Here is a 54,831-nt window from a genome sequence, read left to right as displayed (position 1 = left end):
ACCTCGGCACCGCGACCGCCAAGGGCTATGGCTTCTGGCCGACGATCACCCGCGTCAGCGACGACAAGATCAAGGTCGTCTACCACTGGCCCAAGGAGGGCGAGGGCACCGCGAACGCGAGCGGCACCACCGTCGCCTACTTCGCGTGGGACGACGTCGACCACACCGTCCGTATGACCGGCAGCACCCCGCCCGAGAACTGATCGAGCACCGGGCAGACTTCGCTGCGGTTGGGTAGTCGCCGACACGGCCCAACCGCAACGAACTCTGCCCAGCGAACGAACCCGTCACTGCGGCAGGCGCAGGACGCCCCTGTGGGACACTGGCGGGCATGGCCGCAGCCACGCGAGGACGTCGCAAATTTCTGCGCCACCCCAGCCAGGTCGTGGCCCTCGCGTTCGCCGCCGCCATCCTCGTCGGGGCGGTGCTGCTCTCGCTACCCATCGCGACGCACGACCCGGGGCGCGCCCCCTTCGTCACGTCGCTGTTCACCGCGACGAGCGCCATCTGCGTCACCGGCCTGTCGACGGTGGACACCCCGAACTACTGGACCCCGTTCGGCCAGGTCGTCATCCTCGTCCTCGTCCAGATCGGCGGCTTCGGCGTCATGACGCTGGCGTCGCTGCTCGGCCTCGTTCTCGCGCGCAAGGTGGGGCTGCGCACGCGCGTCACGACGGCGCAGGAGACGAAGAGTCAGGCGATCGGTGACCTGCGCAGCCTCCTGCTCGGTGTCCTGCGCGTCACCGTCGTCATCGAGTCGGTGACGACGATCGCGCTCGTTCTTCGATGGTGGCTCGGCTACGGCGAAAGTTTCGGGCGCGCCGCGTACCTCGGTGTCTTCCATGCCGTTTCGGCGTTCAACAACGCCGGTTTTGCGCTCTTCAGCGACAGCCTCATGTCGTACGCCACCGACCCGCTCATCGTCGGTCCCATCTCCATCGCCGTGACGCTCGGCGGCATCGGCTTCCCCGTCATCATGGAGCTGCTGCGCCAGCACAAGCCCCACCGCTGGAGCCTCCACACCAAGATCACGCTGCTCATGACGAGCGTTCTGTTCGTCGGCGGTGCCATCCTGCTCACGGCGCTCGAGTGGAACAACCCTCAGACGCTCGGCACCCACCACGGCTTCGACAAGCTGCTCGTCGGCCTCTTCCACTCCGTCGCGCCGCGCAGCAGCGGCTTCAACACGTGGGACAACGGCGCCATCGAGGACGGCACCCTCATCGCCACGATCGCGCTCATGTTCATCGGTGGCGGCTCGGCCGGCACCGCCGGTGGCATCAAGGTGACGACCTTCTTCCTCCTGCTCATCGCGATCATCGCCGAGGTGCGCGGTGAGGAGGACGCGACGGCGTTCGACCGCCGCATCGACTCGCGCGCCATGCGTCAGGCCCTCACCGTCGCGCTCATCGGTATCGCCGCGATCATCTCCGGCACGATCGCGCTGACGCAGATGACACACCTGCCGCTGCGTGATGCAATGTTCGAAACGACGTCGGCGTACGCCACCGTGGGCCTGTCCACCGGGGTGACGCCGGAACTGCCACCGTCGGCTCAGATCCTCGTCTCGGGCCTCATGTTCTTCGGCCGACTCGGGCCGATCACCCTCGTCTCCGCCCTCGCCATCCGCGAGAGTTCCCGCCGCTACAAGCTTCCGGAAGGCAGGCCCATCATTGGCTAGGAAGAACCTCTCCGACGGCGTCGTCGTCATCGGCCTCGGCCGTTTCGGCAAGTCGCTCGCCCTCGAACTCGAGCGCGAGGGCATCGAGGTGCTCGGCATCGACGCCTCCGACAAGCTCGTACAGCAGCTCGCCAACCGCCTCACGCACGTCGTGCAAGCCGACTCCACCGACGACAAGGCCCTGCGTCAGCTTTCGGTTCACGAGTTCAGCCGCGCCGTCATCGCAATCGGCACCGACCTCGAATCGAGCGTCCTCACCGCCTCGATCCTGCTCGAAATGGGCATCTCGAACGTGTGGGCGAAGGCCGTCAGCCAGTCGCACGCGCGCATCCTGAGGCAGCTCGGCGTCCACCACGTCGTGCGCCCGGAACACGACATGGGCCAGCGCGTCGCGCACCTCGTGCGCGGGCGGATGCTCGACTACATCGAGTTCGACGACGGCTACGCGCTCATCAAGACGCAGCCGCCCGCTGCGGTTCTCGGCAAGCCCCTCGGCGAGACGCGCGTGCGTTCGTACTACAACGTCACCGTCGTCGGCGTGAAGCGTGCGGGCCAAAGCTTCACCTACGCAACGCCGGAGACCGTTCTCGAGGAGGGCGACATCGTCATCGTCTCGGGCGAACGTGACGCCGTGGAGAACTTCAGCGACGAAACCTGACGTGGCACAGTGGAATTGCACTGAATCCCACGCGATCTCAAGGAGTGTCGATGGCTGAGAAGAAGGAAGACCCGGGCCCGTCGGTCAAGGACGACGAGATGTACGAGGCCCTGCGTCGAGAGGGCAACAGCAAGGAGAAGTCGGCACGCATCGCCAACGCGGCCGCCAACTCCTCGCGCAGCGAGGTCGGCGAGAAGGGCGGCGAAGCGGGCAGCTACGACGACTGGAGCGTTGACGAGTTGCACAAGCGGGCCGCCGAACTCGACATCGAGGGCCGCAGCTCGATGACGAAGGACGAACTCATCGAAGCTCTGCGCTCGCACTGACCGGGCTGATGGGCCCTGATCAACTCACAGGGAACCGACGGCCGGTGAACCACGTCTCAGCTGTGAAGGGGCACTCGCGCCCTGCTGCACCTGGGAGGGAACACCATGCGCACCACCGCAGTCGCCGCTCTGACGCTCACCGCCGCGCTCGCCCTCGGGGCATGCCAGGACGAGGTCACCTCTGCGTCACCGTCGAGCACGGCGTCGTCCAGCGCGAGCAACACCACGGAGGGCCCGTCCTCCGCGTCGAACCCTCCCCCCACGACGCGTGCTTGGAGCAAGACGCCGACGTCCGGCGCAACGGCTGCGAACGCTTCGGGTCGTGAGGCGATCACGAGCTTCGACTTCAAGAACGCCACGTGGAGGACGGCGGACGGTTCGCGCGTCACGATGAAGAACGGCCGGGCACGCACGGCAGGAAGCGACGGCTCGACGCGCACCTACAGCGTGTCACCGCACTACCAGCTCTGGACGCACACTCCGCTGTTCTACGACCTCGACGACAACGGCTACGAAGACGCGATCGTCGTGCTCGAGGAGGCGGAGGGCAACGGCTACAGCGACACCCCCATCGTCTGGCTGGGTGGGCCGAGCGGACCGCGTCAGCTCACGACATCCGCCCTGCCGAGCGCTCAGCGATGCGGCACCTACATCAAGAGCATCAAGGTCGTCGACGGAGGAACGATCGTCGTCGAAGGCGCCGAGCGCAGCGAGAACCAGGTGTGCGCAGAGCTGCCGAACAAGCCGTTCACGCGCACCTTCTCGGTGAAGGGCAACCGGGTGGTCGAGCAGATCGTCGAGTGACGATCAGCGCGGCTGCACGGCTCCCGGGTAACGCCAGTTGAAGACGACTGCCTCGTCGTCGAGGCACGAACCCGGCGCAGCGCCCTGGCCGACCATCTCATCGGGATTGTGCGAGCACGTGTAGCTGCCGACCTTCGAGGATGCGCCCTTGGCCCCCTCGGCTGTCGCTTCGTAGGTGGCCAAGGCCTTCTTCGCGTCGGCGCACGTGATGCCGCGACGGTCGTAGATGCGGCTTCCCCCGGCGTAGCAGTCGCCGGCGCGGGGGCCGGACAGCTGCTCGGCCGGATACGACGTCGACGGCGCCTTGCTCTTGAGGTCGATGCCGCCGTCACCGATGGGCTCGTCGCCGCCGGGCGACGACTTCTGCGACGATTCCGACGGCTTGGGCGACGACGTTGCACTCACGGCTGACGAGGTTGAACTGCTCGTCTCGGACTGCGACGACTCGTCTCCCCCCGAGCATCCTGCGAGCATGACGACTCCGGTGAGGAGCATCGGCACGGTACGTGCCCACGACATCTGGTCTCCTGACGGTCGGTGGTGGCATCTCATCGTGTCACGCAGGGGCGCAGGGGCGTTTCACGTGAAACTCTCGTGTCGGATGACCACGAGAAGGATCCGACGAGCGAGGAGGCAGCATGCCGGAGGGCGACACCATCGTCTGGACCGCTCGACGCCTCGACGCTTCCCTGAGTGGAAAGGTCCTCACACGCACCGACTTTCGTGTGCCGAGCCTCGCGACAACGGATCTGGCGGGGCGGGAGTCGCTTCCCGTTGCGACGTACGGCAAGCACCTGTTTCACCGCTTGTCCGGCGGCGTGACGATCCATTCGCATCTCAAGATGGAGGGCCGGTGGTCGACGCTCGTCGCACCCCATGCCGCTCCTCCGCGCGAGGCGAAGCGTCTCGAGACCCAGGTGCGGCGGGCCGAGCGCGGCCACACGACGCGGGCGTTGCTCTACGTCTCCGACGCACTCGCGGTGGCCTCGAAACTCGGCCTGCTCGACGTCATCCCGACGAGCGAGGAGCAGGCGATCATCGGCCGTCTCGGGCCCGACATCCTGGCCGAGAGCTGGCCGGAGACCGGGCTGGATGCCGCCCTCGACAACCTGAGAGGCCAGCCCCAGCGCCTCCTCGGTGAGGCGTTGCTCGACCAGCGCAACCTTGCCGGGCTGGGTACCTTCTGGATCAGCGAGATGCTCTTCGTCCACGGCGTGCTGCCCTGGCTCACAGTCGCCGAGGTGCCCGAGGAGACGCTGCGCGCGGTGCTCGACGACGCCCGCCGACTCATGCTCGCGAGCGCCACCACGGGTGTCCAGAGTTCGACGGGTCGCGCCGGTGATGGCGAAACGAAACGCGTCCACGCCCGCTCCGGGCTGCCGTGCGTGCGCTGCACGGACACGGTGCGCGTCGCGATGATCGGTGAAGCCGGCCGTGAACGAACACTGTTCAGCTGCCCGACGTGTCAGGGCGGCTACGCACCGAACGACGATCGCCGTCCGCAACGCCCCCTCGTCGAGCGTCCCGCCGGTGGTCGCCGGAGGGTGTGAGTACCACCCTCTCGGGTCTGCCTGCTGTTCATCCGCGGTGCGTAACGTCGAGGGTGAACTGGCGCGCGTCGGCTCGCGGGGCCGCCCCGCACGCATCCACGCGCCTCGCACCGCATCTCTCGAGGAGTGAACGATGGCCGATCAGTACACCTTCACCAACCCCGTCACGCAGTACACGAACGAGAACTTCAGCGACCGTCAGCAGGGCTGGCCCGGCCTCGACACGAAGATGACGCCGAAGGCCGACCACGGTGAGGACACCTACCGCGGCAGCGGCCGCCTGGAGGGCCGCAAGGCGCTCATCACGGGCGGCGACTCCGGTATCGGCCGCGCCGTTGCCATTGCGTACGCGCGCGAGGGCGTCGACGTGGCGATCAACTACCACCCCGAGGAGCAGAAGGACGCCGAGAGCGTCCGCAAGCTCATCGAGGACGCCGGCCGCAAGGCCGTCCTACTGCCGTGCGACCTTATGGACGAGGACGCCACGCGCCGCATGGTGAACGACGCCGTCGAGAAGCTCGGCGGCCTCGACATCCTCGTCAACAACGGGTCGCGTCAGCAGTACTGCGACGACATCGCCGACCTCACGAGCGCCGACTTCGACGCCACGTTCAAGACGAACGTGTACGCGATGTTCTGGATCACCCAGGAAGCCCTGCCGCACATGCCGGCCGGTTCGACGATCATCAACACGAGCTCGATCCAGGCCTACAAGCCGAGCGATCACCTGCTCGACTACGCGACGACGAAGGCCGCGATCAACACGTTCAGCAAGGGCCTCGCACAGCAGCTCGCGCCGAAGGGCATCCGCGTCAACGTCGTGGCGCCCGGCCCGTTCTGGACGCCGCTGCAGGTCTCGGGCGGCCAGCCGAAGGAGGCGCTGCCGGAGTTCGGGCAGAGCACGCCGATGGGTCGTTCGGGGCAGCCGGCCGAGGTGGCGGGCGCCTACGTCTACCTGGCGTCGGCCGAATCGGGCTACGTGACGGGCGAAACGCTCAACATCAACGGGGGCATGGTCAGCCCCTGATCCGCGTGGTCGGCGAGAACCGTTCGCCGAGATGATTCCCCGTGGGCGCTGTTGGTAGCGCCCACGGGGAATCGTTGTATCGGGAGCTTTCGCTGCACGCTCAGGAGCGGGAAACAGGCGTGTCGGAGGCGCCGTCCGCGGATTCCTCCGGTTCGTCGTCCTTCGTGAACGCGGTCGCGGGCAGCCACGCGGACGAGAGGAGGCACACCCAGGCGAGACCCCAGCAGATCATGCCGCCGACGCCGGTGGTCAGCGCTTCGGGAAGGAGGCGATTCCGGGCACCGAACCACACGAGGGGTGGCACGAGAAGAAGGACGGCGAGGACGCCGTGCAGCACGCGCTTCGTCACGATAGCCCCCCTCGACAGCTTCTCTGTCATCAAACCCTCGCACCCTCGGAGAGCGCAGACGGCGAATTCGACCGTCGGATCCACGGGATTCCGGGGTTGTCGGCTCCCTCTCCTACTCTGGTTTCAACGCCGCACGACGACGGCGTCGCAGGCCGTGCGGCCTGCTCCCCAGCAGTGAGAAGAGCCCGTCATGTCCGCGCCGAGCGCCCCCACGCCGTCCCTGCGGCGCGGTTTCGCCGTCGTGGACGTCGAGACGAGCGGCCTCGACCCGACGAAGCACCGCGTCATCGAGGTGGCTGTCACGCAACTCAGCCCTGCGGGCTTCGTCGAGAGCGAGTGGAGCACCCTCGTCCGGGCGCGAGGCGGCACCGGGCCGGTGCACATCCACGGCCTCACCGATCACGACCTGCGTGACGCGCCCACCTTCGCGGAGGTGGCCGGCACGCTGCGCGGCCTGCTCGAGGGGCGCATCCTCGTCGCGCACAACGCGGTGTTCGACTGGACGTTCCTCGCCCACGAGGCCGCGCGTGCCCACACGTCACTGCCGGTCGAGGAACGCCTGTGCACCGTGACGCTCGCGCGTCAGCTCGGCATCCCGAGCCGCAATCTGCGCCTCGGCACGCTCGCCGAACACTGGGGCATTCCCGTGACGCAGGCCCACCGCGCGGCCGACGACGTCCACGTCCTCGTCGACGTGCTGCGCCAGTGCCTCGACGAGGCCGGTCGTCAGCGTTCACCGCTGCCGCTCGAACAGTGCCTGCCAGCCGCTCGATGGTGGCGCCTCGCGGGTGTTGCCCACCGGTGGAAACGTCGCGTCCGGCGTGCCAAGCGCGCCACCACCCGCGCCCTTCGCCGCCGCTGAGCACCGCGCGGAATCTCCGGCCTCCCGGGCGGGTGTTCATTTATCGCTCTGACTAGAATTAGGGCATGCCGGATTCCTCGCGGGAAGTCGCGTACGTCGCCGCGGACATGGTCGTCCTCACCCTTCGTCAGGGTGTGCTGCATGTCGTGCTCGTCCGGCGGGCCGCCACAACCGAGCACGGCAAGTGGGCTCTGCCCGGTGGCTTCATGAAGCGCGGCGAATCCGCCGAGGAAACGGCCTACCGGGAGCTCCGCGAAGAGGTCGGCATCAAGCGCAGCGAGGTCGTCCTCGAGCAGCTCAAGACGTACTCGCTCCCGAGTCGCGACCCCCGCCCGCACCGCGTCATCAGCGTCGCGTGGGTGGTACTCGGCGCTCACCTGCCCGAGGTGCACGCCGCAACGGACGCCCTCGAGGCGCAGTGGGTTCCGGTCGAGGAGGCGCTCGAGATGCCGCTTGCCTTCGATCACGCCGAGATCCTCGCCGACGGCATCGAACGCGCTCGCTCCAAGCTCGAATACACCCGCCTCGCAACGGCATTCCTCGACGGCGAGTTCACGATGTCGGAGCTGCGCGGCGTCTACGAGGCCGTCTGGGGCGGCGCCCTCGAGCCCGCCAACTTCCACCGCAAGGTGTTGAGCGTCGACGGTTTCGTCGAGGCCACCGGCGAGAGCCGCAGTGGGCGCGGACGTCCGGCGAAGCTCTACCGCGCCGGCAGCGCCCGCACCATCTACCCGCCGCTCACCCGCGCGTCGGTGCGTGGGGATCGCTGAGCGCAGCCGTCAGAATCGGCGTCACTCCTGCGCGTCGACCCCGCCGGACTCCGCACTGCGGCGCGCGATGACGACGACGTCCGCGTGGTGATGCGCGCCGCGGCCCTCCGTCACGTGGCGCTCGGCCGTGTAACGCTCGACCTGCCAGCCGTGCGGCAATGCAGCGACGATGTCGTCGGGCGCGACATAGTCGTCCGGATCGAAGCCGCGTTCGAGAGCGGCCTCGCGGTCGATCCCGTCATGCGCGACGACGAGGAGCACGCCTCCGGGTGCCACGAGCGCGGGAAGCGAGAGCTCTATCGCCTTTTCTTCGGTCTTACGAAGAGCGGGGTAGAAAGCGCTCACAAGGTTGAAGAGACCCGGTGCGAGGCCCGCTTTGAGCAAGCCGGAGTGAACCCACTCGATGTTGCCGGCGACCTTCTCTCCCCTGGCTTCCGCCGCGTGACGCCCACGAGCGAGAGCGCCCTCGGCGACGTCGAGCGCCGTCACGCGCCAGCCGCGCTCGGCGAGCCACACGGCGTCGCCGCCCTCGCCGCAGCCCACGTCGAGCGCGCGCCCGACGGGAAGATCGGCAAGCTTGCCCTCCATCGCGGCGACGAGCGCAACGTTCGCGTTGCCGCTCCAGACCTGCTCCTCGCCGTAGATCTCGTCCCAGTTCTGGTCGTCGGCGCCGTGAGTGTGCGTGGTGTTCATAGCTCCATCCTCACTCAATCGCCGTCTCTGACCACATCTGCAGTCATCCCTAGAAACCCCTAGCGGAGGCGAGCGTGTGGCCGAGCACAGCTGACGCAGTTCGCTGCGCCTGGCGCAGTTCGAGCTGACTCAAACTGCGTCAGCCACGCCGAACTGCGCCAACCGTCAACAGTCCGGGCGGCCCGAACGATTCGGCAGGCAACAGCCCACCCCATAGGCTGAAACCAATGAAATCGCCGATTCTCGACTACCTCAACGAGCTGCTTGACACCTGCGCCCCGGATGCGTCGGCCAAGAATGCCGACTACATCCCGGAGCTCGCGCGCGTCAGCCCGGACACCTTCGCCATCGCGTTCGCGACGATCGACGGCAAGATCTACGCCGCCGGCGACGACAGGTTCGAGTTCACGATCCAGTCCATCAGCAAGCCGTTCATCTACGCCATGGCGATCGAGCAGCGCGGCCTCGCCGAGGTCATGGAACGCATCGGCGTGGAGCCCTCCGGTGAAGCGTTCAACGAGCTCTCGCTCGAGGCCGGCAGCAAGCGCCCGTTGAACCCGATGATCAACGCAGGCGCCATCACGGCGCACTCCCTCATCTGCGAGCCAGACGACTCGAAGGAAACCCGGGTCGCGCGCGTCCTGGAGGGACTTTCGGCGTTTGCCGGGCACGCCCTGCGCATCGACACCGAGGTGGCGGAATCCGAGTGGAGCGCCGCACACCGCAACATGGCCATCGGCCACATGCTGCGCAGCTACGACATCCTGCCCGAGGATCCGGACGTCATCGTGCGCGGTTACGTCGAGCAGTGCGCCGTCGTCGTGACGACTCGCGACCTCGCGATCATGGCGACGACGCTCGCCAACGGCGGTCTGCACCCGGTGACGGGCGAGCAGGTCGTCAGCCAGCGCACAGCCCGCCACGTCATGTCGGTGATGCTCTCGTGCGGCATGTACGACGCCGCAGGCGACTGGCTCACCGCCGTCGGCATCCCGGCGAAGAGCGGTGTCGGCGGCGGCATCCTCGGCGCGCTGCCGGGGCAGGTCGGGCTCGCGACGTTCTCGCCGCCGCTCGACCCGCACGGCACCTCGGCGCGCGGCGTCGACGTGTTCGAGCGCCTCAGCGAGGACATGGACATGCACCTCATGGACGTCCCGCCGCCTGCGCGATCGGTCGTGCGCCGCTCGGAGGTCGTCGAACTCCTCGACGGCGTCGAAGCCCACGTCTACGACCTGCAGGGCGACATCCGCTTCGCGGGTGCCGAGCGCGTCGTCCGGCTCGTCGTCGACGAGCCGCCCAAGCCGGAGATCGTCGTGTTCGACCTCGTCGACGTTCACGCACTCGACGAGCCGGCGATCCGCATGCTCTGGGAGTCGGTGCGTCGCCTGGATTCCGAGGGCCACGAAGTGTGGTTCGCCGGTTTCGACAACGCCGAGCTGACGCGCGGGCGCCTCGACACCGACGGCTACAACGTCGGACGCGGCGTCCACGTCGGCATGGCGGAGGGCCTCGACGACGTCGCCGCTCAGATTCGCGCTCGGTAGACCGGCGCATGGACGAATACCTCGGCGACCGCGAGCTGACCTTCGGTCTGCGGGCCCGCGAAGCGTCGGACCTTCCGGTGCTAGCCGACATCCTCACCAGGCAACAAGCGTCGAGCCGGTACCCGTTCCGGTGGCCGCTTCCCATGCCAGATGTCGACTTCGTCGCACGCAGCAGCGATGAGAACGCGTGGGTCGCTCACGAGGGCCCGCGCCTCCTCGGCCACGTCGCGGTCGGCATCGTGAGCGAGGACGACTTCGGTGAGATCTTCCGGGACGGGCTGGGGATCGAGGTAGATCGATTGCGCTCTGTCACAACCTTATTCACCAGCATTGAGGCCCGTAGCCTCGGTGTCGGACGTGCGTTGCTGGCCCACGCGGAGGCCGACATCGTCGATCGTGGCCTCGTCCCGGTGCTCGATGTCCTCCCCGTTCACGCCGCTGCTTCCGCGATGTACGCGCGGCGCGGTTGGCGCACCGTGACCACCGCCACTGCTGTGGACGCGATCAAGGGAAGGTTTCACGTGGAACACATCGCGCCCGAGGGGTCGATCGCCGCGCAGATCGACGACCTGAGTCCTGCCGCCCGACGTCGCTATTGGCTTCGTCAGGTGCTCAATGCCGCGGTGCTGCCCGGTTTCGCCGCCGTCCTTGTGCTCACGCAGACCTTCGACCTGACGTTCTTCGTCGTCGCCTGCCTCATCGGTGCCCTCAATTTCTTCATGGCGATGAGCCAACGTCGACCGATCCTCGGTGGGCATCGTGACGGCCTCGTCCCGCTCGTGCTCGGGCTCGACTTCCGTCGCCGTCGCACCGTCCGCCGGGCCGTGCGCACCGCCAACCCGAGCGCCGACCCAGTGCTCCAGTACGTCGAACTTACCGAGGCGCGACGCCTCGCCCTGCAGTACAAGACGAGCGTGTGGGCGCTCGGCGTCTCCCTCGTCGTCCTGCTCATCCTTGCGGCCGTGCACTTCGCGGACGGAAGCAACGCCACGGTGTTCGTGCTCGCGGCCTTGGCGGTGTTCGCCGTTGTCGCAGGAACGTGGAGCATGCTCAGCTCACGGGGCGCCCAGCGCTACCTCGAGCGTCTCGGCTACGACCCCCAGAGCCTGCTGCCGCGCGATGAACCCTCTTCGGCCCGCTGACCGACAGCGTCACGTGCTGCGTCGCGCCATGAAGTCTTGGCGTGACGCGGCGTCGTGCTTCTCGAGCGCGGAGCGCAGGGCCGTGCGGGGCATCGTCGCGGCGTGACGCTCGAGGAACGCGTCGAGCATCTCCCGGTCGCGCAAGCCCGCCTCGCGCAGCATCCACCCCACCGCCTTGTGCATGAGGTCGTGCTCGTCGTCGACGAGAAGCTCGGCGAGCCTGAAGGTCTGGCGCAACTCCCCCGCACGGATCATGCCGAGCGTCGTCACCATCGCGAATCGCCTGCGCCACAGCGACGGTGACGCGGCGAGATCGTCGAGCACCCGATCCTGCTCGGCCTCCGCCTTGTCGAGCAGCCACCGCCCGAGCGTGTGCGGGGCGACGGTGTCGACAAGGTCCCAGTTGTCGAGGTTCTCGATCCGCGCGAGCACCAGCTCAATGACCTTGTCACGTTTTTCTGGCGGAGTCTTGGCCGGTTTGTAGAGCTCCACGACAAGGACAGCGCCGAGCAGTCGAGCCTCGTGGATCGAGTGCTGAAGCAGCGCGTCGAGGTCGTCCAATTCGACGCTGCGTCGCACGTCCCTGGCGAGCGCCCGGACCTGCGGCACCCGCACACCGACGAACTCGTCACCCTCGGCGTACCCGCCCGGAAACGCCTGCAGATAGCGAGCTTTCGCCACCGCGTCATCGGAGTCGCCGAGGCTGCGCAGCCGCTCGACGAGTTCGTCCGCCAGGGCGGTCATGGGTGCGCTCATGAGCGCAGGCTACTCAGGTACACGCCGCGCCCTCGCGCACCAAGACGTCAGCGCCGCGCCAGGTACCCGTTGATGTGACGCTGGATCCACGACGGGCTGACGGCCGTCGCGAGCATCGACACCGTCGTGTTCGCACCGACCGGCCGGTGGATCGAGCGGACGGCGTCGAACATCCGCGGGCGATTGACGGCCTTCCACACAGCCGCCGCGACGTCGTCCGGTCCGAGCCGCACGCCCATGCGGTTCACGGTGCCGATGTCCATGTTCTCGGTCATCGCGGTCGCGACGAACAGCGGCCAGATGGCCTGGACGCGGATGCCGTCACGTGACCACTCGAGGTCGAGCGCTTCACTCAACCCGCGCACACCGAACTTCGTCGCGGAGTACCCGGCGAGCTCGGCCTGACCGTAGAGCGCCGACGCCGACGCGAGGTTGACGACCTGGGGCGAATTGCCGCGGCGCAGATACGGATACGCCGTGTGGCAGCCCGTCATCACGCCCTTGAGGTTGACGTCGACCGCAGCCATGTGCGCACCGAGCGGCACGTCGACGAAGTAACCCGGCGATACGATGCCGGCGTTGTTGACGAGCAGGTCGAGCCCGCCGTCGCCGCAGAACTCACCGAGCACGCGCTGCCAGCCTGCGGGGTCGACGACGTCGAGTTCGTAGACGACGACGTTCGCACCGAGTTCGCTCGCGAGCGCCTCGACGGCGGCGAGGTCGATGTCACAGGCGGCCACTCGCCATGCGGCCGTGGCGAACCGGCGGGTGATCGACCGGCCGATGCCGGCGCCCGCGCCGGTGACGAGCATCGTCTTCGGCCCAGACGACGAGCGTCCCAGCTTCATCGCGCACTGGCCTCGGCGCCGTCGGAGGTCGGCGTCGCTGCCACCGGCTCACCACGGCGCGAGTACCGCATGTCCGTCGTGACGGGCGGGTTCTTCATCTCGCGGGCTTCGGCGAGGTAGTCCTGGCGCATCGTCCACGGCGGCGTCTTCGCCTTGCGCGGCATGAGGGCGGCGCCGCGCTGCAGGTAGCCGGATTCCATCTCGAGCAGAGGTGCTCGCTCGAGGCCGGGGGGCGCCGTGGGCGTCGCGATGTCCGATCCGGTGGTGCGCATGTGCTCGACAACGCGCGCGATGAAGCGGTTGGACAGATCGCTGCGCAGCCCCCACGACGCGTTGATGTAGCCCACGCACATGCCGACGTTCGGAACACCTTCGAGCATGCAGCCGCGGTAGGCGAGGCGCTCGGAGAGGTCGACCTTGTCGCCGTCGACGAACACCTCGGCGCCGCCGAGCATCTCGAGGGAGAGGCCGGTGGCCGTCACGATGATGTCGGCGTCGATGAACGTGCCCGACGTGGTGCGGATGCCACCGGCCTCGACGCGCTCGATGGTGTCGGTGACGACGTGGGCGCCGTCCTTCTTGATCACCTTGAACAGGTCGGCGTCGGGCACGAGGCACAGGCGCTGATCCCACGGGTTGTACGGCGCGGTGAAGTTGTCCACGTGACTCGTGCCGGCGCTCATACGCACACCGGCACGCAGTGCTCGGGTGGTGAGTTTCGGGGCGCGACGGGCGAACTGGTAGGAGCCCCACTGGAGGAAGACGTTCTTGTTGCGCAGGATCGCGTGACGACGCTCGTCGCTCACTCGTCCGCGCAGGAGGCGGTTGAGAGGGTCGCGGCCGGGCTGGCCGAGCACGAAGCTCGGGGTGCGTTGCAGCATCGTCACGTCGGCGCCGGCGTCTGCGAGCGCCGGCACAAGGGTGATGGCGGTGGCACCCGAGCCGATGACGGTGATGCGCTTGCCCGTGACGTCGAGATCGGCCGGCCAGAACTGGGGGTGGATGACCGTGCCACCGAAGTCGTCGATACCCGGGATGTCGGCCTTGTACGGCTCGTCGTAGGAGTAGTAGCCGCTGCAGGCGTAGACGAAGCGGGTACGCACCTCCTGCTCGCCGTCGGCGGTGCGGACGGTGAGCGTCCACAGGGCGTCCTCGCTCGACCAGTCGGCGCGCACGACCTCGTGCTCGTAGCGGATGTGCTCGTCGATGCCGTACTTCGTCGCGGTGTGCTTGATGTAGCCGAGGATGTCGCTGCCCGCAGCGATGGCGCGCTCGTGCTGCCACGGTTCGAAGGGGTAGGCGAGCGTGTACATGTCGGAGTCGGAACGGATGCCGGGGTAACGGAACAGATCCCAGGTGCCGCCGAGCGAGGGGCGACGTTCGAGGATCGCGTACTTGAGGTCGGGCATGCGCTCACTGAGGCGGTAACCCGCGCCGATTCCGGAGAGGCCAGCGCCGATGACGACGACGTCGAGCACCTCGGGGGTGGTTTCGTTGGTCATGGCGTTTCCTTCCGTCCGACGTGACCCACGCCACGCTACCGACCGGTTCGGACTCGTCGGTGGAGTTTGAGCGAACTCACGGACGTTCGTCCCGAACCGGTGCACGACGCGAAATATCCGACGTCGATGGCTCGTTCCGGCCAATGACGGCAGAACATCAGCGCGCAAGGTGAAGGAGCACTCGGTGGACGTCGACCTTCTGGTCATAGGTTGGGGCAAGGCGGGCAAGACGCTCGCCGGGCGGTACGCGGCGGCCGGGCACTCGGTGGCGCTCGTGGAGCGCTCCCCCAAGATGTACGGCGGCACCTGCATCAACATCGCGTGTGTTCCGACGAAGGACCTCGTCGTCTCGGCCGAGCAGCGCCGCGAGAGCGACGACCCGGCCGAGTACTTCGCGCAGTCCGTCGCGGGGCGTGACGCGCTGATCAGCAAGCTCAACGCGGCCAATCACAAGATGCTCGAGAAGCCGAACGTGACGCTCATCGACGGCACGGCGCGCTTCGTCAGGCCGCACGAGGTGAGCATCGACACCGCCGACGGCGAGGTCAACGTAACAGCGTCGAAGATCATCGTCGGCACGGGTGCCACGCCGGCCCGCCTGCCCATCCCAGGGGCTGACGGCGACCGCATCTATGACTCGACGACCATCCAGCACGTCGAGCCCTTCCCGAAGCGTCTCGTCGTCATCGGCGGAGGCTTCGTGGGTCTGGAGTTCGCGAACATGTTCGCCCACTTCGGCTCGGAGGTGACGGTTCTCGACGGCGGCGACACGTTCCTGCCCGCCGTCGACCGTGACGTCGCCGAGGCCGTCCTCGACGCGCTCAAGGCCGAGGGCATCCGCGTCGAGTCGGGCGTGAAGGTGGAGGAGTTCTCCGAGACCGCTGACGCCGTCGTCGCGCGTTCGAGCGCCGGTGAGTTCGAGGCGGACGCCGTGCTCGTCGCCGCGGGCCGCGCGCCTGCGACGAAGGAACTCGGCCTCGACGCGGTCGGCATCACGACGAACGAGCGCGGCTTCATCGAGGTCGACGACCAGCTCCAGACGTCCGTCGAGGGTGTCTACGCGGTGGGTGACGTCAACGGCGGCCCGCAGTTCACGTACATCTCGCTTGACGACAACCGCATCGTGTGGGACGCCATCGTCGGTGACGGCAAGCGTCGTCGCAGCGACCGCGTCGCGGTGCCGAACTCGACGTTCATCACGCCCCCGCTGTCGATGGTGGGCATGAACGAGAAGCAGGTGCGCGAGAGCGGCCGCAAGGTTCTCGTGGCGTCGAAGCCGGTGGAGAAGATCGCGGCGATGCCGCGCCCGAAGATCGTCGGCGACACGCGTGGCCTGTTCAAGATCTTCGTCGACGCCGACACCGAGGGGATCCTCGGCGCGACGGTGTTCAGCATCGACTCGCAGGAGCTCATCAACTTCGTGGCGCTCGCGATGCGCCTGGGCGCGAAGGTCTCGGACCTGCGCGACGGCATCTGGACGCACCCCTCGAGCACAGAGGGCTTCAACGAGGTGCTCGGCGAGCTGAAGCCGCTCGACTGACGTCCTCTCGCAAGCGCCGGCCCGCGCCGTCACGTCCGCGATGCGCCGCACGACGGGCGTTCAGTGCTCGCCCTTGAAGACTCGGCGGTCAGGCAGGCGAGGTGTGCGTGCGCCACCGGGCCGGGCCGCGACGGTGTGCGCCGGGCGCAATCTCGCGATCACGTCGGCGCACACCCTTGTGTCGCAGACGTCAGTGGTGACCGCCCCCGTGGCCGGCGTGGAAGGCCAGCAACGGCTTCGGCAGCACGACGAACGGCCGCATCATGGTGTGGTCCTCGTGATCGAGAATGTGGCATTGATACATGAAACTGCCCGTTGCACCGGCCAACTCGCCGAGAATGCTCACCCACTCTCCGGGCTTGACGACCCACGTGTCCTTGCGGCCGGCCGTGATGGCATCGATCGGACGGCCGGCTGACGGCACGGGCAGGGGTGTCGGAGTCGCGCCCAGCGTCATGTCGAAACCGGGGACGTTGCCGTTCGTCAGGGGCCACTGCCGACGCGTCAGCATCTGGAAGTCGGTCATGTGGATGTCCATGGGGTGTTCGGGGCCACCCAGGTGCACGATGTTCCACACCGCCCAGTCACCTTCGCCGAAACGTAGCGTCACCGTGTCGTCGAACAGCTTGGCCACGGGGCGTAGCGTCGTGACACCGCCGTCCTGTGTGGCAATGCGGATGACGTCGGGCGTGTCTGCGGGCACGTCGCCCTCGACTTCCTTCAACTCCCACATCTCCGGGTGAGCAGCTCCACGCACCCGCGGGGGAATGACTCCTATCCAGGCATGCTCGTGGTGGTCGACGAGGCGGCCCCCGTCGACCTCGAGCACACCGTCCGATCGGTGCGAGCGCCGCGCGCAACCACCTGGGCGGCGCGCGGGCCATCCGCTAGCCTCGAACACATGACGAACCCGTTTCTCGGCCGCGACGACCAGGCCATCGACGTCTCCGACACCCCGCGCGGTGAGCTCGAGGTGGTGCACACCTTCACCGACGGCCCCATGCCGACCGGCGTGAGCGTCTCGCACACCGGGCGCATCTTCGTGAACTTCCCCAAGTGGGGCGACGAGGTGCCCGCCACCGTCGTCGAACTCGTCGACGGCGCCGTGAAGCCGTACCCGAGCGCGGAGGCGAACCAGGCGAAGAGCAAGGCCGACCCGGATGCCTTCGTGTCGGTGCAGAGCATCGTGATCGACCCCGCCGATCGTCTGTGGGTGCTCGACACCGGCAGCCCGCTGTTCGAGGAGACGCAGCGCGGCGGGCCTAAGCTCGTCTGCATCGACCTCACCACCGACGAGATCACGCAGACCATCCTCTTCGAGCCGGATGTCGCCCTGCCGACCACCTACCTCAACGACGTGCGGTTCGATCTGCGGCAGGGGGAGGCGGGCTTCGCGTACATCACCGACTCCTCCGACCAGGGTCCGAACGGGATCATCGTCGTCGATCTTGCGTCAGGCGCGGCCTGGCGGCGCCTCCACGACCATCCGACCACCAAGGCCCTGCCGCCCGGGGAGATGGTGCCGGTCGCCGAGGGACGGGTGTTCGCCGAGCGCAGCGCGGGCGAGGCGCCTCAGCCGGTGAAGATGGGCGCGGACGGCATCGCCATCTCCCACGACGGCGAACGGCTCTGGTACTGCCCGCTCATTTCGCGTCGGTGGTACAGCGTCGATACCGCGGCCCTGCGTGACCGCGCGCTCTCGGATGAGGACGTGGCGGCGACGGTCGTCGATCACGGTGACAAGGGCGGCGGTGCCGACGGCCTCGAGAGCGACGACCAGGGCCGGCTGTACGCGACGAACTGGGAGCACAATGCCGTCCTCCGACGGCTGCCCGACGGTGAGATGCAGACCCTTGTGCACGACGAGCGGCTGCTCTGGCCCGACACCATGTCGGTGGCCCGCGACGGGCACCTGTACGTCACCGCGAATCAGCTGCACCGCCAGGCGAAGTATCAGGATGGCCAGGATCTGCGCGTCTACCCGTACCACCTGTTCCGCTTCGCCATCGACGCCGGGCCGGTGCTGCTGCGCTGAGGCGGGTCAGCAGCAGTCGCAGGACGGCCCTTCGCGCTGGCCGGTCAGCGCCGTGACCGGCTGCTTGCACGCGTCTCCGCGCTACACCCTCATTCGTGAAGAGCTATCAAACCTGGGGCGCTTCACAACCGTGGTACACGAGAGCACGCATGGTGCGACTCCTTCGGTGGGTGGGCTGCCGGCCGGGGGCCGGGTTCGGTGCGGGTCGGTCTCAGAAGGCGCTGGCGGCGGCTTCGGCGACGGCCTGATCTTGGTCACCGGTTCCTCCGCTGACGCCGACGGCGCCGACGACCTGGCCGTCGCGCTCGAGCGGGATGCCACCGGCGAAGATCATCACCCGACCGTCGTTGGAGGCGTGGATGCCGTAGAACTGCTCACCGGGTTGGGCGAGGTCGCCGAGGTCTTTGGTGGCTGTGTCGAACGCGCGGGCCGTGAAGGCTTTGTTGATCGAGATGTCGATGCTGCCCAGCCACGCTCCGTCCATCCGTACGTGAGCGACGAGATTGCCGCCGACATCGACGACGGCGATGTTACTGGGCTGACCCTGCGTGCTGGATTCAGCTTCTGCTGCCGCGATGACTCGTTTGGCGTCGTCCAACGTCAATGTAGGAATAGATAGCATCAATTGCTCCTTCGAATGCGGCGTGCGCTTTGCAGCTTGAGCCACTCCAGAGCCGCCCGTTGGTTTGCCTGTTGAGTTTGTGACCGACAGCGCTCGTGTTGTGTTCGCGTTGCGGACGTGCGTTGGCGGACTACGGGAGCTTGGACGCGAGGACGTCGGCCGCCATGATCTCGGGTGCTGCGCCGAGGAGGTGCTGATTGTCCGTCAGGGCTGCGACGATGGAGCCGTTGGCGTGGGCGTCGCGAGCGGCCTCGTCGGGGAATGCATCGAAGATCCAGAAAGTGTCGGCGTGGGTCCTGACCGCGAACCAGACAATCGTTCCTACTTCTTCGTTGGCGAGGGCGACAGCGCCGGCGAGCAGATCGGCGAGCGCGTCGTGCTGTCCATCGGCCGCGACGATCTTGGCGACGAAGGCATACGGAAGTGATGCGGGTGTGGACATGAGGGGTTCTCCTAGGTGTCGGGGCTTCTTGGTGAAGCGACTTCAGCGTATGACGAGCAAGGGCATGTGAGAAGTGGCGTATACGACAGTATTGCTATTGTTCACGCCATGCGTATCGGACTGATCGCGATCGACGGCTGCTTCGGTTCGGCTGTCGCGTCGATCATCGACATCGTGCGGGTGGCCGACGGAGCCCGCAGCGATGTCGACCCGCGGATCGACCCGATCGAACTCGCCATCCTCGGACCGAAACGGCGAGTGACCGCGACAACATCGATGACCCTGTCGGTGGACCACCCGCTGTCGGAGTCCGCAGAGTTCGACGTGGTCGTCGTCCCTGCGCTTGGAACCCTCACGGCCGCCGCTACCCACGACGCCCTCCAGAGCCGAGATGCTCGTTCGGTCATCGCCTCGCTCGGGCGCCTCGACGAGGCGACCACCCGGATCGCCGCGGCGTGCACCGGCGTGTTCGCTGTCGCCGAGACCGGACGGATGCATCATCGGCGGGCGACGACCAGCTGGTTCCTGGGACCGGAGTTCCTGAAGCGCTATCCGACCGTCGCCCTCGATCTCGACACCATGGTCGTGGTCGACGGGAACCTCGTCACCGCCGGCGCCGCGTTCGCCCACATCGACCTCGCGCTCTCACTCGTGCGATCGATCAGTCCCGACCTGGCCCAACATGTCGCCAAGCTCCTCATCATCGACGAGCGTCCGTCGCAGGCGGCCTTCGTCGCCTACGAACATCTCCGGCACGAGGACCCGATCGTCGTCGAGTTCGAACGCTTCGTGCGCGCCCGCCTGGACGAACCGTTCAACGTCGCCTTCGTCGCGCAGTCGCTCGGCACCAGCCGGCGCACCCTCGAACGACGAGTCCGTGCGGCGCTTAACCTCACTCCGCTCGGGTTCGTCCAACGGCTTCGCACCGAACGAGCTCGGCACCTCTCAGCAACCACGGATCTCACCTCCGCCGAGATCGCGCTACGGGTCGGCTACGCGAACGCCGAGACTCTGCGCTCCCTCCTGCGCAGGGAGCGACGCCGTTCCTGACCTATCGGCATGCCTGTAGCCGGTGTCCTAGTTGTACTGACCGGAGACGTTGGTCAATCGTGAGAACGGCGGCTGGTTCCCGCAGGCCGTGTGGGGCCGGTGGTGGTTGTAGTAGTGCAGCCAGCCCTCCAGCTCGCCCCGACGCTCGGCCTCGGAGGCGTAGCAGCGGGCGTAGGCCCAGCCATCAGCAAGGGTCCGGTGGAAGCGTTCGATCTTCCCGTTGGTCTGCGGCCGATACGGCCGAGTGCGCTTGTGCTTGATCCCGAGCTCGACGCAAGTGTCGCGCCATAGGTGCGACCTGTAGGCGCCGCCGTTGTCGGACAGGACCCGTTCGACGGTGACGCCGCGGGCGTTGAACCACTCGACGGCCCGAACGAGGACCGCGGTGGCGGTGATCGCGGTTTCGTCGTCGTGGATCTCGGCGTAGGCGACGCGGGAGTGGTCGTCGATGACGGTGTGGACGTAGGCCTTGCCCATCAACGGGTCCCGGTACTTGTTCCTGGGCTTGTCAGGTGTGGTAGCGCGGTTGCGGTCGCCTTGTTGTCGACCGACGTAGCGCCAGCCTCCGCCGTCGGGGATGTTGCCGAGCTTCTTCACATCGACGTGGATCATCGCACCGGGGTGGTCGTGCTCGTAGCGACGGACGGGCTCTCCGGTGGCGCGATCGACGTGCGACAGCCGGTTCAGGTGCACGTCGGCCAGGATCCGGTGGGCCGTCGATGGCGCGATGCCGAGCCGGCATGCGAGCTGGACCGGGCCCTCGCGGAGGCGCAGGCGAAGTTGGATGCAACGTTTCGTCGTGGCCTGGCTGGTCTTGTTCGGTGACCGGCGGGGCCTTGAGGAGCGGTCCTGCATGGACTGGCCGGTGCGGTAGCGGTCGGCCCAGCGCTTCACAGTGGGCCAGGAAACCTGGAACCGGGCCGCGACCTCGCTGATCGGCCAGCCCTGGTCGACCACGAGCTGGCCGACGATCAAGCGGTGGCGCGGGGTCAGTGCTGCGTTGGCGTGGAGCAAGAGCGTCCCCTTGGAATAGACGGAGGGGGCCGATAGCTCGACCCCCTCACGGTTGTTAGCGTGGATTCCTCTGTGGACCGCTGGCTCTAGGCCAGACCCTTTGCCAGCTCGATGGCGGTGAAGTGATGTACGGCGCTGGGCTGCTCGAGCTCGTCGAGCACCGCTAGGGCCAGGTCCGCAGGGGTGATCCGCGACGTGCCATCGTGGTTGATGAGGAGCGTGTCACCGCCACGGCGATAGGCGCCGGTTCCCTGTCCGGGCTCGAAGACTGCCGACGGACTCAGGTAGATCCAGTTCTGGTTCGGATGTTCGGTACACGCGTTGAACTGGTCGAGGCTGGCCGACGCGACGTCACGCCACTGGGTCGGCACGAAGGCGGGGTCGTCCAGGACGAGCAACTCTCGATCGTGAGGTGAGCGCAAGGGCGCTGCTCCTCCCACGACCAGGACCCGGACCCCCGCGACGGCGGCGTGGTCGAGGACACGGCTGGTCAGCGGAGCCACACGGCTTTCGTCGCCGGGGGCCATGCGCACGGCGAGCACGACGGCGTCTGCGACGTTCAGGACGGGCTGCAGGGGTGCCTCGAGGTCTGTCAGATCGAGACGAGTGACGGTGGTATGCGGGTCGTTGGTCTCCTGTGGGTTCCGCGATACGGCAGTGACGTGGTGGCCGCGGCGTGTGGCCTCCTGCGCGATCGCTGCGCCGGCCATGCCGGTGGCTCCGAGAACCGTGATGTTCATGAATTGTCCTTTCGACGATGGGTGGGTGCGGGGAGCTGGCCACAGACCATGGCGGCCAGGGCGATCGCGAAGCCGAGGTACTGCTCGGCTCCGAGGTGTTCGTGCGCGATCAGGGCGCCGAGCAGGGCGGCGACCAACGGCGAGAGAAGTCCCAGGAGGGCTGTGGACGTGACGGGCAGGCGTCGGATGCCGGTGAACCAGAGGCTGTAAGAGACCAGTGCCCCGACCACGCCGAGCCAGGCGTACCCAAGCCAGCCACGACCGGAAATCACTGCCGGTGGCCCCTCCACCAGCAGCGCCGGGATCGCCAGCAGAAGGCCGGCGGCCGTCAGCTGCCAACCGGCCAATGCGATGGGCGAGACACCTTGGGGGAGCTTCCACTTCTTGGTCAGGACCACGCCCGTGGCCATGGCCCCTGCGCCACCGAGTCCTGCAGCCACACCCACCGGGTCCAGGGCGGCACTCGGCCCAAGGACCACGAGAGCCACCCCCACGACACCCACGACACCCCATCCCAGGCGCCAGCCGGAGAGTTGCTCGTGGAGGACAGCCACGGCCAGCAGGGCAACGATGATGGGCTGCACCGCACCCAGCGTGGCCGCGACCCCGCCCGGAAGACGCTGCGCCGACAAGAACAGCAGGGGGAAGAACGCGGCCATGTTCAGACCGCCCAACACGAAGCTCTTCCACCACCACGAGCCGCGCGGCAGCTGCCTCGACAGGCCCACCGCGATGATCCCTGCCGGCAGCGTCCTCATGAACGCGGCGAACAAGGGGTGTCCGGCTGGGAGGAGGTGGGTGGTCACGATGTACGTTGTCCCCCACGTAGCGGGGGCCAGCGCCGTCAGACAGGTCCACAGCAACGAACTGCGGGCCCCATGGGAAGAAGTGTTCACCGATCCATCGTCAGTCGCCCACCAGCGGTGAGTCCAACACATTGTTCTCACCCAAACAATGACCTGCAATCATGGTTTAGTGGAACTCCAACAGCTCAGATACGTCGTGGCGATCGCCGAGGAGCGCAACTTCACGCGAGCAGCAGAACGCTGCTTCGTCGTGCAATCAGCACTGAGCCACCAGATCAAGGCCCTCGAACAGGAACTCGGCACGGCACTGTTCGTGCGCTCATCCCGTCGGGTGGAGCTGACCGCCGCCGGCGAAGCCTTCCTCACGGAAGCACGCGCCAGCCTCGCAGCCGCCGACCGTGCCGTGGCGGTCGCTGCCGAGGCCGTGGGCCAGGTCCGCGGAAGCCTATCGGTAGGTGTCATCCCGACGGTCACAGCCGTCAGCGTGCCCGACATCATCGCGGCCTTCCACGCCAGCCATCCCCACGTGGACCTCACCGTGCGGGGCGGGGGAAGCAATGAGTTCATGCGCGACCTCGGCAGCGGGAGACTCGACGTGGCCTTTCTCGGCGTGGACGCCGACGTCGCCCCAGCGTCCGGACTCACCGCGCACGAGATCGCCCGAGGGCGTCTCGTCGCCGTCATGGCGTCACAGCACCGGCTAGCGCACACGGGCACCCTGGCCCTGGCTGACTTGGTCGACGAGACGTTCATCGACTTCCCGGCCGGGTCACCAGGCAGACTCCAAGGCGATCGGGCATTCGCTGCCGCAGGCCTTCAGCGCCGCGTGGGCTTCGAGGCGATGTCGACCGAGTTCATGCTCGCCCTCGTCGAACGTGGGTTGGGCGTCTGCCTGCTGCCCGTCGAATGTGTGCCGGCTAACCCAGCGCTGCGAGCAGTTCCCGTGGCCGATGGCCCCTGCCGGGCCGAGTACGTCGCGTGGGGCTCTTTCAATCCGAGCCCCGCGTCTCGGGCGTTCATCGAACAGGTCAAGGAATCAATCGCCCTGCACATGGTCGGCTGATGCCGGTCCCATCGATCAACGTCTCCGGTCCGTACAACTAGGGCACCCCAGCCGGACGACTACTGGACCGTAGCTTACGGTTCCCAGTAGGGCCCGTCTGCGCTATTTTGGGACACAATTGTCGCACTGGGTGTACCCCACACCACATAAGTAGGAACCCGCTCAGATGCGCACTTTTCGACGCTGAGCATCTAGGGATGTCCCTGCCTGCGTACTCGAGAGCTCAGGCAAGGAGGGTCATCGTCGATCGACGGGCAGTCTTTGTGGGGAGACCCGCAGCGAAGGGCAGGATCGACAAGTGACGCCGGAGTGGCGTGTGGCGTTGAGGGAGTTCGTCGTGCCCTGCACATACCTCGCCCCGGCGTCATCTCGTCATGTAACTTCTCGGGCGCTTCGTGCAGCGCCAACCGACTGGGCGATGCTGGCGACTGCGGCTCCTCAGCGGATCTGTTTGTCATGCCCTCCAAGCTACGCCTGCCGACAGTGTGACCCATCGCAATATTTTCTCACCTCTTGGGGTGGCGGTGCTTGACGGGGGGTGTGGTCTGCTGGGGATATGACTGAACGCGACATCTGGAGCGCCATCGCTACCGCGCGAGACAACGCCAAGGCGGCTGAAGAACAAGAACTCGCCCGCGTCGAATCAGCGGATACCGCTGAGTTGCAACGTAGCGCTAGCGTCCGCGTCGCCGCCCGTCAAGCCGTGCGCGAGGCACTCGACGACATCCTCCGAGAGTAACCAGAAGCGCACGACGCCCGACCTTTCCCGGGTCTGCTTCACCAAATCCCCGCTACGCCCTTCACGGCCAGGTATCCCAGCCTGACCGCCAACCCATGAGTGCCGCACGAGTGCGGCAACGAAGGAGTAGAACCATGCTGACCACCATCCGTAACGCCGGCATTCGCCCCCAGTACTGCTATGCGGCAGGTCTGGCCTCCATCGCGTTGAGCTACGGCTCGTACTTCACCAGCCGCAACAAGACCGGGGACTCCAAGGCCCAGTCCGACCGCTGGGGCATTTTCGTCGGCCACTGGGCGCCGACGTTCTTTGCCCTCGGCAACGCCCTCAAGCTCGACGAGATGGACTGACTCCGCCCTCGCCCACCTGGGTTGAGGCACCCTATGGCTCTGGCGCGGTCAAGCGCGCCAGGGCCATGCGGTGCCTGCCCTGCCAAACGAAAGCAGACTCATGGCCGAATGGCTGTTCACCCTGAACGATCAGGTCAGGTCCGAAGAGGACGGCGCGGGAGCCGTTTCGATCTTGTCGATTCTTCGCGCTGGAGCCCAGGCAGCGCCGGGCGCAGATGTCGGCGACGTCGAACATGCCCTGATCGAGGCAACACGTCGCTACGACCGACCCATCTCCACGAGCGAATTGCGGGGCATGGCCGAGAACCTTGCCGTGCCCGACCTGACGATGGTGCGCGTCGTCGACGGCTCCGGCAACCTCATTTCCGAGATCCCGGTCGCCAACACACCCGCCCAGGTTCACCCTGACGATCGTTCGGAAAACACCCACATCGAACCGGAAAACGCCGAGCGGCCTTTCTACAGCTGAACGGAATCATGCGTACTTCGATGATGACCGTGACGCGGCCGACCCCCTTGGGTCGACCGCGTCATGGTTAACTCCCGGCTGGGTAACGACGCTACGCAGCCATCACCCATCGAATCGCTGCTGTGCCAACGCGCCCCAGGCGCTCATCGCCCGGCAGTGAACGCAGCTGCAGTTCGCTTCGCGCCCAAGACGGAAGAACCGCGACCGCGCCGCGTACAAGGAGCGAGTAACCCGGCCGCGCACCGCGTGGCAGAGGCGGGTCGCGCAGGAGGAAGTGTTGAGCATCGAGGCAGTCCCTCGTCGCGTGCAGCGCAGGCCGGTACGTCGTCAGCTGCTCGAGCATGGCGCCCACCGTTGTCGGGGCGCGCGTGACCCCGAGCAGCTGCGCCGAGTGGCGTGCCTGATCGACGTAAGTGTCGTACTGCGCGGCGTCGAGGTGGTCGTGTCCGTACAGCTGGTGGGCGCGCGCGAAGCAGAACGTCTCGGCGACGTGCACCCACCGCAGCAGGTCCGGGTCGCCCGCACGGTAGGGGGTGGCTTCGAACGTGCCCGTGACGGTCTCGTGGATGCGTCGCACCGCGTCGATCATGGCTTCGGCGTGTTCGATCGTGCCGAACGACGTCGTCGCGATGTAGTGGCTGGTGCGCTGCAACCGACCCCACGGGTCGGATCGGTAACCGCTGTGCTGGGCGACGCCGGCCATCGCGAGCGGATGCAGCGACTGCAGCAGCAAGGACGCGAGGCCCCCGACGAACATGGAGGCGTCGGCGTGCACGATCCACAACGGGTCGCTCTCGTCGAACCAGCGAGGCCCGGGCGTGTCCCAGATGCGGGCGCGCGCCCGCTCTGCGTCGGGCCCGGCCACGCCGTCTCGCAGTTTCAGCGACAACTGGCGCCGCAGGGCAAAAACCGCATCCATGCGCCCATCGTGCCAGGCCTCCTTCACACCCGTGAACGGCACCTACACGCTCGCACCACAAGATGCTTCCCAGCCGTCGGCTGCGAACGCGCCGCCCCGCATGCCCCCGGCCACCCGGTCGCTCAGCACCAACATGACGCCTCGAGCGCTGACAAACAGAGGACCATAAGATGACGATGTACGACCTGAGGTCAGCTCTACAGGACGATCCGTGGCAGGTGATGAATGAGGCCCTGGGCAAGAAAACCTGGCGTCTTCGTGGGCCAGGCTGGAGTGCGCTATGCGTGCAAGAGAAAAGGCGCGTCGGATCGTATCTGTACGTCCCCTACGGGCCGGTCTGTGCGAGCCAAGCGGCCCTGACGGAGGCGGTGCGTGCTATTGCCGCGCTAGCTCGAACGCAGCGCGCGTGGTGGGTGAGAGTCGAACCTCGACCCCCGGTGTTGTCACCTCACGACAATCTCACCTCGTGGCGCGAAACCATGGTCCGAGCTTCCTTCCACCGCGCCGCGCACGACCACCAACCAGCGCACACACGCCTGATCGATGTGTCCCGCCCCGGCGAGGACATCCTCGCGGACGCGACGGGAAGCATCCGCACGATACACCGCAACCACCACAAAAAGGGTCTAGCCGTGCGACGCAGCACTCATCCTGACGACGTCACGATCCTGACGTCATTCCTGACACGGACAACCCAAGAACAAGGCATCCGCCCCCGCTCGCACGCGTACTTGATGGCGGCCGCACAGACTCTCATGCCACGTGGCGCTGCCACGCTGTACACGACCTGGAACAACGACGAGCCACTCTGCGCGACACTCGTCTACGACAGCCCCACCCAGCGACTGTTCGCACACTCCGCCATGCCCCGCGAGCACCGCCAATTACGACCCAACCAGCCGCTGATCACGACAGCCCTGCTCGATGCGCACGATCGCGGAACCCGGACAGCTGACCTGTTCGGTATCGCTCCCCCCGACCAACCCGAGCATCCATGGAACGGATTCACCCAATTCAAGCGCTCCTTCGGTGGCCACGACATCACCCACCTCGGGACCTGGGAACACGCTCTCGTACCCGCAGTCACCACCATCCAGGAGCGACGTACCCGCACGGCAAGAAAGAAGCCATGAACCTCACCCACCCCGAAACCACCCACGACGCCGTCATCATCGGCGCGGGCAACGCCGGCATCGCGCTGGCCGCTCGGCTACATCGTGACGATCCCGATCTGGACGTCGCCATCGTCAGTCCCGACGAACCGCACACCTATCGCCCGCTGCTTTCCTACGTTGGTGCAGGGCTTGCGACGCTGCGCAGGGCCCAGCGGCCTCAAAGCAGGCAGATCCCGGCGGGATGCACCTGGTATCGCGAATCGGCCGTCGAATTGACCCCCGCTCCAGTCCCATGCGGGCCAGACGCGGAAAGCGTGCACCAGGTGCACACAGATGCCGGGCGGCGCATCAGTGCCACCGACATCGTCGTGTGCGCCGGCACCCACATCGATTGGGACGCCACCCCCGGACTGCGTCAGGCGTGCGCTTCACCCCACGCGTCGACGAACTACGAGCCGACCATGGCCAGCGCGACATGGGACATGCTGAAGAACTTGCGCCAGGGCAACACGGTGTTCACCATCTCGAGCCGCAACGCCCCCTGCCCGGCCGTTGGTCTGAAACCGCTGTTCCTCGCCGCTGACCACTGGCGTCGCGAAGGGCGTCTCGAGAAAATCACGATGACCGTGCTCAATGAGAACAGCGACTTCACCGGTCTACCCCGCGCGAACAACGAGATCGACTCCCGCCTGCGAAGCCTCGGTGTCCACGTGCGTTCCGGTATCACCGTTGAATCCATCGACGCGGACTCGCGCCACGTCATCACGCGCGACGTCGACGGCAGTGCTACTCAGTGGCCTTACGACGCGTTGCACGTCGTACCCGCCCACCGTGGCCACGACTGGGTCGCCGACGCAGGTATCGCTCGACCCGAGACGGGCCTGATCGACGTCGACGAGCACACCCTGCATCACCGGCGGCATGACGGGATTTGGTCGCTAGGGGACGCAGCGCAACTCGGTACCGCCTCCTCTGGTGGCGGTCTACGACGCCAGGTCCCCGTCCTTAGCGACAACCTCATCGCACGCCGCAACGGCAAACCCCTCACGGCCCGCTACGACGGGTACAGCGTCGCACCGATCCCGATCGATCGTCGCCGCCTCATCTTGGCAGAGTGGGACCGTCGAGGCCGTGAGGAAAAGACCTTGCCATTCATCTCTCTGGCGCGGCCCAGGATGATCACTTTTGCCTTCGACCTCTTCGCCCAACCGCTGATCTACTGGCATCGCCTCCTGAAGGGGAAATGATCCAGGCAAGAGCGGGTCAACCGCCTCGGTCGCGGCCATCACCGAGGAGATACCAAGCTTGCCTGGTCGCGATCGGCATCGCGGCAGTCAGTGCCACAGCGGGAACCGACACGGTATTGGCCTCTTGCTTGCAGGACTCGCGATTTTTACTTCTCGCGCCGCCGATCGCTAGCCGGTAGGGGTCGTATTTGCTACACCCCGGCTCGACGGGGTTCCGCACGTACTTGAGCTACCGAATTGCGTAGCGAAACTACGTGCAGAACTCCGTGTAGCAGAACTGGGGGTCTGCCGACCCTTTGCGCACCTGATCAACGAGCCGTCAGGCGCCACACCTCACCGTGGACGATGATCGACAGGTGGTCTTCTTTGATGGTTTCGACATGTCCACCGTCCCAGCACGCGATGGAGTCCGGTTACGGGTGCGAACAGGGGGTGAGGGCCCCGCGGTTGTTCTACTGCACGGCCATCCTCGAACGCACACCACATGGCATCTCGTCGCGCCGCTATTGGCCGCCGCCGGGATGAGCGTGGTGTGCCCTGACCTTCGGGGCTATGGGCAGTCATCGACCCCCGAGCCTGACGCCGAGCACCACGTCTACAGCGACCGTGCGATGGCAGGCGACATCGCCAGTCTCATGCAACAGCTAGGGCATGAACGCTTCAGCGTCGTCGGCCACGACCGGGGCAGCTACGTCGCCTACCGCACAGCACTCGATCACCCCGGGCAGGTGGAGAAACTTGCCGTCCTTGACTGTGTCCCCATCGTGGAGGCGCTCGAGCGCGCGGATGCCCACTTCGCCGAATTGTGGTGGCACTGGTTCTTCTTCGCCACCGAGCAAGCTGAACGTGTGATCACCGCAGACCCGATGGCCTGGTATCGCCCTGATGCTCGGCGCATGGGGCAAGAGAACTACGCCGACATGGTCGCCGCTATCAATAGCCCCGCAACTGTGCGGGCCATGCTTGAGGACTACCGCGCCGGCCTGCACGTCGACCGCGGCCATGACGAAGCTGACCGTGACGCCGGCCGACGCATCGCGTGCCCCACCCTCGTCGCCTGGTCACGCGACGACGACATGGAAGACCTCTACGCAGACCCAGGTGCTATCTGGGAGTCCTGGTGTGAGCAGTCACCTCGAACGGCCGTGATCGAGTCGGGCCACCACATGGCAGAAGAGAACCCGCATCAGCTCGCATCGGTGTTGGGCTCGTTCCTGCTGGTGTAGCTCAAACGACCGTTTGAGCTACAGCGCGCCGGGAGCCCCGTTCAGGCGGAGCCTCCTCGCTGCCCATGTCCTGCGATGACACAGTGGACCCATGGGTAAATCGGGTTTCCCACGACTACTGCACCCCACCGTCGACGCCGTCAACGTACGAGACGTCGCAGCCTTCTACGGCGAACTGCTGGGCCTTAACCATGACGCCGACGTTGCCGACGGTGAGCCGCAGTGGGTCGAACTCGTCGACTCGACGGGAGCTGTCCGGCTGGCCGTGCAGCGTGTCGATTCCCTCACCCGGACCACCGGGCCTTCGCCAGACGTTCCGATGCAACTGCATCTTGAGTTCATCGTCGATTCTCGCGACGAGTTGTCGCGTCACGTCGAACGTGCGTGCGCTCTTGGGGCCATAGTGCTCATGGATCGTTCCGATGAAAGAGACGAACAGGTCTTCGTGCTGGCCGATCCCGCCGGCCACCCGTTCTGTCTGCTCTCTCGCGTCTAGCACCGTAGCTCAAACGAAGGTTTTTGCACCGATCGGCTGGTCAAGGCGTGCTGGGATCTGACTGCGATCTCTTCGCCTTCTGCCGCGCGTAGTAGGCGCGCGAACGGTTGCGGTCACCGCAGTCGGCCGTGACGCACCACCGGCGGTTCCTTCGCGGTGAGGTGTCGAGGTAGACCCATCCGCAGGCTTCGTCTTCGCATTGGTGCAGGCGGTCGAGGTCATCGCGCGCCATGAACTCGATCAGTGCGATCGCGATGCGATGGCGCACCGTGGCGAGGGTGAGTTCGGTCGGCTGCCAAGACCACCGGGCGCCGCCGTGAGGTGTGCAAAACGGGGCACCCGTGGTGTGCAAGACCCCGAAGGTAGCTCCAAACAGCCCAAGCGGCACAAGGCCATTCGCAATTCGTGAACTACCCACGCGATTGTCAAACGGCATGCAAGCCCCCGAACCAGTAGGTTCGGGGGCTTTGTCGTGACTTGAGGTGTTTCGTGAGTCGTCGGAGGGATCTGACGCACGACAAGGCGCGTCACCTTGAGCCGATGGGCGTGCTCGGGGAAGCTGTGGCGCGCGGGCGCCGGGACGCCGTCTACGTCGCCGCCGCTTACGCCTGCGTCGCGGAGTACAAGCTCCGGTAGGTAGCTGGACTCACCCCGACATCCCGCTGAAAATGCCGACGTAGGGTGCTCGCGTCGCCGAATCCGCTGTGCCGGGCGACGGCGTCCATGGGCAGATCCGTTGTTTCCAGGAGGTGGCGTGATGCAAGGACGCGCTGGCCCGAGAGCCACGCGTGGGGCGTGGCTCCCACCTCGTCGACGAACCAGCGCGCCAAGGTCCTCTCGGAAACCCCTGCCTGACGTGCCATCGACGCCACCGTGTGAGGCTCCGCGAGGGTTCGCCCGACCGCGTCGAGCAGCGCTCCCAGGCCGCCGCCGACTCGCGGCGGTATCGCCTTGTCGATGAACTGTTTCTGGCCGCCGTCACGGTGAGGTGCGACGACCATGCGACGGGCGATCTTGGTCGCGACAGAGCTGCCGTGTTCGAGGCGGACGAGGTGGAGACAGGCGTCGATTCCTGCCGCGGTCCCAGCGCCGGTGATGACGTTCCCGGCTTGGGCGTAGAGCAGCGAATCATCCACGTGGACGCGCGGAAATCGGTGTTGAAGATGGGCGGCGTATCGCCAGTGGGTCGCCGCTCGGTGCCCGTCGAGCAACCCGGCCCACGCCAGCGCGTACGTTCCCGAGCACATGGACAGGACGTAGGCCCCACGCTCCGAAGCGGAACGCAAGGCATCCAGGACGTCATCTCCGGGTGGCTCGTCCATCGGGGAACTGGGAACGGCCACAAGGTCAGCGGTCGCCGCCCCGTCCAACGTGGATGCTCCGTAGAGCGAGATTCCCGGGACGGTGGCAGCAACCGCAGCGCCCTGCGACGTGCAGATCGTGAAGTCGAACGCCGGGACACCTTCTTCAGTGCGGTCCACCCCGAAGACCTCGACGAGCACGCCCAGCTCGAAGGCCGCTACGGGAGATTGGGCGATGACAGCCACCGAGCGAAGCACGTTGCCAGTGTGGCAGGTTTTGCGCGGACCGTGTCATTTATGCCACTCGTACCGGTGCTGGCCAGAGCGCGACGGTTGAATCATGGCTACCGAACGGACTACTCCTCAGACTTCCGAAATGACCTCTGCCGAACGTCGCACGGGAACGATTCAGCTCGTCATCGCGATGGTGCTCTCCGGGACGATCGGCCTGTTCGTCCTCAAATCCGGTGCAGCACCGGTGACGGCCGCGTGGGCGCGTTGCGTCATCGGCGCGCTGGCGATGGGCCTCGTGTGCGCTCTGTGTGGCTACTTCCGCACCTCGGGGTACACCCCGCGCCTCGTCGGCATCGCGGTTCTCGGCGGACTCGCTCTCGTCGTGAACTGGGCGCTGTTGTTCGCGGCTTACTCGAACACATCGATCGGCATCGCGACCGTGACGTATCACCTGCAACCCTTCATGCTCATCCTCGCGGCGCCACTGGTTCTGAAGGAATCCATCACTCGTCGACAGGGTGCCTGGGTGACGCTCGGTTTCGTCGGTCTCGTCCTCATCGCGCAGCCGTGGCACAGCGCTCCGTCATCGAACTACTTCCTCGGTCTACTCCAGGCGCTCGCAGCGGCAGCGTTTTACGCCGCAGCCACGCTGATCGCGAAGAAGCTGCCCGGCGTGCGTCCACACGTCACCGTTTTCGTGCAGATGATCGTCGGTGTCGTGATCCTCGCGCCGCTCCTTGAGTGGAGCCGGCTGGGTGACGAACTCACCGGAGGCTGGGCGTGGCTGGTGGGCCTCGGGCTGATCCACACGTGCCTCATGTACGTCCTCATGTATTCGGCGTTCCCGCGTCTCGAGGCAGTGACGATCGCCGTCCTGGGTTTCGTCTACCCCGTCGTCGCGCTCGTGGTGGACGTGACGGTCTTCGGCACGCGTCTGGGCGTCGCTGAAATCGCCGGCGTCGCAGCAATCTTGGCCGCCGGTGTGGGTAACGCCCGCCGCGCGTGAGGCACTGCTCACCGAGCCGAGCGGCACCCTGAAACCGTCGCTTCGGTTGAAGAGTTCGTGACGTCCAACCCATCATCGTCGCGTTCCTGGCTGTAGCTGTCCTCCACGAGCGACTTTCCTCCTGGCGCCTGGCCTGGGGTGTCGTCGGTGTGGCCCTGGTCGTCCTCGGTCCCCGCGCAGCCATGGACTCCCTCCGCGTCGCCGCTGGGATCGGCGGCGCCCTGGCCATGGCCACGGGAGTCGTCCTGACGAAGAAGTGGAGCCTGCCCGCGGGCATCTCGGCGATCGCGTTGGCAGGTTGGGACTGTTGAACTGCCAGGTGACAGGTGTCAGACAGCCAAAGCTGCTGTTGCTGTCATGACGGTTTCGAACTCGATCCGGGCCAATTGCCCGAGCCGGTCACGTCTGCCGCGATGGTGTTAGGTGTACTGACCGGGCACGTTGATCAATCGAGAGGAGGGCGGCTGGTTGCCGCAGGCGGTATGCGGACGGTGTTCGTTGTACTGGTGCAGCCAGTCCGGCAGGGCGTCACGTCGTTCTTGCTCGCTGGTGTAACAGCGGGCGTACGCCCACCCGTCGGCCATGGTCCGGTGGAAGCGCTCCACTTTTCCGTTGGTCTGCGGCCGGTACGGACGGGTCCGCTTCGGGGTGATCGATAGGGCCTCGCAGGTGTCGCGCCACAGGTGTGACCTGTAGGCGCCGCCGTTGTCGGACAGGACTCGTTCGATGGTGACGCCGCGGTCTGCGAACCACTCGACCGCCCGGTGCAGAACGGCGACGGCGGTGATGGCGGTCTCGTCGTCGTGGACCTCGGTGTACGCGACGCGGGAGTGGTCGTCAATGACGGTGTGCACGAACGCGTACCCGAGCTTTGGGTTGTGCCATTTGCTCTTCGGCTTCCCGGGCGTGGCGGCGCGGTTGCGTTCGCCTTGGAGTAGGCCGACAAAGCGCCAGCCGCCGCCGTCGGGGATGTTCCCGAGCTTCTTCACGTCCACGTGCACCAGCGAGCCGGGATGCGGATGTTCGTACCGGCGGATCGGCTCACCGGTCGCCCGATCACCGTAGGGCAACCGGTTCAGGCGTGCCGCAGTGAGGATGCGATGAACCGTAGAAGGGGCGATACCGAGCCGTGCCGCGAGCTGGACGGGCCCTTCCCGCAGCCGCATTCGCAGACTGAAGCACCGCTTCTTCACCGCCGGATCGGCCTTGTTCGGCGACGACTTCGGTCGTGACGACCTGTCGTGCATTGAATCGCCGGACAGGTAGCGGTCGACCCAGCGCTTGACCGTGGGCCAGGAGACCTGGAAGCGGGCGGCGACCTCGCTGATCGGGTAGCCGTCGTCGACGACGAGGCGGGCTACCTTGAGGCGGTGGCGCGGTGTCAGTGCCGCGTTCGCGTGTGGCATCGGATTCCTTGCTGGGGTTGGCATCGTTCGGCTGGGGGTGTCGAGCGTGAGGAGTAGTCCTCTCGGCGGGTCACATGTCGAGTCGTGCGGCGAGCGCTCGGCCGGTGTGGGTGTCGGTGGCGGGCAGGTCGGCGGCTGGTCCTTGGTAGGTGATGTGGCCGCCGGCGGGTCCTGCGTCGGGGCCGAGGTCGATGATGTGGTCGGCGGTGGCGATCAGGTTCAGGTGGTGGTCGGCGACGACGACGGTCGCGCCGCCGTCGACAAGGCGGTGGAGCAGGCGGGTCAGGGTGTCGACGTCGCTCATGTGCAGCCCTGTGGTGGGCTCGTCCAGCGCGTAGACGGTGGCGGAGTGCGCGATGCGGGCGGCGAGACGTAGGCGTTGGCGTTCTCCTCCGGAGAGTGTGGACAGGGGTTGTCCGAGGGTGAGGTAGCCCAGGCCGACGTCGACCAGGCTGGCCAGCGGCGGGCCTGCGGGAGTGTTGGTGTAGCGGGTGGCGGCGTCGGCGACCGGCAGCCCGAGGACGTCTGCGATCGTCAGGCCGTCCAGGGTGTGGGTGAGCACATCTGCGGTGTAGCGGGCGCCGTTGCAGGTGGTGCAGGTGACGGGGACGGGGCTGCTTCCGGGGGCGTCGAGGTAGGTGACGCCCAGGCCGGTGCAGTCGGGGCAGGCGCCGGCGCTGTTGGCGCTGAACATAGAGGGCTTTAGTTTGTGTCCGGGGGTGCTGCCTGCTTTGGCGAAGGCGTCTCGGAGCCAGTCCATGACGCCGGTGTATGTGGCGGGGGTCGAGCGTCGTGATCCGCGGATGGGGTGTTGGTCGATGATTGCGATGTCTGCGCGTCGGGGCAGGTTTGCCAGCAGAGACGTCTTCCCGGCGCCGGCGACGCCGGTGATGCAGGTCAGGACGCCCAGGGGGATGTCGGCGTCGAGGTGGTGCAGGTTATGGGTGGTGGCGTCGCGGATGATGAGGGTGCCGGTGGGGGTGCGGGGCATGGTGTTGAGGGTGGGTCGGGCTGCGAGGGCTGCGGCGATGGGGGTGTGCGCGTGGGTGAGCTGGGCGGGGGCGCCCTGGAAGGTGATGGTGCCGCCGGCGGTGCCGGCGCCCGGGCCTAGGTCGATGACGTGGTCGGCGGCGGTGATGACGTCGGGGTGGTGCTCGACGACTAGGACGGTGTTGCCCTTGTCGCGTAGTGCGTGCAGGAGCGTGACGATCTGGGCGGTGTCGTGGGCGTGAAGGCCGGCGGCGGGTTCGTCGAAGACGTAGGTCAGGTCGGTGAGGGCTGAGTCGAGGTGAAGGACGGTGCGGATGCGTTGTCCCTCGCCGCCGGACAAAGTGGAGGTGGAGCGATCCAGGGCGAGGTAGCCCAGGCCGACGCGGGTGAGATTGGCCAGTAGGGACTGCAACTGGGTGATGAGCGGTGCTGCGGTTGGTAGGTCGAGGTCCTCGAGCCAGCGGTGGAGGTCCGTTGCGGCCATGGCGTGGCAGGTGGTGATGGGGGTGTTGTCGATGGTGCAAGCGCGTGCGGCTGTGTTCAGGCGGGTGCCGGCGCAGTCGGGGCAAGGACCGGTGGTTGCGACGCGCTCGAGGGCGTCGCGCACGCGTGGTTTGAGGGCAGCGGGGTCTTTGGACAGGTACAAACGGGTGATCTTGGTCAGGACTCCTTCGTAGGCCATGGGGTAGGTGCCGGTATCGACGTTTGGTCCGGTGCCGGTCAGGAGGTGCTCGAGCTCGGCTGGGGTGTATGACTGCACGGGCTTGTCGTTGTCGAAGGCCCCGCTGCGGGCGTAGACCTTCCAGAACAGGGAGCCGACGGTGAAGTTGGGGAAGGTGATCGCCCCGTCGTTCAACGACAGGGATCGGTCCAGGACGAGATCAACATCGAGGGTGGCGGTGCGCCCGATGCCTTCGCAGGCCGGGCACATCCCGGTGGCAGCGTTGAAGGACAGCGCGTGAGGTCCGGGTACGGGTGGGGTGCCGTGCCCGGCGTAGAGCTGGCGTAACAGGGACCAGGCGTCGGTCGCGGTCCCGACGGTGGACCGGGGGTTGGCGCCCAGGGGCGCCTGGTCGACGACGATCGAGGCGCTGAGTCCTTCAAGGGTGTCGACGTCGGGGCGTGGCAGGTGGGGCATGAGGTTCTGGACGAAGGCCGGGTAGGTCGCGGCGAGCAGCCGCTGGGACTCCGCTGCGATCGTGTCGAAGGCGAGGGAGGACTTACCCGATCCCGAGACCCCGGTCACCACGGTGAGCTTCCTCTTGGGGATATCGACGTCGACATCGCGCAGGTTGTTCGTGCGGGCGCCGCGCACCCTGATGACGCCGCTGTCCGACATGGGCTGCTCCTGGTGGGTCTTGGGGGTCATCGGTTCACTCCTGGTGGGTCGCTGCGGTCTTGGGCAGGGCGAGCATCGCGACGGCCGCAAGCAGGTAAGTGGCGACCTGCCAGGGCATCGCCTGGGCCAGTGCGTGACCGAACAGCTCGGCCGGTGGGGTCGCTGTGCCAGCGCTCGAGGTGGCGTTGAAGAAGACAGTGCCCAGGACGGCGACGCCGACCGCTCCGCCGATCTGGTTGACGGTGGACAGCACCCCGCCGGCGGCGCCGGCGCGGCGGCCGGGAACGCCGGCCAGGACGACGTTGACCAGGATCGGCGCGGCCAGTCCCAGGCCGAGACCGCCGAGGAACATGGCGGCGGCGAGGGGCCAGTAGCCGGGGGTGGCGCCGTCGCGGACGAGCCACCACAGCAGCGCCTGAGACGCGGCCAGAGTCAGCGAGCCGGTGACGAGCAGGGCTCGCCCGGCCCTCGCGGCGAGGGCGACACCCGCACCGGAGGTGAGCATCGAACCTAGGGCGTAGGGCAGGATCACCAGGCCCGTGTCCCAGGCCGAGCGGCCGGTTCCGGCCTGCAGGTAGATCGACAGGACGAGGAAGAACGAGGCAAGGCCACCGAAGAACAGCACCGACGCGCCCAGGCCGGCGACGAAGGGTCGGACCTTCAGCAGGTCGGGGGCGAGCACAGGCTCGCCGCCGCGGCGTGCGAGGGCGCTCTCGAAGCGCAGGAACCCGGCCAGGACGAGCACGCCGGCGGTCAGCAGAGCCCAGCCCCAGGTGGGCCAACCCCAGTCGCGACCCTGGACGAGGGGCAGCAGCACCAGCAACACCCCGACGGAAGCGAGCAGGGCCCCAATGACGTCTAGGCGCGAGTGGGCCGCAGCGCGGGACTCGGGCAGGACCCGCCAACCCAGCACGAGAGCGACAACGGCGACGGGGATGTTGATCCAGAAGATCGTGCGCCAGCCCAGGCCCGCCAGGTCGGCATCGACCAGTGCTCCGCCGACCAGGGGTCCGGCGACCGAGGCCAGGCCCTGGACGGCGCCGTAGGCGCCGAAGGCCTTGGCCATCGCCGCCGGCTCGAAGGAGGAGCGGATGATCCCGAAGACCTGCGGGACCATGAACCCGCCCGCGAGTCCCTGGAGTGCCCGAACGGCGATGAGCGCACCTGCGGTCGGGGCGAGGGCGCATGCGGCCGACGCGACGGCGAAGGCGGTCAGGGCGGCCAGGAACACTCGGCGTCGTCCGTAGTCGTCACCAAGACGCCCACCGGTGATCAGGCCGGAGCCGAGCGCCAGCGTGTACGCGGCGAGCATCCACTGCAGCTGTGACGGTGACGCGTGCAGATCCGCTGCGATATGCGGGGCCGCGACCGTGACGATGGTGACGTCGAGCAGGTCCATGAACGAGGCGAACAGCACGACCAGCAGCGCGAGCGAGGCCGCCCGGCCGCCGACCCGAGCATCCGCTGCGGTGTCTTGAGGAGAAGTCATGGACTGACCATGCCGCTGGTTCAGGACATCGAATGACCACAACTAGCGCCATGCTGGGGGCATGGCCGATACCTCCGCCCGCATCCTGCGGCTGCTGTCACTGCTCGAGGCGCGCGTCGAGTGGCCTGGGGGCGAGCTCGCCGAACGGCTCGTGGTGTCGGCGCGGACCGTGCGCCGCGATATCGACACGCTGCGCGAGCTCGGCTACCCCGTCGAGGCCGTCCCCGGTCCCGGCGGTGGCTACCGGCTCGGCGCCACCGGCAAGCTCCCGCCCCTGGTGCTGGACGACGACCAGGCCATCGCCATCGCGCTGGCCTTGCAGACCGCACCGGCTACCGTGACCGGAATCGACGACGCCGTCGCCAGGGCGCTGACGACCTTGCGCCAGGTCATGCCCGCGCGGCTGCGCGCCGCCAGCGAGGCCTTCGAGGTCACCGCATTGCGCAACTATTGGGAGTTCTCGGCGCCACCCATAGACGTCGCCACACTGCAGGCAGTCGGGTCCACGATCCGCACGAGCTCCTGCCTGCGGTTCGACTACGCCGACCCCGACGGGCGGGTCCCCGCGCCGGGCGACGCCAACTTCCGACCGCCCCACGACGTCGAGCCCCACCACCTCGTCGTGTGGGCCGGCCGCTGGTACCTCGTCGCCCGCGACCGCAACCACGCCACCTGGGGCACCTACCGGGTCGACCGTATCCGCCCCAAGACCCCCGCCGGCCGCCCCTTCACCCCCGCCCCTCTCGACCCCGACGACCTGAACCGGCTCGTCGTGCAGAACCCCGACCGGGGCGACACCCCCGGCCAGTGGCAGTGCGTCGGCACCGCGACGCTCGCGCTGTCCGCGGACGTCGTCGCCCGCTGGGCCCCCGGCGGGTCCGTTGTCGCCCCCATTGACCGGCATTCTTGCCGCCTGACGATCGGGGGGTGGTCCTGGGCTGGAGTCGCTGGCCTCTTCATTACCTTCGACACGGACCTCACGAATGTCGAGCCGTCCGAACTACGCGACGCCTTCGCGACCATCCGGCGACGCCTGGAACTTGCCTCGCCGGCGAGACTACGCCCACGACGCCAAGAATGACGGGCACATACCCGTCCCGAAGAGCCAGGATTCTCCGTACCCGCCGCCACGATGACGTCGCTGGCTGGCGCACAGCCGGTCGATCAACGTCCCCGGTCAGTACACCTAGTGCTCGACTGGAACCACCTCTCAGCACGTCGCGTCGACGCTACTGCGTCGCCCCTGGACGACCCACTCGACACGCCCGCAGCACAGGCCATGTGACGTGCCCCGGCTTCCTGGACGGTCGGGGTCGGGTGGCTGTGATGTGTCGCTGCGTTCTCGTCGAGGGGGTCAGCAGACTCGATCAGGGTCGATTGGGATGAGACGCGAAGGCGCTCAGGTCAAGGCGGCCGCAGCCGGCCGGCGGGGTAGCGTCGGTCACGTCGAGGTCTTTGGATGGATGGCGTAGGAACCTCCATCGTCGGGAGACCTCGACGTCTACCTGCGGACCGACGCGCCCGGCCGACCTACACCCTCATCTGGGAAGAGCCCCATTCCCATGCCCGCCAGCCAATAGGAAGGCCGCGAGAGGCAGCTCCCGCTATCAGAAGGGCTGTTCGAGCTGTCCTCAGGCACCGACGGAAGCAGAAATACACGAATCCCGGCCCGAGATCTCTCTCGGGCCGGGATTAGTGAAGTCAAGTCCACACATTTCGTGAACTACCCCGCGTGCGCGAGGGGGGATTTGAACCCCCACGCCCTTTCGGACACTGGCACCTGAAGCCAGCGCGTCTGCCGTTCCGCCACTCGCGCGAGTGCTCACCTATCATTCCCTACCGCCACACGGTTCGCCAAATCGGCGGGGTGCGCGTCGCCCCGGCCGCCGAGCCGGGCGTCAGACCGGCTCCTCAGCAGGCGCACAGGCACGCGCGGAGTGCAGGAATTCAGCGGTTCCCCGTGGCCGACGGCTACGATCGAATCCCTGGTTCACCCGACCAGACCGGCGTGCTGCCCGCACACCACCGACGCACAGGCCGCCCACCGACGGAACCACCGCGCCGCGAGGGGAGTCGAAGGCCGTGAGGCCCACCGGCATCCACGCCGGCCACGACACAACGAGGAGGCACCCATGGGGTTGTTCGACAAGCTCGAGAGCAAACTCGAACAAGGTGTCAACGGCGCCTTCGCCCGCGCCTTCAAGAGCGAGGTGCAGCCGGTCGAGATCGCCTCCGGCATCCGCCGCGCCATGGACGACCGCGCAGCCTCCGTCGGCCGCGGCAAGCGCCCCATCGTGCCCAACCTCTTCACGATCGAGCTCTCCCCCACCGACTACGACCGCCTCTCGGCCTGGGGTGACGAACTCGACGACGAACTCATCGCGAGCGCCCAGGAACACGCCGACGAGCAGCGCTACTCGCCCGGCGGCCCGTTCACCATCGTCCTGCAGGAATCCGAGACCCTCGAGACCGGCGTCTTCCGCCTGCGCCCCGCCACCGCGAAGGCCGCCGAAGCCCTCGCGCAGCAGCGCGCGAACGTCCGTCCCCGCAACCAACAGGACGAGCGCAACTCGCACGACTCCTCCAACCGCGGGCCCCGCCCCGGCCGCGACGCCGGCCGCCCGGCCGTTGCTGCCGCCGGAACGGCCGCAGGCGCGGGCGCCGCAGCACCCGCCAGCCGTGGCTTCGGCTCTCGCATCAAGGACTACCTCACCGGCTACGCCCCCGACGACGCCGCGCAGCCGGCCCCGGGTGAGCAGCCACAGCCGCGTGAACCGCGCGAAGACATCCGCCGCGACGACCGTCAGGCACACGGCACCAACGGCGACTACGGATACGACGACCGCTCGCACGCCCCCGATCCCTTCGAGGGCAACACCAACCGTGCGGCCTCGAGCCTCGGCGGCGCCTACTCGTGGGACGCTGCCGGGTCGGACGCGCCGCGCCGTCAGGAGCACGACGCACACGACGGCCACGACGAGTACGACGGCTTCGCCGACGAGCGTGGCTACGAGCGCGCCGGCCACGACGTCGACAACGGGTACGCCGACGACGCGTATGACAACAACGACTACGGCAACGGCTTCGACGACGCCCACCCCGACAACCGCGCCACCGGCCGCGGCCTCGCGTGGGACGACGATGACGACTACGGCGACCCAACCGGTTTCTCCCCGGCCGAGGAGCCGCAGGACTCCACGGCACGTCACATCCCCGCCGGCGGCGGCGCACGCCCGCCGCGCCCCGTCTCGCCGCGTGAGCGCCCCTGGCTCAAGATCGACGGCCAGCGCTACCCGCTGCTCGGAGCCATCACCGTTCTCGGCCGCGACGACGAAGCCGACATCATCATCGACGACCCGGGCGTCAGCCGAAGCCACAGCGAAATCCGCATCACCCACGACGGCCCCCACCTCGTGATGAGCGCGCGCGACCTCGCCTCCACCAACGGCACCTACGTCAACGGTGAACGCATCGACTCCACCCACGTCCACGACGGCGACCGGCTCACCCTGGGCCGCACGTCGATGACGATCCACCTGGGAGACCGCACGTGAACGAACTGACGCTGACGGCCATCCGCATCGGCCTCCTCGCCCTCCTGTGGTTCTTCGTGTTCGCGGTCGTCGGCGTCCTGCGCGGAGACCTCTACGGAGCGAAGACCGGTGGCGGACGCGCCTCGCGCGCCTCCTCGCGTGAGCGCGGCGCCAAGACGCCGCGCGCCGTGAAGAAGGGCCCGACGCACGTGGCCGTCATCGAGGGCGCCATGCGCGGCACGACACTGCCGCTCACCGAATCCGGCGTCCTGCTCGGGCGCAACCCCGAGTGCTCTCTCGTCCTGTCCGACGATTTCGCCTCCGGGCGTCACGCACGCATCTACCCCGAGGCCGACGGCTGGTACCTCGACGACCTCGGTTCCACCAACGGCACGTACATCGGCGCCGAACGCATCGGCGAGCACGTCCACGTCGACGCGGGAACCCGCATCCGTATCGGCCGCACCGTCCTCGAGCTGAGGAAGTGACCCCATGCCCATCGCCCTGAGATTCGCCGCTCGTTCCGACGTCGGCCTCGGCTCGAAGAAGCGCAACGAGGACTCCGGCTACGCGAGCAACACAATGCTCGTGCTCGCCGACGGCATGGGCGGCCACGCCGCCGGTGACATCGCCAGCTCCACCGTCGTCGGCCAGATCGTGCCCCTCGACGGTGACGACGTCGGCGCGGACGACGTCCTCGACCAGCTCGCGGACCGCATCCACCTCGCCAACGAGAAGCTGCGCAGCGAGATGGACGCCGACCCGACCCGCGAAGGCATGGGCACGACGCTCATCGTCCTCATGAAGGCCGGCCGTCAGCTCGCCATGGCCAACATCGGCGACAGCCGCGCCTACCAACTGCGTGACGGCAAGTTCACGCAGATCACGAAGGACCACTCCTTCGTCCAGAGCCTGCTCGACTCCGGCCGCATCACCCCCGACGAGGCCGTCCACCACCCGCAGCGCAGCCTCGTCACCCGCGTCCTCACCGGCCGCGAGAACGACGTTCCTGACCTTTCGCTGCGCGAGGCCCGCATCGGCGACCGTTTCCTCCTGTGCTCCGACGGCCTGTCGGACTACGTCGGCGGTCGCACGATCGAGGAGATCTTCACCTCCGGCAAGCCGATCGACCGCGTCGCCGACGAACTCATCGAAATCGCCCTCAAGGCCTCGACGCTCGACAACGTCACCGTCGTCGTCGGCGAGGTCGCCGACAGCGACGAGCTCGACCTCTCGAGCAAGCCCGCCGTCGTCGGCGCCGCCGTTGCACACGGCGTCACCGAGGCCGTGCCGGTGCGCGACCAGACGCCCGCCGAGAAGGCCCGCGCTCTCTCGCGCGAAGTTTCCGACGACGAGGACGAGGAGACCGAGGAGCACAGCGGCGCCCAGCTCGCCGAGGACGGCCCCCGCCGTCGCGCCCGGTTCTACGCCGCCATCGCCGCACTGGTCGTCCTCGCGGCCCTCGCCGTCGCCGCGATCTGGGGCTGGACGTGGTCGCAGAGCCAGTACTTCGTCAAGGATTCCGGCGGACGAGTCACCATCCACCAGGGCGTCGACGGTGGCTTCGGCCCGCTCGAGCTCAGCCATGTGGAGGAGAAGACGGACATCCCGACGGCCGACCTGCCCGAGTTCTGGCGCACCAAGGTCAAGGCCGGCCTCGAGGCCTCCAGCGACTCGGAAGCCGCGGCCACCGTCGAACGTCTCCGGGCGGAGATGGTGAAGTGCCTCGCCGCCTCACCGAACGGAAGCGAGTGCAAGCAGTGAGTCTCGGCCTCACCCGCACCACCTCCGGCACGAAACGCGGCACCGAGCTCTTCCTCCTCGGCTTCGCGGTCGTCGTCGTGCTGTTCGCCTACGCCAGCGTCGGCCTCGCCATCGACGGCACGCTGCCGGCGGACATCATGACCCTCGGCATCGGTCTCGGAGTTCTCGCGCTCGTGTTCCACCTCGTCGTGCGCATCGTCGCGAGCTACGCCGACCCCGTCCTCCTGCCGACGGCGACGCTGCTCAACGGCCTCGGCCTCGTCATGATCCACCGCATCGACGTCGCCCGCGGCCGCGACATCATGGAGGGCGCCGCGCTGCGTCAGCTCATGTGGTCGACGATCGCCGTTGGCGCCGCCATCACGCTGCTGTTCCTCATCCGCGATCACCGCAAGCTGCGACGCTACACGTTCACGTTCGCCGCAGCCGGTCTCGCGCTGCTCATGATGCCGATGCTCCCGTTCATCGGTATGAACATCAACGGCAACCGCATCTGGATCCACATCGGCCCGCTCAGCTTCCAGCCGAGCGAGGTCGCCAAGATCCTCCTGACGATCTTCTTCGCCAGCTACCTCGTGCAGACGCGTGACGCGCTCTCCCTCGTCGGCAAGCGCTTCCTCGGCTTCCCCCTGCCGCGTGCCCGCGACATGGGCCCCATCATGTTCGCCTGGCTCATGTCCCTGGCCGTCCTCGTCTTCGAGAAGGACCTCGGCACCTCGCTGCTGTTCTTCGGCCTCTTCGTCGCGATGCTCTACGTCGCCACCGAGCGGCGCAGCTGGGTGGCCATCGGCCTCATCCTGTTCTTCACCGGCTGCTACGTGGCCTACCTGCTCTTCGCGAACTTCCAGAACCGCGTCGCGCTGTGGCTCGACCCCTTCACGCCCGGCCAGTCGGACCAGGTCGCGCGCTCCCTCATGGGCCTCGCGTTCGGCGGCATCACCGGCACCGGCCTGGGCCGCGGTTACCCGACCTTCAACTACTCCGAAGCGAACTCCGACTTCATCATGTCGAGCTTCGGTGAGGAGATCGGTCTCGCCGGCATCATGGCGATGATCGTGCTGTTCGCCATCATCGTCGAGCGCGGCCTGCGCATCGGCATCGCCTGCCGCGACGGCTTCGGCAAGCTGCTCGCCACCGGCCTCGCGTTCTCCGTGTGCCTCCAGTGCTTCGTCGTCCTCGGCGGCATCACCCGCGTCATCCCCCTCACCGGTCTGACGACACCGTTCCTCTCCGCCGGTGGTAGCTCGCTCCTCGCGAACTGGGCCATCATCGCCCTGCTGCTGCGCATCTCCGACCAGGCCCGGCGCCCGAGCGTCGCCGAGACCGACCCGACCCGTGGAAGCGACGACACCCAGGTGGTGAAGGTTCGATGAACACGCCCATCCGACGTCTCGGCTTCGTCGTCGCAGCCCTGTTCTGCTCCGTCCTGCTCGCCGCGAGCTACATCCAGGTGCTGCAGGCCAAGTCGCTCAACAACCGCCCGGGCAACACGCGCATCATCAACGCCGGGTACAAGATCGAGCGAGGCTCGATCCTCGTCGACGGCAAGGCCATCGCCACGAGCCGCAAGTCGAACGACAAGTACGTCTACGAGCGTCAGTACACAAACGGCAGCCTCTACGCCCCCGTCACCGGCTACAGCTCACTCGTCTACGGCAACGGCGGCGGCCTCGAAGGTGCAGAGAACGAAGTGCTCACCGGCACGAGCGACTCGCTGTTCTACCGCCGCCTCGTCGACGTCGTCACCGGTAAGCCCAAGCAGGGCGCCAACCTCGAGCTGACGATCAACCCCAAGATCCAGCAGGCCGCCGCGCAGGCCCTCGGCAACCGCCGCGGCGCCGTCGTGGCGCTCGACCCGAAGACGGGCGCCGTGCTCGCCATGGTGACCTCGCCCTCCTACGACCCGAACAACCTCGCCTCGCATGACACCGAGGCCGTGACGAAGACGTGGACGCAGATGAACGCGGCCGCGAACCAGCCCATGGTCAACCGCACCATCGGCGGCACTCTCTACCCGCCGGGTTCGACCTTCAAGCTCGTCACCTCGGCCGCCGCGCTCGAATCCGGCAACTACTCGAACTCCTCGACGTTGCCCGGCCCGGCCACCCTGCGTCTGCCCCAGACGACGCACTCCCTGCCGAACGACGACGGGCGCGCGTGCGGCCCCAACGACGAGACGTCGCTCCTGCACGCCCTCGAGGTCAGCTGCAACACCGCCTACGCCCAGCTCGGCATGGACCTGGGCCAGGACAAGCTCGCCTCCCAGGCCAAGAAGTTCGGTTTCGGTGACGTCATGCGCGTGCCGATGCGGGTCACGCCCAGCACGTTCCCGACCCAGCTCAACGAGCCCCAGACGGCGATGTCGGCCATCGGCCAGTACGACGTGCGTGTCACGCCGCTGCAGATCGCGATGATCTCCGCCACCATCGCCAACGGGGGCAACCAGATGCAGCCGTACCTCGTGAAGAACGTCGTCGACTCCGACCTCGACGTCATCAAGTCGACCGACCCGAAGGTGCGCGCCAAGCCGATCTCCGGGCAGACCGCCGACTCCCTCACCGAGATGATGGAAGCCGTCGTCAACAACGGCACCGGTAAGCAGGCCGCCGTCCCCGGCGTCCAGGTCGCCGGCAAGACGGGTACCGCGCAGGGCGACACGAAGAACGCCGCCGACCTGTGGTTCACCGGTTTCGCGCCCGCCAACGACCCGAAGATCGCCCTCGCCATCGTCCTCGAGAACGGCGGAGACCAGGGCGTCGAAGCCCTGGCCGGCTCCGTCGCCGCACCCGCTGCACGCCAGATCTTCGAGGCGGCCGTGCGATGACGGAGACCGCAGCCGCGAGCGCCGCGACGAACCACCCACCGGCGAACCACGCACGAACGACCCGACGACCGACCACCCCGACGAGATCTCAGGAGGAGACCGCATGAGCACGGCACCACGCATTCTCGGCGGGCGCTACGAGGTCGGTGAGCTCATCGGTCGCGGTGGCATGGCCGAGGTTCACGCCGGCCACGACACCCGTCTCGGACGCTCCGTCGCCATCAAGATCCTGCGCTCCGACCTCGCGCGCGACCCCTCCTTCCTCCAGCGCTTCCGCCGCGAGGCGCAGTCGTCGGCCGGGCTCAACCACGCCAACATCGTGGCCGTGTACGACTCGGGTGAAGACACCTTCGTCGAGGCCGGCGGCGGCACCGTCGACATCCCCTACATCGTCATGGAGTACGTCGACGGCCAGACGCTGCGCGAGATCCTCAACGACGAGAAGAAGCTCAGCTCGGACGAGGCCTGCCGTGTGACGATGGGCATCCTGTCGGCCCTCGAGTACAGCCACTCCAAGGGCATCGTCCACCGCGACATCAAGCCCGGAAACGTCATGGTGACGCGCGGCGGCAACGTTAAGGTCATGGACTTCGGTATCGCGCGAGCCCTCGCCGACGTCGGCGCGACGATGACGTCGGCCCAGGCCGTCGTCGGTACCGCCCGCTACCTCTCCCCCGAGCAGGCCCAAGGCGAGAGCGTCGACCCGCGCACCGACCTGTACTCCGCCGGTTGCGTGCTCTTCGAGCTGCTCACCGGGCGTGCGCCCTTCGTCGGTGAGCCGGTCAGCCTCGTCTACCAGCACATCGGGGAGCAGCCGCAGCCGCCGTCGCTGTACGAGCACTCGGTGTCACCCGAGCTCGACGCCGTCGTCCTGCACTCGCTCGAGAAGAAGCGGGACGCTCGCTACCAGAGCGCCGGCGAGTTCCGTTCGGACGTGCTCGCGGCTCGCTCCGGCCAGGAGATCTCCGCGGCCGCCCTCGCGAGTACCCAGGCCGCAGGCGACAGCACGGAGGTCGTCAACTACACGCGCCGCGGCGCAGCTCTCGCGGCCGCCGACCACACGGCGGAACTCGACGAGCGTCACGAGCCGAAGCGTTCGCGCGGCGGTCTGTGGGCTCTCGCCGTCATCGCGGCCCTCGCCGCCATCCTCGGCATCGGCTACCTCTTCATGAACCCGAGCGGCACCACCGACCAGGTCACGGTGACGAAGGTCGAAGGCATGACCTACGACCAGGCCTTCTCGACTCTGTCGCAGGACTTCACGGTCGAGCGCAAGGAGACGTCCTCCGACCAGAGCGAAGGCACCGTCGTCGGGCAGGACCCGCCGGGCGGCACCAAGGCCGACCGCAATTCCACCGTCACGCTCACCGTCTCGACGGGCCCGGACTCCGTGAAGGTGCCCGACGTCGTGGGCGACTCGGTCGCGACAGCGCGCCAGACCCTCATCTCCGCAGGTATCGACGCCGACCGCATCAAGGTCTCCTCGGAGAAGAAGGACGACAGCGGCGTCGACTCGGGCAAGGTTGCCGAGACCAACCCCAAGGCCGGTTCGACGCTCGGTGCGAGCAACGAGATCACGCTCTACCCGAGCAGCGGCAAGGTCACCGTGCCCGACCTCGTCGGCAAGACCCAGGACGAGGCGACGCAGGCGCTCTACAAGGCGCACCTGTCGATCAGCGTGACCTACGAGCGCACGGGCGACGAGACCAAGCAGGGCAAGGTCATCTCCGTGCCCGATCAGGGCAAGAAGGTGGACAACGGCACGGCCGTGGTCGTCGTGGTCGGCCAGAAGCCCGAGGCCACCGTCACGGCGACGCCCTCACCGACGTCGACACCGTCCTCCTCGTCGTCGAGCTCCAGCTCCTCGAGCAGTTCCACCTCCTCGAGCACCAAGCCGAGTTCGCCGAGTTCGCCGAGTGACACGACCGAGCTCACGCCGTCGAACACGGCGAGCCCGCCGAACGAGGACGACTAGTCACGAAGACCTCGAAGGGCCACCCCGATTCGGCCGGGGTGGTCCTTCGACGTCGGTGTCGCGTTGCCGGGCGACGGCGGGTCAGCTCGCGCGCACGAGCGGCACCATGTCGTGACTCGCCTCGACGGCCGTCGTGGAGCCGCACATCCGCAGCCAGTTGGCGAGCATGCGGTGACCACCGACCGTCATGACGCTCTCGGGGTGGAACTGCACGCCGTGCAACGGCAGGTCCCGGTGATGGGCCGCCATGATGATTCCGGTGTCAGTGCGACCGTTGACGACGAGTTCGTCGGTGACGGTGGCCGGGTCGATCGTCAGCGAGTGGTAGCGCGTGGCGGTGAACGGGTCGGAGAGACCCTCGAGCACGCCCGTGCCGTCGTGGAAGACCTCGGACGTCTTGCCGTGCAGCAACTCCGGCGCACGCCCCACCGTCGCGCCCGTGACGACGCCGAGGGCCTGGTGGCCGAGGCACACCCCGAGCATCGGCTGGTTGCGCTCGCCGCACGCCTCGATCATCTTCATACTGACGCCGGCGTCCTCCGGGGTGCCGGGACCGGGCGAGACGAGCACGCCGTCGAAATCGGCGCCGTCGGCCGCGCTGATCGCGTCGTTGCGCACGACGGTCGTCTCGGCGCCCAACTGCTGGAGGTAGCCGACGATCGTGAAGACGAAGCTGTCGTAGTTGTCGACGACGAGAATGCGCGGCGAGTCGGTCATGCCCACCAGTCTAGGTGCGCCCATCTCGCACGGCCCAGCGCCGCCGTCAGCGCTGGGCCCGGGCGTACTTCAGGGAGAGCGAGCCGGTGAACGCGGGGAAGGACGCGTTCTGCTCCGTCTTGACGTCGTAGCCCAGCCCGACGAGGTCGACGTACTGCTTGTAGATCTTCACCGCTTCGTCGTCGTCGAGGGCTGCCTTGAGCTTCACCGGGTCGCCGATGGCCTTGATCGTGAACGGTGGGCTGTAGACACGACCCTGAAGGATGAGGGTGTTGCCGACGCAGCGCACCGCGCTGGTCGAGACGACGCGCTGATCCATGAGCATCATGCCGCGAGCGCCCGCGCGCCACAGGGCGTTGACGACGGCCTGCACGTCCTGCTGGTGGACGACGAGCCAGTCGGGTGTGCCGTCTTCGGGCAGCTGGTCGACGCTCTTCTTGCTGTCGTCGAGGGTGACGGTGATCGCCTGCCCCGTCAGCGGCGCGAGACCGGCCGGGTCCTCCTCCTTCGACGCCTGAGCGTTGATCTTGGACGCCTGGGCGGCTGGTCCGTCCTTCTTCGCGGCGGCGCTCTGCGCCTGTTCGACCTGACGGCGCAGGCTTGCGACGGACTGCTGCTTCTCCTTGACGCGTCGGTCGGCTCCGGCGACGACGTCGCTGAGCTGTGTGTTGCCCGAGCGCAGATCGGTGCCGTGGGCCGCACGCGAACTGACGGCGAACATGAGGCCGGCCACGAGCGTCACGATCGGGACGGCGACCTGCCAGGGCTTCACGCGGCGGCGCGAGGGCATCCGGACACCCTCGTTCTGCTCGACGCCGGGCGCTTCGTTCGGTGCGTCATTCGGCGCGTCGGTCGCGGGAGTGCTGGGCGAATCGGCCACGCTGACGCCTCCTTCATGCTGCGTACCGGCGAGTGAGTCAACTAGGCTCTCACCCTAGTTGACTCACCTCCAGAACGCCTGACACGGAAGGGGTACCCCGTGGCCCGTAAGAACTCCGACGCCGCTGCGCGCGCCGCCTCCGGAGGCGGCCTCAACCCCAGGTGGTGGGTGCCGACCGCTCTCGGCCTCATGCTCCTCGGCCTCGTGTGGGTCATGACGTACTACATCAGTTCGGGCGCGTACCCGATCCCCAACGTCGATGCGATCAACATCGTCGTCGGCTTCGCCTTCATCATGGTGGGATTCATCATGATGACGCGCTGGAAGTAGCGCTCCTTCGACTTCGTCGGATGCCCTCGGCCCTGTTGGGTCGAGGGCATCCGACGTTGTGGGATGTTTTCCCCAGAGTTATCCACAGCCTGTGTGTAATTACACGGCTGTCGTTTTCCACAGCTGTGGACAAACATGGGGACAACGCGTGGATGGCCCGGGGACAAGCGTCAAGATCAGTGGAAAACCGGTGGTCCACCGGTGGAAAAGGGCAGGTCAGCTGGGGACAACTCATGTGACTCACCGGGCTCGGCCCCACGACACGCCGCTCATTCCGCGGGTTTCTCCACACCCATGCCTGTGGAAACTGTGGAAAACCCTGGTTTCGGACGACGTTGACGGGGTCTTCCACAGCTGGGGACGACGCTTGCTCGGTTTGTCTTGCCCCATCTAGAGCTGAGGCGAGAGATGTGGATAGGTTCTCATCGACGTTGCGGCGAACTGCGAGCGTTCACCACGCCATGGAACCGTCCTGATGACGAACTGCCCTCTGGACGGCGGCGGCATCGCGGCGCACACTCAGGTCAGAGGTATGTGAAGCGGACGTCGGTGGCCACGCTGGGCCTGGCTGCCGTGGTGACGGGCTGGACCTACGCGACGCCCGGCGAGTCGCCCGGGCCGTTCAAGCTCTACACGCACTGCGGTGTGCGCGAACTCAACAGCAACGGCACCTGGTACGTCCGCGAGGGCGGCCCCCTCGCGAGCGAGGCCGGGACGCCGAAGGGGTGGGACGACCCCTATCAGCGCGGCTGGGTCGTCATCGACGGCAACCGTGCCACGTTCCGGGACAGCTCGGGCCGCAAGGAGACCTTCGTCGAGCGTCCAGGAGCCACGAAACCCCTCGCCGTCTGTTCTTGTCCGAGTTCGGCACGATGCATCACTCTGCCCACATCTTGCACCTGACTTAGACAGCACAAGAGGGCTTCATCGAACACTCGACGAAGCCCTCTTGGCGTGACGTCCTGGTGTCAGCGCACGATCTGGATCCAGCTGAGGTCGGCCATCGCGAAACTGACGTAGGCAGCTGCGAACAGTAGCGCGGCAAGACCACCGAGCAGACCGAGCTGGATCGCCGTCGAGCGGCGGCGAACGGCGTACAACAGGCCGGCCGCGATGCCTCCGACGATCGCGCCACCGAGGTGTGCCTGCCACGCCACGTTGCTCATCGTGAAGCCCAGCACGACGTTGATGGCGATGAGGGTGAGCATCGGGCCGATCTCGCGCCCCAGGTGCCGGTTGAGCACGATGACGGCGACGAACAGGCCAAACACACCACCGGACGCACCGACGAGCGGAGTCGCCCATCCCGACGCGTAGAGGTCGCCACCCCGAACGGGCGCCGAAGTCAGCAGTTGATAGCCGACCGACCCACCGAGCACCGCCACGAGGTAGAGGGCCGCGAAGCGGAGACGGCCCAACATCGGCTCGAGGTACTGCCCCATGAAGTACAGCGCCATCATGTTGAAGAGCAGATGGATGACGTTGCTGCGGTCGTGCGCGAAGCCGCTCGTGATGTAGCGCCACGGCTCGTCCTGGGCTGCCAGGGCGATGAAAGCTACGTTGCCGAAGAAGCTCCAGCTCATTAGCTCGCCCACCCAGACGGCCACGCAGATGCCGATGATGCCGAAGGTCACGAGCGGGCGTCCGGGCGCGGCGGGCATGCCTAGCTCCGACCGCTGCGTCGGCATCGGGTTCGCCTTGCGCTCGGCAGCGACGCAGTCGACGCACTGGAACCCGACCGAGGCCGGCACCTGGCACTGCGTGCACGCCGGACGTCCGCAGCGCTGGCAGCGCGTGTAGGCCGCGACCTCCGGGTGCCTCGGACACACCGGGATCCCTTGCTCGTCGTACGAACCGTTGTCCAGCGGAACGCTCATCGTTCTCGTCTCTGCCCTTCTCATGCGTGTGGCCCCGTCGTCATGACAACGACGGGGCCACACGATTGTCTCCCGCACCCTCACACCGTTCGGAGCGAGGGCACGGATGCGATCACTCGGAGATGGTGACGCTCTCGATGACGACCGGCTCGACCGGCTTGTCCTGGCCGCCCGTGCGGACGGCGGCGATCTCGTCGACGACCTTCTTGGACTCGTCGTCGGCCACCTCGCCGAAGATCGTGTGCTTGCCCTGCAGCCAGCTCGTGTCGGCAACCGTGATGAAGAACTGCGAGCCGTTCGTGCCCTTGCCCATGCGCTTACCGGCGTTGGCCATGGCGAGCATGTAGGGCGAGTTGAAGTTCAGCTCGGGCGAGATCTCGTCGTCGAACGTGTAGCCGGGGCCACCGATGCCGATGCCCTGCGGGCAGCCGCCCTGGATCATGAAGCCCGGGATGATGCGGTGGAACGTGAGGCCGTCGTAGAACGGCTGCGGGTTGGTGCGGCCGGCGTCGTCCTTGTACTCCTTCGTGCCCTTGGCGAGGCCGACGAAGTTCTCGACGGTCTTCGGCGCCTGGGTCGGGAAGAGGTTGATGTTGATGTCACCGTGGTTGGTGTGCAGTGTCGCGATCATGACACCCAGTGTTCCACGTGAAACGCACACGGGCACGGCGGCCTCGCGGGTGTTCACACTCGGCGGAAGCCCGGGCGTCACGAGGCAGGCGTCTCCGTCCCTTGAGGTGGGCCCGGCCGACATCCCCACCGTCCGACCTGCCGAACCGGTTGGTAAGCGGGCAGCGAACAAGGCAGGATGAGAGGCAGAAGAGTATCCACCCGCAGGAGAGGAACAGCCGTGCTGTGGAAATACGAACCCACCAAGACCGAGAAGGCCAAGGAGGCTGCGCTCACCGCGGTCGACCTGGCTTCGACGAAGGCCGCTGAGGCCAAGGCGAAGACCGAGAAGGACATCGTCCCCACCCTCGCAGAGAAGGCCGAGGAGGCCCGCGACTTCATCATGGAGAAGGCAGAGGAAGCCCGCGAAGCCGCTGCGCCGCACCTCGAGAAGGTTGCCGACGCCACTGCCGACCAGCGTGAGGCTGCCGCCGACAAGGTGAGCGTGGCCAAGGCCGTCGCCGCCGCGAAGATCGCCGACGTCGCCGAGTCCGCTGCCGACGCGCGTGACGAGGCCGAGAAGAAGGGCCGCAAGACTGCGAAGAAGGCAGACAAGAAGTCGTCCAAGTTCGCGAAGCAGGCCGACAAGCGCGCCGAGAAGACAAAGAAGAAGGCCGACAAGAAGGCTGCCGCTCTGGCGGGCTTCCTCGGTGCCAAGGCATCGCGCGCGGAAAAGAAGGCGACGAAGAAGTTCGGCGTCGACACGCGCCAGGACGTCGCCTACAAGGCTGCTGCCCTGAAGGGCCAGGCCCAGCAGGTCGCCGAGGACAAGGGCCTCACGGCCGACAACGCTCGCGACTTCTACAAGGACGAGCTGCTCCCGCACCTCAAGGAGATCCTCGCGACGGCCGCTGCCGCCGGCACCGCCGCCTCGCACAACGTCGTGGGTCAGCTTCCCGACGGTGCGCAGGAGCAGGTCGCGCGCTACGCCCCGGCTCTCGCACCCAAGAAGAAGAAGGGTGGCTTCCTCATCGTTGTCGGTGCGGCCGCCCTCGCCGGTGCCGGCTACCTCGTGTACGCCGACCAGCAGAAGAAGAAGGCCAAGAACGCCCAGCTCTCCGAGGCTGCCATCGCGGACAGCAAGGCTGACCGTTCGGACGAGATGACGATCAACAACCCCGTCACCGACTTCAACAAGGCCGATGACACCACGATGGTGCGCCCTGCGGGCGACGGCACGGCCGAGCCGGCAGGTGGCCCGGGCACCGCTGCCACGTGGACCGAGGCCGAGGAGTCGGGCCACATGTCCACCGAGGCACTCGAAGGTGAGACGCGCAGCTCGCGTCGCGCCGCCCGCGGCGACATCTGACATCAGTCGCTCCGCTTGAGGGGTCGCTTCCTGCTGGAGGCGGCCCCTCGTCATGTGCCTGCTCCTGACGCGTCGTGTGAGCGCCTTCCCCGACGCCCGGGCCCGGCTTCGGCGCTGCGTTGCACCAAAGGTCGATCGCTGCTTCTTTAGGTTGATAGACCAATAACTAGATTCTGCTAGCCGAGGGAATCGGCGCGTCCCATCGGGGTAACCCTGTTCGACGTCGTCGTCAGCGGAACGCCGCCTCGCGCCCACAGCGTGGCAGGCACGCGCGGATTCGGTGACGCCGGCCGTACAGTCCGTTCATGGCGCACTTCCTCAGCTTCGTCGCGTTCGCGACGGCCATTGCGGTGGCACCGGGCCCGGACACGTTCCTCACGCTGCGCAACACCGTCATCGGTGGCCGCGCGCGAGGGCTGTGGACGACGCTCGGCATCGGGGTCGCCGGTGCCACCCAGGGCGTCCTCGCCGCGGCGGGGCTGGGCGCGATCATCGCCCGTTCGGAGCCTGTGTTCCAGACGATCCGCTGGCTCGGTGTCGCCTACCTCATTTATCTCGGCGTCATGGCGCTGCGTACGGCCATCAAGGCGCGCGGCGAGGGCTGGGCCATGACGCCGGAAGCGACGCCGCGGAGCCCGCGCCGCTCGTTCCGTCAGGGATTCCTGTGCAACATCACGAACCCGAAGGTGCTCGCGTTCAACCTCGCGGTGCTGCCGCAGTTCGCCGGCCCTGGCACAGGGATGCTCACGCTCCTCGCCTACGCCCTCACCCTGACGATCGTCGGCACGATCGTGCTGCTCGCC

Annotated in this window: 58 protein-coding genes and 1 tRNA gene (1 of these 59 only partly in view); 36 read left to right on the top strand and 23 right to left on the bottom strand. The window is 67.3% G+C overall.

The window, feature by feature from the left end; genetic code table 11:
• From K9D12_RS10850 to K9D12_RS10830, 5 genes are all read left to right on the top strand, one after another.
• On the top strand, nt 1-203 hold the end of the coding sequence (locus K9D12_RS10850; RefSeq protein ID WP_052946843.1) for an LppP/LprE family lipoprotein. Its footprint begins 487 nt before the window's first position; the window shows 203 of its 690 coding nt (coding positions 488-690); its start codon lies off the left edge, out of view; its stop codon occupies nt 201-203.
• 128 nt (nt 204-331) lie between these two features.
• The gene (locus K9D12_RS10845; protein WP_223060206.1) at nt 332-1,681 is read left to right on the top strand and encodes a TrkH family potassium uptake protein; all 1,350 of its coding nucleotides are present in this window, start codon (nt 332-334) and stop codon (nt 1,679-1,681) included.
• On the top strand, nt 1,674-2,339 hold the full coding sequence (locus K9D12_RS10840) for a TrkA family potassium uptake protein (RefSeq protein ID WP_118914754.1): 666 nt from the start codon (nt 1,674-1,676) through the stop codon (nt 2,337-2,339). Before K9D12_RS10845 ends, K9D12_RS10840 begins: the two co-directional genes overlap by 8 nt.
• A gap of 50 nt (nt 2,340-2,389) precedes the next feature.
• A complete protein-coding gene (locus K9D12_RS10835; RefSeq protein WP_047310821.1) occupies nt 2,390-2,665 on the top strand; it encodes a Rho termination factor N-terminal domain-containing protein in 276 nt (91 codons plus the stop codon).
• 105 nt (nt 2,666-2,770) lie between these two features.
• Nucleotides 2,771-3,469, top strand: coding sequence for a hypothetical protein (locus tag K9D12_RS10830; RefSeq protein ID WP_223060205.1), 699 nt, complete (start codon nt 2,771-2,773; stop codon nt 3,467-3,469).
• A gap of 3 nt (nt 3,470-3,472) precedes the next feature.
• Here K9D12_RS10830 and K9D12_RS10825 read toward each other — a convergent pair whose 3' ends face one another.
• Nucleotides 3,473-3,988 (bottom strand): hypothetical protein, encoded by a 516-nt coding sequence (locus K9D12_RS10825; RefSeq protein ID WP_223060204.1) that lies wholly within the window; start codon nt 3,986-3,988, stop codon nt 3,473-3,475.
• A gap of 119 nt (nt 3,989-4,107) precedes the next feature.
• On the opposite strand from K9D12_RS10825, the gene K9D12_RS10820 reads away from it, so the two are divergent.
• Together K9D12_RS10820 and K9D12_RS10815 are read left to right on the top strand one after the other, a co-directional pair.
• A complete protein-coding gene (locus K9D12_RS10820; RefSeq protein ID WP_129666316.1) occupies nt 4,108-5,019 on the top strand; it encodes a DNA-formamidopyrimidine glycosylase family protein in 912 nt (303 codons plus the stop codon).
• Between the two features lie 133 nt (nt 5,020-5,152).
• Nucleotides 5,153-6,046, top strand: a complete 894-nt coding sequence (locus tag K9D12_RS10815; RefSeq protein ID WP_047310826.1) for a glucose 1-dehydrogenase — start codon at nt 5,153-5,155, stop codon at nt 6,044-6,046.
• A gap of 100 nt (nt 6,047-6,146) precedes the next feature.
• Here the strand turns inward: K9D12_RS10815 and K9D12_RS10810 are convergent, their stop codons facing one another.
• Nucleotides 6,147-6,395 carry a hypothetical protein gene (locus K9D12_RS10810; RefSeq protein WP_223060203.1) on the bottom strand — a complete coding sequence of 83 codons (249 nt, stop codon included), beginning with the start codon at nt 6,393-6,395 and terminating at the stop codon, nt 6,147-6,149.
• A gap of 190 nt (nt 6,396-6,585) precedes the next feature.
• On the opposite strand from K9D12_RS10810, the gene K9D12_RS10805 reads away from it, so the two are divergent.
• Both K9D12_RS10805 and K9D12_RS10800 read left to right on the top strand, forming a co-directional pair.
• On the top strand, nt 6,586-7,257 hold the full coding sequence (locus tag K9D12_RS10805) for an exonuclease domain-containing protein (protein ID WP_223060202.1): 672 nt from the start codon (nt 6,586-6,588) through the stop codon (nt 7,255-7,257).
• A gap of 65 nt (nt 7,258-7,322) precedes the next feature.
• Nucleotides 7,323-8,027, top strand: coding sequence for an NUDIX domain-containing protein (locus K9D12_RS10800; RefSeq protein ID WP_223060201.1), 705 nt, complete (start codon nt 7,323-7,325; stop codon nt 8,025-8,027).
• 21 nt (nt 8,028-8,048) lie between these two features.
• On the opposite strand, the gene K9D12_RS10795 is transcribed toward K9D12_RS10800, so the two are convergent.
• A complete protein-coding gene (locus tag K9D12_RS10795; RefSeq protein WP_223060200.1) occupies nt 8,049-8,720 on the bottom strand; it encodes a methyltransferase domain-containing protein in 672 nt (223 codons plus the stop codon).
• 227 nt (nt 8,721-8,947) lie between these two features.
• Here K9D12_RS10795 and K9D12_RS10790 point away from each other — a divergent pair, with 227 nt between their 5' ends.
• Entirely contained in the window at nt 8,948-10,264 is a 1,317-nt protein-coding gene (locus tag K9D12_RS10790; protein WP_223060199.1) for a glutaminase, read from the top strand.
• An 8-nt stretch (nt 10,265-10,272) separates the two neighbouring features.
• Entirely contained in the window at nt 10,273-11,406 is a 1,134-nt protein-coding gene (locus K9D12_RS10785) for a GNAT family N-acetyltransferase (protein WP_223060198.1), read from the top strand.
• Between the two features lie 9 nt (nt 11,407-11,415).
• On the opposite strand, the gene K9D12_RS10780 is transcribed toward K9D12_RS10785, so the two are convergent.
• Genes K9D12_RS10780 through K9D12_RS10770 form a run of 3 tightly spaced genes read right to left on the bottom strand, consistent with a single transcriptional unit; the run spans nt 11,416 to nt 14,512 of the window.
• Nucleotides 11,416-12,162, bottom strand: coding sequence for a DNA alkylation repair protein (locus K9D12_RS10780; RefSeq protein ID WP_223060197.1), 747 nt, complete (start codon nt 12,160-12,162; stop codon nt 11,416-11,418).
• A gap of 47 nt (nt 12,163-12,209) precedes the next feature.
• Nucleotides 12,210-13,010: an SDR family oxidoreductase gene (locus tag K9D12_RS10775; protein ID WP_223060196.1), complete on the bottom strand. Its 801-nt coding sequence runs from the start codon at nt 13,008-13,010 to the stop codon at nt 12,210-12,212.
• A complete protein-coding gene (locus K9D12_RS10770) occupies nt 13,007-14,512 on the bottom strand; it encodes an NAD(P)/FAD-dependent oxidoreductase (RefSeq protein ID WP_223060195.1) in 1,506 nt (501 codons plus the stop codon). The genes K9D12_RS10775 and K9D12_RS10770 overlap by 4 nt, the downstream gene beginning before the upstream one ends.
• 184 nt (nt 14,513-14,696) lie before the next feature.
• Between K9D12_RS10770 and K9D12_RS10765 the strand changes: the two genes are divergently transcribed.
• Nucleotides 14,697-16,052, top strand: a complete 1,356-nt coding sequence (locus K9D12_RS10765) for an NAD(P)/FAD-dependent oxidoreductase (protein ID WP_370633495.1) — start codon at nt 14,697-14,699, stop codon at nt 16,050-16,052.
• Between the two features lie 190 nt (nt 16,053-16,242).
• Here K9D12_RS10765 and K9D12_RS10760 read toward each other — a convergent pair whose 3' ends face one another.
• A complete protein-coding gene (locus K9D12_RS10760) occupies nt 16,243-16,809 on the bottom strand; it encodes a multicopper oxidase domain-containing protein (RefSeq protein WP_223060193.1) in 567 nt (188 codons plus the stop codon).
• Nucleotides 16,810-16,953: 144 nt separating this feature from the next.
• Here K9D12_RS10760 and K9D12_RS10755 point away from each other — a divergent pair, with 144 nt between their 5' ends.
• Nucleotides 16,954-18,087 (top strand): L-dopachrome tautomerase-related protein, encoded by a 1,134-nt coding sequence (locus tag K9D12_RS10755; RefSeq protein WP_187036560.1) that lies wholly within the window; start codon nt 16,954-16,956, stop codon nt 18,085-18,087.
• Between the two features lie 211 nt (nt 18,088-18,298).
• Here the strand turns inward: K9D12_RS10755 and K9D12_RS10750 are convergent, their stop codons facing one another.
• Complete coding sequence (locus tag K9D12_RS10750; RefSeq protein WP_223060192.1) at nt 18,299-18,709, bottom strand: heme-binding protein; 411 nt, start codon at nt 18,707-18,709, stop codon at nt 18,299-18,301.
• A 130-nt stretch (nt 18,710-18,839) separates the two neighbouring features.
• Nucleotides 18,840-19,151, bottom strand: coding sequence for a putative quinol monooxygenase (locus tag K9D12_RS10745; protein WP_223060191.1), 312 nt, complete (start codon nt 19,149-19,151; stop codon nt 18,840-18,842).
• Between the two features lie 108 nt (nt 19,152-19,259).
• Here K9D12_RS10745 and K9D12_RS10740 point away from each other — a divergent pair, with 108 nt between their 5' ends.
• A complete protein-coding gene (locus tag K9D12_RS10740) occupies nt 19,260-20,201 on the top strand; it encodes a GlxA family transcriptional regulator (RefSeq protein ID WP_223060190.1) in 942 nt (313 codons plus the stop codon).
• Between the two features lie 27 nt (nt 20,202-20,228).
• Here K9D12_RS10740 and K9D12_RS10735 read toward each other — a convergent pair whose 3' ends face one another.
• From K9D12_RS10735 to K9D12_RS10725, 3 genes are all read right to left on the bottom strand, one after another.
• On the bottom strand, nt 20,229-21,215 hold the full coding sequence (locus K9D12_RS10735) for an IS481 family transposase (RefSeq protein WP_223060189.1): 987 nt from the start codon (nt 21,213-21,215) through the stop codon (nt 20,229-20,231).
• 86 nt (nt 21,216-21,301) lie between these two features.
• Complete coding sequence (locus K9D12_RS10730; protein ID WP_223060188.1) at nt 21,302-21,955, bottom strand: NAD(P)-dependent oxidoreductase; 654 nt, start codon at nt 21,953-21,955, stop codon at nt 21,302-21,304.
• The gene (locus K9D12_RS10725) at nt 21,952-22,761 is read right to left on the bottom strand and encodes an EamA family transporter (protein WP_239668509.1); all 810 of its coding nucleotides are present in this window, start codon (nt 22,759-22,761) and stop codon (nt 21,952-21,954) included. The genes K9D12_RS10730 and K9D12_RS10725 overlap by 4 nt, the downstream gene beginning before the upstream one ends.
• A 169-nt stretch (nt 22,762-22,930) precedes the next feature.
• Between K9D12_RS10725 and K9D12_RS10720 the strand changes: the two genes are divergently transcribed.
• The 4 genes from K9D12_RS10720 to K9D12_RS10705 all read left to right on the top strand — a co-directional run bounded on the left by K9D12_RS10720 (nt 22,931) and on the right by K9D12_RS10705 (nt 25,382).
• Nucleotides 22,931-23,824, top strand: coding sequence for a LysR family transcriptional regulator (locus tag K9D12_RS10720; RefSeq protein WP_031943895.1), 894 nt, complete (start codon nt 22,931-22,933; stop codon nt 23,822-23,824).
• A 556-nt stretch (nt 23,825-24,380) separates the two neighbouring features.
• Nucleotides 24,381-24,563 (top strand): hypothetical protein, encoded by a 183-nt coding sequence (locus K9D12_RS10715; protein WP_223060187.1) that lies wholly within the window; start codon nt 24,381-24,383, stop codon nt 24,561-24,563.
• A 134-nt stretch (nt 24,564-24,697) separates the two neighbouring features.
• Nucleotides 24,698-24,913, top strand: a complete 216-nt coding sequence (locus tag K9D12_RS10710; protein ID WP_223060186.1) for a hypothetical protein — start codon at nt 24,698-24,700, stop codon at nt 24,911-24,913.
• A gap of 100 nt (nt 24,914-25,013) precedes the next feature.
• The gene (locus K9D12_RS10705) at nt 25,014-25,382 is read left to right on the top strand and encodes a hypothetical protein (RefSeq protein WP_223060185.1); all 369 of its coding nucleotides are present in this window, start codon (nt 25,014-25,016) and stop codon (nt 25,380-25,382) included.
• Nucleotides 25,383-25,473: 91 nt separating this feature from the next.
• Here K9D12_RS10705 and K9D12_RS10700 read toward each other — a convergent pair whose 3' ends face one another.
• Entirely contained in the window at nt 25,474-26,301 is an 828-nt protein-coding gene (locus K9D12_RS10700; RefSeq protein WP_223060184.1) for an oxygenase MpaB family protein, read from the bottom strand.
• Nucleotides 26,302-26,471: 170 nt separating this feature from the next.
• On the opposite strand from K9D12_RS10700, the gene K9D12_RS10695 reads away from it, so the two are divergent.
• From K9D12_RS10695 to K9D12_RS10680, 4 genes are all read left to right on the top strand, one after another.
• A complete protein-coding gene (locus K9D12_RS10695; protein WP_223060183.1) occupies nt 26,472-27,434 on the top strand; it encodes a lipid II:glycine glycyltransferase FemX in 963 nt (320 codons plus the stop codon).
• A complete protein-coding gene (locus K9D12_RS10690) occupies nt 27,431-28,663 on the top strand; it encodes an NAD(P)/FAD-dependent oxidoreductase (protein WP_223060182.1) in 1,233 nt (410 codons plus the stop codon). The genes K9D12_RS10695 and K9D12_RS10690 overlap by 4 nt, the downstream gene beginning before the upstream one ends.
• 380 nt (nt 28,664-29,043) lie before the next feature.
• A complete protein-coding gene (locus K9D12_RS10685; RefSeq protein ID WP_223060217.1) occupies nt 29,044-29,889 on the top strand; it encodes an alpha/beta fold hydrolase in 846 nt (281 codons plus the stop codon).
• A gap of 91 nt (nt 29,890-29,980) precedes the next feature.
• The gene (locus K9D12_RS10680) at nt 29,981-30,385 is read left to right on the top strand and encodes a VOC family protein (RefSeq protein WP_223060181.1); all 405 of its coding nucleotides are present in this window, start codon (nt 29,981-29,983) and stop codon (nt 30,383-30,385) included.
• A gap of 40 nt (nt 30,386-30,425) precedes the next feature.
• On the opposite strand, the gene K9D12_RS10675 is transcribed toward K9D12_RS10680, so the two are convergent.
• Nucleotides 30,426-30,653, bottom strand: a complete 228-nt coding sequence (locus tag K9D12_RS10675) for a CGNR zinc finger domain-containing protein (protein WP_370633494.1) — start codon at nt 30,651-30,653, stop codon at nt 30,426-30,428.
• A 221-nt stretch (nt 30,654-30,874) separates the two neighbouring features.
• On the opposite strand from K9D12_RS10675, the gene K9D12_RS10670 reads away from it, so the two are divergent.
• Nucleotides 30,875-31,021: a hypothetical protein gene (locus tag K9D12_RS10670; protein WP_182434825.1), complete on the top strand. Its 147-nt coding sequence runs from the start codon at nt 30,875-30,877 to the stop codon at nt 31,019-31,021.
• Here the strand turns inward: K9D12_RS10670 and K9D12_RS10665 are convergent.
• Nucleotides 30,988-31,944, bottom strand: coding sequence for a helix-turn-helix domain-containing protein (locus K9D12_RS10665; RefSeq protein ID WP_223060180.1), 957 nt, complete (start codon nt 31,942-31,944; stop codon nt 30,988-30,990). The genes K9D12_RS10670 and K9D12_RS10665 overlap by 34 nt on opposite strands.
• A gap of 118 nt (nt 31,945-32,062) precedes the next feature.
• Here K9D12_RS10665 and K9D12_RS10660 point away from each other — a divergent pair, with 118 nt between their 5' ends.
• A complete protein-coding gene (locus tag K9D12_RS10660) occupies nt 32,063-32,926 on the top strand; it encodes a DMT family transporter (protein ID WP_223060179.1) in 864 nt (287 codons plus the stop codon).
• Between the two features lie 182 nt (nt 32,927-33,108).
• Complete coding sequence (locus K9D12_RS15085) at nt 33,109-33,237, top strand: hypothetical protein (RefSeq protein WP_255573084.1); 129 nt, start codon at nt 33,109-33,111, stop codon at nt 33,235-33,237.
• Between the two features lie 108 nt (nt 33,238-33,345).
• Here the strand turns inward: K9D12_RS15085 and K9D12_RS10650 are convergent, their stop codons facing one another.
• From K9D12_RS10650 to K9D12_RS10640, 3 genes are all read right to left on the bottom strand, one after another.
• The gene (locus K9D12_RS10650) at nt 33,346-34,332 is read right to left on the bottom strand and encodes an IS481 family transposase (protein WP_223060178.1); all 987 of its coding nucleotides are present in this window, start codon (nt 34,330-34,332) and stop codon (nt 33,346-33,348) included.
• A 70-nt stretch (nt 34,333-34,402) separates the two neighbouring features.
• Nucleotides 34,403-36,691: an ATP-binding cassette domain-containing protein gene (locus tag K9D12_RS10645; RefSeq protein WP_225911171.1), complete on the bottom strand. Its 2,289-nt coding sequence runs from the start codon at nt 36,689-36,691 to the stop codon at nt 34,403-34,405.
• Nucleotides 36,692-36,695: 4 nt separating this feature from the next.
• Complete coding sequence (locus K9D12_RS10640) at nt 36,696-38,150, bottom strand: MFS transporter (RefSeq protein WP_223060177.1); 1,455 nt, start codon at nt 38,148-38,150, stop codon at nt 36,696-36,698.
• A 61-nt stretch (nt 38,151-38,211) separates the two neighbouring features.
• On the opposite strand from K9D12_RS10640, the gene K9D12_RS10635 reads away from it, so the two are divergent.
• Nucleotides 38,212-39,231: a YafY family protein gene (locus K9D12_RS10635; protein WP_223060176.1), complete on the top strand. Its 1,020-nt coding sequence runs from the start codon at nt 38,212-38,214 to the stop codon at nt 39,229-39,231.
• A 652-nt stretch (nt 39,232-39,883) separates the two neighbouring features.
• Here the strand turns inward: K9D12_RS10635 and K9D12_RS10630 are convergent.
• Nucleotides 39,884-39,966, bottom strand: a tRNA-Leu gene (locus K9D12_RS10630).
• 316 nt (nt 39,967-40,282) lie between these two features.
• Between K9D12_RS10630 and K9D12_RS10620 the strand changes: the two genes are divergently transcribed.
• From K9D12_RS10620 to pknB, 6 genes are all read left to right on the top strand, one after another.
• Nucleotides 40,283-41,704 (top strand): FhaA domain-containing protein, encoded by a 1,422-nt coding sequence (locus tag K9D12_RS10620; protein ID WP_370633493.1) that lies wholly within the window; start codon nt 40,283-40,285, stop codon nt 41,702-41,704.
• Nucleotides 41,701-42,171 (top strand): FHA domain-containing protein, encoded by a 471-nt coding sequence (locus K9D12_RS10615; protein ID WP_118913903.1) that lies wholly within the window; start codon nt 41,701-41,703, stop codon nt 42,169-42,171. Before K9D12_RS10620 ends, K9D12_RS10615 begins: the two co-directional genes overlap by 4 nt.
• 4 nt (nt 42,172-42,175) lie before the next feature.
• Nucleotides 42,176-43,447 (top strand): PP2C family serine/threonine-protein phosphatase, encoded by a 1,272-nt coding sequence (locus K9D12_RS10610; RefSeq protein WP_223060175.1) that lies wholly within the window; start codon nt 42,176-42,178, stop codon nt 43,445-43,447.
• A complete protein-coding gene (locus K9D12_RS10605) occupies nt 43,435-44,820 on the top strand; it encodes an FtsW/RodA/SpoVE family cell cycle protein (protein ID WP_240730231.1) in 1,386 nt (461 codons plus the stop codon). Before K9D12_RS10610 ends, K9D12_RS10605 begins: the two co-directional genes overlap by 13 nt.
• On the top strand, nt 44,817-46,271 hold the full coding sequence (locus K9D12_RS10600; protein ID WP_118913907.1) for a penicillin-binding protein 2: 1,455 nt from the start codon (nt 44,817-44,819) through the stop codon (nt 46,269-46,271). The genes K9D12_RS10605 and K9D12_RS10600 overlap by 4 nt, the downstream gene beginning before the upstream one ends.
• Nucleotides 46,272-46,374: 103 nt before the next feature.
• Nucleotides 46,375-48,246: a Stk1 family PASTA domain-containing Ser/Thr kinase gene (pknB, locus tag K9D12_RS10595; protein ID WP_129666283.1), complete on the top strand. Its 1,872-nt coding sequence runs from the start codon at nt 46,375-46,377 to the stop codon at nt 48,244-48,246.
• An 81-nt stretch (nt 48,247-48,327) separates the two neighbouring features.
• Here pknB and K9D12_RS10590 read toward each other — a convergent pair whose 3' ends face one another.
• A complete protein-coding gene (locus tag K9D12_RS10590; RefSeq protein WP_047310845.1) occupies nt 48,328-48,963 on the bottom strand; it encodes an aminodeoxychorismate/anthranilate synthase component II in 636 nt (211 codons plus the stop codon).
• A gap of 46 nt (nt 48,964-49,009) precedes the next feature.
• Complete coding sequence (locus K9D12_RS10585; RefSeq protein ID WP_240730230.1) at nt 49,010-49,843, bottom strand: DUF881 domain-containing protein; 834 nt, start codon at nt 49,841-49,843, stop codon at nt 49,010-49,012.
• A 99-nt stretch (nt 49,844-49,942) separates the two neighbouring features.
• On the opposite strand from K9D12_RS10585, the gene K9D12_RS10580 reads away from it, so the two are divergent.
• Both K9D12_RS10580 and K9D12_RS10575 read left to right on the top strand, forming a co-directional pair.
• A complete protein-coding gene (locus K9D12_RS10580) occupies nt 49,943-50,173 on the top strand; it encodes a cell division protein CrgA (protein WP_047310846.1) in 231 nt (76 codons plus the stop codon).
• 534 nt (nt 50,174-50,707) lie between these two features.
• Entirely contained in the window at nt 50,708-51,076 is a 369-nt protein-coding gene (locus tag K9D12_RS10575) for a hypothetical protein (protein ID WP_129666281.1), read from the top strand.
• A gap of 65 nt (nt 51,077-51,141) precedes the next feature.
• Here K9D12_RS10575 and K9D12_RS10570 read toward each other — a convergent pair whose 3' ends face one another.
• Both K9D12_RS10570 and K9D12_RS10565 read right to left on the bottom strand, forming a co-directional pair.
• Nucleotides 51,142-52,050 carry a rhomboid family intramembrane serine protease gene (locus K9D12_RS10570; protein WP_047310847.1) on the bottom strand — a complete coding sequence of 303 codons (909 nt, stop codon included), beginning with the start codon at nt 52,048-52,050 and terminating at the stop codon, nt 51,142-51,144.
• Between the two features lie 112 nt (nt 52,051-52,162).
• Nucleotides 52,163-52,681, bottom strand: a complete 519-nt coding sequence (locus K9D12_RS10565; RefSeq protein ID WP_118913920.1) for a peptidylprolyl isomerase — start codon at nt 52,679-52,681, stop codon at nt 52,163-52,165.
• A 219-nt stretch (nt 52,682-52,900) separates the two neighbouring features.
• Here K9D12_RS10565 and K9D12_RS10560 point away from each other — a divergent pair, with 219 nt between their 5' ends.
• The gene (locus tag K9D12_RS10560) at nt 52,901-54,028 is read left to right on the top strand and encodes a hypothetical protein (protein ID WP_129666279.1); all 1,128 of its coding nucleotides are present in this window, start codon (nt 52,901-52,903) and stop codon (nt 54,026-54,028) included.
• Between the two features lie 305 nt (nt 54,029-54,333).
• Nucleotides 54,334-54,831: LysE family translocator (locus K9D12_RS10555; RefSeq protein ID WP_129666278.1), on the top strand; the 498-nt coding region annotated here is incomplete at its 3' end.

The sequence above is a fragment of the Dermacoccus sp. Tok2021 genome (assembly GCF_019895135.1).
Classification (GTDB): Bacteria; Actinomycetota; Actinomycetes; order Actinomycetales; family Dermatophilaceae; genus Dermacoccus; species Dermacoccus abyssi.
The sequence above is the reverse complement of the archived record's forward strand: the minus strand, read 5'-3'. Positions and strand labels throughout refer to the sequence as shown.

What these genes read in the sequence shown, in the direction of transcription:
- K9D12_RS10845 (WP_223060206.1), top strand. Translation starts at nt 332, where the DNA reads ATGGCCGCAGCCACGCGAGGACGTCGCAAATTTCTGCGCCACCCCAGC.
- K9D12_RS10835 (WP_047310821.1), top strand. Translation starts at nt 2,390, where the DNA reads ATGGCTGAGAAGAAGGAAGACCCGGGCCCGTCGGTCAAGGACGACGAG.
- K9D12_RS10830 (WP_223060205.1), top strand. Translation starts at nt 2,771, where the DNA reads ATGCGCACCACCGCAGTCGCCGCTCTGACGCTCACCGCCGCGCTCGCC.
- K9D12_RS10825 (WP_223060204.1), bottom strand. Translation starts at nt 3,988, where the DNA reads ATGTCGTGGGCACGTACCGTGCCGATGCTCCTCACCGGAGTCGTCATG.
- K9D12_RS10820 (WP_129666316.1), top strand. Translation starts at nt 4,108, where the DNA reads ATGCCGGAGGGCGACACCATCGTCTGGACCGCTCGACGCCTCGACGCT.
- K9D12_RS10815 (WP_047310826.1), top strand. Translation starts at nt 5,153, where the DNA reads ATGGCCGATCAGTACACCTTCACCAACCCCGTCACGCAGTACACGAAC.
- K9D12_RS10805 (WP_223060202.1), top strand. Translation starts at nt 6,586, where the DNA reads ATGTCCGCGCCGAGCGCCCCCACGCCGTCCCTGCGGCGCGGTTTCGCC.
- K9D12_RS10800 (WP_223060201.1), top strand. Translation starts at nt 7,323, where the DNA reads ATGCCGGATTCCTCGCGGGAAGTCGCGTACGTCGCCGCGGACATGGTC.
- K9D12_RS10795 (WP_223060200.1), bottom strand. Translation starts at nt 8,720, where the DNA reads ATGAACACCACGCACACTCACGGCGCCGACGACCAGAACTGGGACGAG.
- K9D12_RS10790 (WP_223060199.1), top strand. Translation starts at nt 8,948, where the DNA reads ATGAAATCGCCGATTCTCGACTACCTCAACGAGCTGCTTGACACCTGC.
- K9D12_RS10785 (WP_223060198.1), top strand. Translation starts at nt 10,273, where the DNA reads ATGGACGAATACCTCGGCGACCGCGAGCTGACCTTCGGTCTGCGGGCC.
- K9D12_RS10780 (WP_223060197.1), bottom strand. Translation starts at nt 12,162, where the DNA reads ATGAGCGCACCCATGACCGCCCTGGCGGACGAACTCGTCGAGCGGCTG.
- K9D12_RS10775 (WP_223060196.1), bottom strand. Translation starts at nt 13,010, where the DNA reads ATGAAGCTGGGACGCTCGTCGTCTGGGCCGAAGACGATGCTCGTCACC.
- K9D12_RS10770 (WP_223060195.1), bottom strand. Translation starts at nt 14,512, where the DNA reads ATGACCAACGAAACCACCCCCGAGGTGCTCGACGTCGTCGTCATCGGC.
- K9D12_RS10755 (WP_187036560.1), top strand. Translation starts at nt 16,954, where the DNA reads ATGACGAACCCGTTTCTCGGCCGCGACGACCAGGCCATCGACGTCTCC.
- K9D12_RS10750 (WP_223060192.1), bottom strand. Translation starts at nt 18,709, where the DNA reads ATGCTATCTATTCCTACATTGACGTTGGACGACGCCAAACGAGTCATC.
- K9D12_RS10745 (WP_223060191.1), bottom strand. Translation starts at nt 19,151, where the DNA reads ATGTCCACACCCGCATCACTTCCGTATGCCTTCGTCGCCAAGATCGTC.
- K9D12_RS10740 (WP_223060190.1), top strand. Translation starts at nt 19,260, where the DNA reads ATGCGTATCGGACTGATCGCGATCGACGGCTGCTTCGGTTCGGCTGTC.
- K9D12_RS10730 (WP_223060188.1), bottom strand. Translation starts at nt 21,955, where the DNA reads ATGAACATCACGGTTCTCGGAGCCACCGGCATGGCCGGCGCAGCGATC.
- K9D12_RS10715 (WP_223060187.1), top strand. Translation starts at nt 24,381, where the DNA reads ATGACTGAACGCGACATCTGGAGCGCCATCGCTACCGCGCGAGACAAC.
- K9D12_RS10710 (WP_223060186.1), top strand. Translation starts at nt 24,698, where the DNA reads ATGCTGACCACCATCCGTAACGCCGGCATTCGCCCCCAGTACTGCTAT.
- K9D12_RS10705 (WP_223060185.1), top strand. Translation starts at nt 25,014, where the DNA reads ATGGCCGAATGGCTGTTCACCCTGAACGATCAGGTCAGGTCCGAAGAG.
- K9D12_RS10700 (WP_223060184.1), bottom strand. Translation starts at nt 26,301, where the DNA reads ATGGATGCGGTTTTTGCCCTGCGGCGCCAGTTGTCGCTGAAACTGCGA.
- K9D12_RS10695 (WP_223060183.1), top strand. Translation starts at nt 26,472, where the DNA reads ATGACGATGTACGACCTGAGGTCAGCTCTACAGGACGATCCGTGGCAG.
- K9D12_RS10690 (WP_223060182.1), top strand. Translation starts at nt 27,431, where the DNA reads ATGAACCTCACCCACCCCGAAACCACCCACGACGCCGTCATCATCGGC.
- K9D12_RS10685 (WP_223060217.1), top strand. Translation starts at nt 29,044, where the DNA reads ATGTCCACCGTCCCAGCACGCGATGGAGTCCGGTTACGGGTGCGAACA.
- K9D12_RS10680 (WP_223060181.1), top strand. Translation starts at nt 29,981, where the DNA reads ATGGGTAAATCGGGTTTCCCACGACTACTGCACCCCACCGTCGACGCC.
- K9D12_RS10660 (WP_223060179.1), top strand. Translation starts at nt 32,063, where the DNA reads ATGACCTCTGCCGAACGTCGCACGGGAACGATTCAGCTCGTCATCGCG.
- K9D12_RS15085 (WP_255573084.1), top strand. Translation starts at nt 33,109, where the DNA reads ATGGACTCCCTCCGCGTCGCCGCTGGGATCGGCGGCGCCCTGGCCATG.
- K9D12_RS10650 (WP_223060178.1), bottom strand. Translation starts at nt 34,332, where the DNA reads ATGCCACACGCGAACGCGGCACTGACACCGCGCCACCGCCTCAAGGTA.
- K9D12_RS10645 (WP_225911171.1), bottom strand. Translation starts at nt 36,691, where the DNA reads ATGACCCCCAAGACCCACCAGGAGCAGCCCATGTCGGACAGCGGCGTC.
- K9D12_RS10640 (WP_223060177.1), bottom strand. Translation starts at nt 38,150, where the DNA reads ATGACTTCTCCTCAAGACACCGCAGCGGATGCTCGGGTCGGCGGCCGG.
- K9D12_RS10635 (WP_223060176.1), top strand. Translation starts at nt 38,212, where the DNA reads ATGGCCGATACCTCCGCCCGCATCCTGCGGCTGCTGTCACTGCTCGAG.
- K9D12_RS10620 (WP_370633493.1), top strand. Translation starts at nt 40,283, where the DNA reads ATGGGGTTGTTCGACAAGCTCGAGAGCAAACTCGAACAAGGTGTCAAC.
- K9D12_RS10610 (WP_223060175.1), top strand. Translation starts at nt 42,176, where the DNA reads ATGCCCATCGCCCTGAGATTCGCCGCTCGTTCCGACGTCGGCCTCGGC.
- K9D12_RS10600 (WP_118913907.1), top strand. Translation starts at nt 44,817, where the DNA reads ATGAACACGCCCATCCGACGTCTCGGCTTCGTCGTCGCAGCCCTGTTC.
- pknB (WP_129666283.1), top strand. Translation starts at nt 46,375, where the DNA reads ATGAGCACGGCACCACGCATTCTCGGCGGGCGCTACGAGGTCGGTGAG.
- K9D12_RS10590 (WP_047310845.1), bottom strand. Translation starts at nt 48,963, where the DNA reads ATGACCGACTCGCCGCGCATTCTCGTCGTCGACAACTACGACAGCTTC.
- K9D12_RS10570 (WP_047310847.1), bottom strand. Translation starts at nt 52,050, where the DNA reads ATGAGCGTTCCGCTGGACAACGGTTCGTACGACGAGCAAGGGATCCCG.
- K9D12_RS10565 (WP_118913920.1), bottom strand. Translation starts at nt 52,681, where the DNA reads ATGATCGCGACACTGCACACCAACCACGGTGACATCAACATCAACCTC.